Annotated in this window: 51 protein-coding genes (1 of these 51 only partly in view); 33 read left to right on the top strand and 18 right to left on the bottom strand. The window is 72.3% G+C overall.

Annotated elements, in window-relative coordinates; translation table 11 throughout:
- The 4 genes from MKK53_RS20895 to murD form a co-directional block, all read left to right on the top strand.
- A protein-coding gene (locus tag MKK53_RS20895) for a UDP-N-acetylmuramoyl-L-alanyl-D-glutamate--2,6-diaminopimelate ligase (protein WP_243930693.1) crosses the window boundary here: on the top strand, positions 1 to 1019 show its 3' portion. The gene continues 439 nt to the left of window position 1, outside the view; the window shows 1019 of its 1458 coding nt (coding positions 440–1458); its start codon lies beyond the left edge, outside the window; it ends in the stop codon at positions 1017 to 1019.
- 90 nt (positions 1020 to 1109) lie between these two features.
- Entirely contained in the window at positions 1110 to 2591 is a 1482-nt protein-coding gene (locus MKK53_RS20890; RefSeq protein WP_243930692.1) for a UDP-N-acetylmuramoylalanyl-D-glutamyl-2,6-diaminopimelate--D-alanyl-D-alanine ligase, read from the top strand.
- A 21-nt stretch (positions 2592 to 2612) separates the two neighbouring features.
- Positions 2613 to 3698: a phospho-N-acetylmuramoyl-pentapeptide-transferase gene (gene mraY / locus MKK53_RS20885; protein WP_243930691.1), complete on the top strand. Its 1086-nt coding sequence runs from the start codon at positions 2613 to 2615 to the stop codon at positions 3696 to 3698.
- 75 nt (positions 3699 to 3773) lie between these two features.
- Positions 3774 to 5135, top strand: a complete 1362-nt coding sequence (murD, locus tag MKK53_RS20880; RefSeq protein ID WP_243930690.1) for a UDP-N-acetylmuramoyl-L-alanine--D-glutamate ligase — start codon at positions 3774 to 3776, stop codon at positions 5133 to 5135.
- Between the two features lie 26 nt (positions 5136 to 5161).
- Here the strand turns inward: murD and MKK53_RS20875 are convergent, their stop codons facing one another.
- Complete coding sequence (locus MKK53_RS20875) at positions 5162 to 6268, bottom strand: methyl-accepting chemotaxis protein (protein ID WP_243930689.1); 1107 nt, start codon at positions 6266 to 6268, stop codon at positions 5162 to 5164.
- A 171-nt stretch (positions 6269 to 6439) separates the two neighbouring features.
- Between MKK53_RS20875 and MKK53_RS20870 the strand changes: the two genes are divergently transcribed.
- From MKK53_RS20870 to MKK53_RS20800, 15 genes are all read left to right on the top strand, one after another.
- On the top strand, positions 6440 to 7606 hold the full coding sequence (locus MKK53_RS20870) for an FtsW/RodA/SpoVE family cell cycle protein (protein ID WP_243930688.1): 1167 nt from the start codon (positions 6440 to 6442) through the stop codon (positions 7604 to 7606).
- Positions 7603 to 8727 (top strand): undecaprenyldiphospho-muramoylpentapeptide beta-N-acetylglucosaminyltransferase, encoded by a 1125-nt coding sequence (gene murG / locus MKK53_RS20865; RefSeq protein ID WP_243930687.1) that lies wholly within the window; start codon positions 7603 to 7605, stop codon positions 8725 to 8727. Before MKK53_RS20870 ends, murG begins: the two co-directional genes overlap by 4 nt.
- A gap of 48 nt (positions 8728 to 8775) precedes the next feature.
- Positions 8776 to 10179: a UDP-N-acetylmuramate--L-alanine ligase gene (murC, locus tag MKK53_RS20860; RefSeq protein WP_243930686.1), complete on the top strand. Its 1404-nt coding sequence runs from the start codon at positions 8776 to 8778 to the stop codon at positions 10177 to 10179.
- Complete coding sequence (locus MKK53_RS20855; protein WP_243930685.1) at positions 10137 to 10721, top strand: endonuclease domain-containing protein; 585 nt, start codon at positions 10137 to 10139, stop codon at positions 10719 to 10721. The genes murC and MKK53_RS20855 overlap by 43 nt, the downstream gene beginning before the upstream one ends.
- The gene (gene murB / locus MKK53_RS20850; protein WP_243930684.1) at positions 10718 to 11647 is read left to right on the top strand and encodes a UDP-N-acetylmuramate dehydrogenase; all 930 of its coding nucleotides are present in this window, start codon (positions 10718 to 10720) and stop codon (positions 11645 to 11647) included. The genes MKK53_RS20855 and murB overlap by 4 nt, the downstream gene beginning before the upstream one ends.
- Before the next feature lie 25 nt (positions 11648 to 11672).
- A complete protein-coding gene (locus MKK53_RS20845) occupies positions 11673 to 11906 on the top strand; it encodes an AbrB/MazE/SpoVT family DNA-binding domain-containing protein (RefSeq protein WP_243930683.1) in 234 nt (77 codons plus the stop codon).
- The gene (locus MKK53_RS20840) at positions 11893 to 12291 is read left to right on the top strand and encodes a type II toxin-antitoxin system PemK/MazF family toxin (protein WP_243930682.1); all 399 of its coding nucleotides are present in this window, start codon (positions 11893 to 11895) and stop codon (positions 12289 to 12291) included. The genes MKK53_RS20845 and MKK53_RS20840 overlap by 14 nt, the downstream gene beginning before the upstream one ends.
- Positions 12288 to 13208: a D-alanine--D-alanine ligase gene (locus tag MKK53_RS20835; protein WP_243930681.1), complete on the top strand. Its 921-nt coding sequence runs from the start codon at positions 12288 to 12290 to the stop codon at positions 13206 to 13208. Before MKK53_RS20840 ends, MKK53_RS20835 begins: the two co-directional genes overlap by 4 nt.
- Positions 13175 to 14134: a cell division protein FtsQ/DivIB gene (locus MKK53_RS20830; RefSeq protein ID WP_243930680.1), complete on the top strand. Its 960-nt coding sequence runs from the start codon at positions 13175 to 13177 to the stop codon at positions 14132 to 14134. Before MKK53_RS20835 ends, MKK53_RS20830 begins: the two co-directional genes overlap by 34 nt.
- Before the next feature lie 59 nt (positions 14135 to 14193).
- Positions 14194 to 15516 carry a cell division protein FtsA gene (gene ftsA / locus MKK53_RS20825; RefSeq protein ID WP_243930679.1) on the top strand — a complete coding sequence of 441 codons (1323 nt, stop codon included), beginning with the start codon at positions 14194 to 14196 and terminating at the stop codon, positions 15514 to 15516.
- Positions 15517 to 15642: 126 nt separating this feature from the next.
- Positions 15643 to 17415: a cell division protein FtsZ gene (ftsZ, locus tag MKK53_RS20820; RefSeq protein WP_243930678.1), complete on the top strand. Its 1773-nt coding sequence runs from the start codon at positions 15643 to 15645 to the stop codon at positions 17413 to 17415.
- Positions 17416 to 17808: 393 nt separating this feature from the next.
- Positions 17809 to 18753 (top strand): UDP-3-O-acyl-N-acetylglucosamine deacetylase, encoded by a 945-nt coding sequence (lpxC, locus tag MKK53_RS20815; RefSeq protein ID WP_243930677.1) that lies wholly within the window; start codon positions 17809 to 17811, stop codon positions 18751 to 18753.
- Between the two features lie 212 nt (positions 18754 to 18965).
- On the top strand, positions 18966 to 19847 hold the full coding sequence (locus MKK53_RS20810) for an outer membrane protein assembly factor BamD (protein WP_243930676.1): 882 nt from the start codon (positions 18966 to 18968) through the stop codon (positions 19845 to 19847).
- Positions 19848 to 20101: 254 nt separating this feature from the next.
- Entirely contained in the window at positions 20102 to 21769 is a 1668-nt protein-coding gene (gene recN / locus MKK53_RS20805; protein WP_243930675.1) for a DNA repair protein RecN, read from the top strand.
- Positions 21770 to 21952: 183 nt separating this feature from the next.
- Positions 21953 to 22150 carry a hypothetical protein gene (locus MKK53_RS20800; RefSeq protein ID WP_243930674.1) on the top strand — a complete coding sequence of 66 codons (198 nt, stop codon included), beginning with the start codon at positions 21953 to 21955 and terminating at the stop codon, positions 22148 to 22150.
- Between the two features lie 12 nt (positions 22151 to 22162).
- Here the strand turns inward: MKK53_RS20800 and MKK53_RS20795 are convergent, their stop codons facing one another.
- Positions 22163 to 22408: a hypothetical protein gene (locus MKK53_RS20795; RefSeq protein ID WP_243930673.1), complete on the bottom strand. Its 246-nt coding sequence runs from the start codon at positions 22406 to 22408 to the stop codon at positions 22163 to 22165.
- Between the two features lie 296 nt (positions 22409 to 22704).
- Here MKK53_RS20795 and pstS point away from each other — a divergent pair, with 296 nt between their 5' ends.
- The 6 genes from pstS to phoB all read left to right on the top strand — a co-directional run bounded on the left by pstS (position 22705) and on the right by phoB (position 28612).
- Positions 22705 to 23745: a phosphate ABC transporter substrate-binding protein PstS gene (gene pstS, locus MKK53_RS20790; protein WP_243930672.1), complete on the top strand. Its 1041-nt coding sequence runs from the start codon at positions 22705 to 22707 to the stop codon at positions 23743 to 23745.
- Between the two features lie 85 nt (positions 23746 to 23830).
- Positions 23831 to 24805, top strand: a complete 975-nt coding sequence (gene pstC / locus MKK53_RS20785) for a phosphate ABC transporter permease subunit PstC (RefSeq protein WP_243930671.1) — start codon at positions 23831 to 23833, stop codon at positions 24803 to 24805.
- 14 nt (positions 24806 to 24819) lie between these two features.
- The gene (gene pstA, locus MKK53_RS20780; RefSeq protein ID WP_243930670.1) at positions 24820 to 25707 is read left to right on the top strand and encodes a phosphate ABC transporter permease PstA; all 888 of its coding nucleotides are present in this window, start codon (positions 24820 to 24822) and stop codon (positions 25705 to 25707) included.
- Between the two features lie 36 nt (positions 25708 to 25743).
- Positions 25744 to 26559, top strand: a complete 816-nt coding sequence (gene pstB / locus MKK53_RS20775) for a phosphate ABC transporter ATP-binding protein PstB (RefSeq protein WP_243930669.1) — start codon at positions 25744 to 25746, stop codon at positions 26557 to 26559.
- Between the two features lie 35 nt (positions 26560 to 26594).
- Complete coding sequence (gene phoU, locus MKK53_RS20770; RefSeq protein WP_243930668.1) at positions 26595 to 27308, top strand: phosphate signaling complex protein PhoU; 714 nt, start codon at positions 26595 to 26597, stop codon at positions 27306 to 27308.
- A 608-nt stretch (positions 27309 to 27916) separates the two neighbouring features.
- Positions 27917 to 28612 carry a phosphate regulon transcriptional regulator PhoB gene (gene phoB, locus MKK53_RS20765; protein WP_243930667.1) on the top strand — a complete coding sequence of 232 codons (696 nt, stop codon included), beginning with the start codon at positions 27917 to 27919 and terminating at the stop codon, positions 28610 to 28612.
- Between the two features lie 73 nt (positions 28613 to 28685).
- Here the strand turns inward: phoB and MKK53_RS20760 are convergent, their stop codons facing one another.
- From MKK53_RS20760 to MKK53_RS20750, 3 genes are all read right to left on the bottom strand, one after another.
- Complete coding sequence (locus MKK53_RS20760) at positions 28686 to 30857, bottom strand: protein-disulfide reductase DsbD family protein (RefSeq protein ID WP_243930666.1); 2172 nt, start codon at positions 30855 to 30857, stop codon at positions 28686 to 28688.
- Positions 30858 to 31027: 170 nt separating this feature from the next.
- Positions 31028 to 32854, bottom strand: a complete 1827-nt coding sequence (locus tag MKK53_RS20755) for an aminopeptidase P family protein (RefSeq protein ID WP_243930665.1) — start codon at positions 32852 to 32854, stop codon at positions 31028 to 31030.
- 119 nt (positions 32855 to 32973) lie between these two features.
- The gene (locus MKK53_RS20750; protein WP_243930664.1) at positions 32974 to 33900 is read right to left on the bottom strand and encodes a 50S ribosomal protein L11 methyltransferase; all 927 of its coding nucleotides are present in this window, start codon (positions 33898 to 33900) and stop codon (positions 32974 to 32976) included.
- 247 nt (positions 33901 to 34147) lie between these two features.
- Between MKK53_RS20750 and MKK53_RS20745 the strand changes: the two genes are divergently transcribed.
- The 4 genes from MKK53_RS20745 to modC all read left to right on the top strand — a co-directional run bounded on the left by MKK53_RS20745 (position 34148) and on the right by modC (position 37201).
- Entirely contained in the window at positions 34148 to 34345 is a 198-nt protein-coding gene (locus MKK53_RS20745) for a hypothetical protein (RefSeq protein WP_243930663.1), read from the top strand.
- A gap of 122 nt (positions 34346 to 34467) precedes the next feature.
- A complete protein-coding gene (gene modA / locus MKK53_RS20740; RefSeq protein WP_243930662.1) occupies positions 34468 to 35280 on the top strand; it encodes a molybdate ABC transporter substrate-binding protein in 813 nt (270 codons plus the stop codon).
- Between the two features lie 116 nt (positions 35281 to 35396).
- Entirely contained in the window at positions 35397 to 36092 is a 696-nt protein-coding gene (gene modB, locus MKK53_RS20735) for a molybdate ABC transporter permease subunit (protein WP_243930661.1), read from the top strand.
- Positions 36089 to 37201, top strand: a complete 1113-nt coding sequence (modC, locus tag MKK53_RS20730; RefSeq protein WP_243930660.1) for a molybdenum ABC transporter ATP-binding protein — start codon at positions 36089 to 36091, stop codon at positions 37199 to 37201. The genes modB and modC overlap by 4 nt, the downstream gene beginning before the upstream one ends.
- 341 nt (positions 37202 to 37542) lie before the next feature.
- Here modC and MKK53_RS20725 read toward each other — a convergent pair whose 3' ends face one another.
- The 6 genes from MKK53_RS20725 to MKK53_RS20700 all read right to left on the bottom strand — a co-directional run bounded on the left by MKK53_RS20725 (position 37543) and on the right by MKK53_RS20700 (position 41965).
- Entirely contained in the window at positions 37543 to 38703 is a 1161-nt protein-coding gene (locus tag MKK53_RS20725) for a M20 aminoacylase family protein (RefSeq protein WP_243930659.1), read from the bottom strand.
- Entirely contained in the window at positions 38700 to 39923 is a 1224-nt protein-coding gene (locus MKK53_RS20720) for a GNAT family N-acetyltransferase (RefSeq protein WP_243930658.1), read from the bottom strand. Before MKK53_RS20720 ends, MKK53_RS20725 begins: the two co-directional genes overlap by 4 nt.
- A gap of 67 nt (positions 39924 to 39990) precedes the next feature.
- Positions 39991 to 40296 (bottom strand): type II toxin-antitoxin system RelE/ParE family toxin, encoded by a 306-nt coding sequence (locus MKK53_RS20715; RefSeq protein ID WP_243930657.1) that lies wholly within the window; start codon positions 40294 to 40296, stop codon positions 39991 to 39993.
- Complete coding sequence (locus tag MKK53_RS20710; RefSeq protein ID WP_243930656.1) at positions 40293 to 40583, bottom strand: type II toxin-antitoxin system ParD family antitoxin; 291 nt, start codon at positions 40581 to 40583, stop codon at positions 40293 to 40295. Before MKK53_RS20710 ends, MKK53_RS20715 begins: the two co-directional genes overlap by 4 nt.
- A 159-nt stretch (positions 40584 to 40742) precedes the next feature.
- Positions 40743 to 41492: a glycerophosphodiester phosphodiesterase family protein gene (locus MKK53_RS20705; protein WP_243930655.1), complete on the bottom strand. Its 750-nt coding sequence runs from the start codon at positions 41490 to 41492 to the stop codon at positions 40743 to 40745.
- Positions 41492 to 41965 carry a RidA family protein gene (locus MKK53_RS20700; protein ID WP_243930654.1) on the bottom strand — a complete coding sequence of 158 codons (474 nt, stop codon included), beginning with the start codon at positions 41963 to 41965 and terminating at the stop codon, positions 41492 to 41494. Before MKK53_RS20700 ends, MKK53_RS20705 begins: the two co-directional genes overlap by 1 nt.
- Before the next feature lie 303 nt (positions 41966 to 42268).
- On the opposite strand from MKK53_RS20700, the gene MKK53_RS20695 reads away from it, so the two are divergent.
- The 3 genes from MKK53_RS20695 (at position 42269) to MKK53_RS20685 (ending at position 45608) form a co-directional block, all read left to right on the top strand.
- Entirely contained in the window at positions 42269 to 43459 is a 1191-nt protein-coding gene (locus MKK53_RS20695) for an aspartate aminotransferase family protein (RefSeq protein WP_243930653.1), read from the top strand.
- A 24-nt stretch (positions 43460 to 43483) separates the two neighbouring features.
- Positions 43484 to 44464: an ornithine carbamoyltransferase gene (gene argF / locus MKK53_RS20690; RefSeq protein WP_243930652.1), complete on the top strand. Its 981-nt coding sequence runs from the start codon at positions 43484 to 43486 to the stop codon at positions 44462 to 44464.
- A 151-nt stretch (positions 44465 to 44615) separates the two neighbouring features.
- On the top strand, positions 44616 to 45608 hold the full coding sequence (locus MKK53_RS20685) for an Hsp33 family molecular chaperone (protein WP_243930651.1): 993 nt from the start codon (positions 44616 to 44618) through the stop codon (positions 45606 to 45608).
- Positions 45609 to 45941: 333 nt separating this feature from the next.
- Here MKK53_RS20685 and speG read toward each other — a convergent pair whose 3' ends face one another.
- The 3 genes from speG to apaG are packed head-to-tail and all read right to left on the bottom strand — an operon-like array spanning position 45942 to position 48121.
- Positions 45942 to 46496 (bottom strand): spermidine N1-acetyltransferase, encoded by a 555-nt coding sequence (speG, locus tag MKK53_RS20680; protein WP_243930650.1) that lies wholly within the window; start codon positions 46494 to 46496, stop codon positions 45942 to 45944.
- 8 nt (positions 46497 to 46504) lie between these two features.
- Positions 46505 to 47674, bottom strand: a complete 1170-nt coding sequence (gene argE / locus MKK53_RS20675; protein ID WP_243930649.1) for an acetylornithine deacetylase — start codon at positions 47672 to 47674, stop codon at positions 46505 to 46507.
- Positions 47675 to 47728: 54 nt separating this feature from the next.
- Positions 47729 to 48121, bottom strand: coding sequence for a Co2+/Mg2+ efflux protein ApaG (gene apaG / locus MKK53_RS20670; RefSeq protein ID WP_243930648.1), 393 nt, complete (start codon positions 48119 to 48121; stop codon positions 47729 to 47731).
- Positions 48122 to 48349: 228 nt separating this feature from the next.
- Here apaG and MKK53_RS20665 point away from each other — a divergent pair, with 228 nt between their 5' ends.
- Positions 48350 to 49447, top strand: coding sequence for a 2'-deoxycytidine 5'-triphosphate deaminase (locus tag MKK53_RS20665; RefSeq protein WP_243930647.1), 1098 nt, complete (start codon positions 48350 to 48352; stop codon positions 49445 to 49447).
- A gap of 10 nt (positions 49448 to 49457) precedes the next feature.
- Here MKK53_RS20665 and MKK53_RS20660 read toward each other — a convergent pair whose 3' ends face one another.
- The 4 genes from MKK53_RS20660 to MKK53_RS20645 form a co-directional block, all read right to left on the bottom strand.
- Positions 49458 to 50534 (bottom strand): HD-GYP domain-containing protein, encoded by a 1077-nt coding sequence (locus MKK53_RS20660; RefSeq protein ID WP_243930646.1) that lies wholly within the window; start codon positions 50532 to 50534, stop codon positions 49458 to 49460.
- 177 nt (positions 50535 to 50711) lie between these two features.
- Positions 50712 to 51434 carry a 6-phosphogluconolactonase gene (pgl, locus tag MKK53_RS20655; protein WP_243930645.1) on the bottom strand — a complete coding sequence of 241 codons (723 nt, stop codon included), beginning with the start codon at positions 51432 to 51434 and terminating at the stop codon, positions 50712 to 50714.
- A gap of 10 nt (positions 51435 to 51444) precedes the next feature.
- Positions 51445 to 52422 (bottom strand): phosphogluconate dehydrogenase (NAD(+)-dependent, decarboxylating), encoded by a 978-nt coding sequence (gene gnd / locus MKK53_RS20650; protein WP_243930644.1) that lies wholly within the window; start codon positions 52420 to 52422, stop codon positions 51445 to 51447.
- Positions 52423 to 52634: 212 nt separating this feature from the next.
- Positions 52635 to 55484, bottom strand: a complete 2850-nt coding sequence (locus MKK53_RS20645; protein WP_243930643.1) for a bifunctional transaldolase/phosoglucose isomerase — start codon at positions 55482 to 55484, stop codon at positions 52635 to 52637.
- Positions 55485 to 55737 lie beyond the last annotated feature (253 nt).

Here is a 55737-nt window from a genome sequence, read left to right as displayed (position 1 = left end):
CGCTCACCACGCCCGATCCGGTCACCCTGCACGAGACCCTGGCCCGCCTCGCCGACGAGGGCATCACCGAACTCGCCATGGAGGCCTCGTCCCACGGGATCGCGCAGCGGCGCCTCGACGGGGTGCGGCTGACGGCGGCGGGCTTCACCAACCTCGGCCGCGACCACCTCGATTACCACGCGAGCATCGAGGACTATCTCGCTGCGAAGCTGCGCCTTTTCACCGATCTGCTGCCGGCCGGCTGCCCGGCCGTGGTCAACGCGGACGGGGCCTTCTCGGACCGGGTGATCGCCGTGGCCGAGGCCGCCGGGCGGCCGGTGCGCACCACCGGCCGGGCCGGGCGCGAGATCCGCCTCGTGGATGCCCGCACCGAGGGCTTCGCCCAGGCGCTGACCCTGGAGGCCGGCGGGCGGACCTATCGGGTGAGCCTGCCCCTCGTCGGCGGCTTCCAGGTGGAGAACGCCCTCGTGGCGGCGGGGCTCGCCCTCGCGGCCCCGGCGGGCGCCGCCGACCCGGACGGGGTCTTCGCCGCCCTCGACCACCTCACCGGCGTCCCCGGCCGGATGGAGCGGATCGGCATCGCCCGGGGCGGTCTCTGCCTCGTGGACTACGCCCACAAGCCGGAGGCCCTGGAGCAGGTGCTCACCGCGCTCCGGCCCTTCGCGACGGGCCGGCTCGCCGTGGTGTTCGGCTGCGGCGGCGACCGCGACCGGGGCAAGCGCCCGCTGATGGGGGCCATCGCCCAGCGCCTCGCGGACACGGTGATCGTCACCGACGACAACCCCCGCACCGAGGAGCCCGCCGCCATCCGCCGGGCGATCCTCGACGCGGCGCCGGACGCCCGGGAGATCGGCGACCGGGAGGCGGCGATCCGCACCGCCGTCGGCCTGCTCGGGCCGGGCGACGTGCTCGTCGTCGCCGGCAAGGGTCACGAAACCGGCCAGATCGTGGGTGATCGGGTGCTCCCGTTCTCGGACCACGATGTCCTTCGCGCCGCGATCGCCGAGGTAGGGGCGTGATGACCGTCCGCTCTCCGCGCCAGACCGTGCCCATCCCTTCTCCCCGCCCGCGGGCAGAGGGGACCATCGTCACCTCCGACAGGACCTGAGATGACCGCATCGCAGGACATCCCCCTCTGGACTCCGGACGCCCTCGAGGCGGCCACCGGCGGGCGCTGGGTCGGCGACCGGCGGCCGGTTTCCGGTGCGTCCATCGACACCCGCACCCTCCAGCCGGGCGACCTGTTCTTCGCGATCCGCGGCGAGGCCCGCGACGGGCACGACTTCGTCGCCCAGGCCCTCGGGGCGAGGGCCGGCGCGGCGGTGGTGAGCGAAGGCCGGGCCGATGACCTGAGCGCCGCCGGCCCGGTGCTCGCCGTGCCGGGGGAGGGCGCCGACCCCGTGCTGACGGCCATGGAGCGGATCGGCCGCGCCGCCCGCGCCCGCAGCCCCGCGCAGGTGGTCGCCGTCACCGGCTCGGTGGGCAAGACCGGCACCAAGGAGGCCCTGCGCCACGTCCTCTCGGGGCAGGGGGCGACCCACGCCTCGGCCGCCTCCTACAACAACCATTGGGGCGTGCCGCTGACGCTCGCCCGGATGCCGGAGGGCGCGCGCTACGGCGTGTTCGAGATCGGCATGAACCACCCGTTCGAGATCCTGCCGCTGACGCGGATGGTCCGGCCGCAGGTGGCGCTGGTCGTCACCGTCGAGCCGGTGCACATCGAGCACTTCCCCTCGCTGTCGGCCATCGCCGACGCCAAGGGCGAGATCTTCTCCGGGCTGGAGCCCGGCGGCGTGGCGGTGATCAACCGCGACAGCCCGCATTTCGACAGGCTCGCCGCCCATGCCATGGCCTCGGGGGCGGGGCGGATCGTGGGATTCGGCGAGCATCCGCAGGCGGATGTCCGCGCCAACCGCATCGTGCTGCGCCCGGACCTGTCGGTGGTCGATGCCAGCGTGATGGGCCAGCCCGTCACCTACAAGCTCGGCACCGCGGGCCGGCACACGGCCCTCAATTCCCTCGGCGTGATGGCCGTGGTCCACTCCCTCGGGGCGGACCTCGCCGCCGCCGCCCTGTCGCTGGCCGCCCTGTCGCCGCCGGTCGGCCGGGGCGAGCGCACGGCGCTGGAGATGGAGGGCGGCCCCGCCTGGCTCGTGGACGAGAGCTACAACGCCAACCCGGCCGCCGTCCGCGCCGCCCTGGCGACGCTGGCGGGGATCGAGACCGGCCCCCGCGGCCGGCGCATCGCCGTGCTGGGCGACATGCTCGAACTCGGGCCCACCAGCCCGGACCTGCACCGCGGCCTCGCCGAGGCGGTCGAGGCGGCGGGCATCGACCTCGTCTTCGCGGCGGGCCCGCTGACGCGGAACCTCTACGAGGCCCTGCCCGTGCGCCGCCGCGGCGCCATCGCCGAGACCTCCGCGGACCTGATCGAACCCCTGACCCGGAGCCTGAGGCCCGGCGACGCGGTGATGGTCAAGGGCTCCAACGGCAGCCGGATGGGCCGGATCGTCGAAGCCCTCAAAGCCCGCTACGCGCCGCCCCAGACGCGCCGCGATTCCCTGGGCGGCGCCGCCGCCCCCCGCGCCTGAACAGAGGGGCCGAGCGCCCGGATGCTTTACCTTCTCTCGGAACTGAGCAGCACCTTCACGCCGCTCAACGTGTTCCGCTACATCACCTTCCGCACCGGCGGCGCCCTGTTCACCGCGGGGCTGTTCGTGTTCTGGTTCGGGCCATGGATCATCTCCCTGCTGCGCCTGCGCCAGGGGAAGGGCCAGCCGATCCGCGAGGACGGGCCGCAGACCCACCTCGTCACCAAGCGCGGCACGCCGACCATGGGCGGGCTGATGATCCTGGCCGGGTTCATGGTCGCGGTGCTGCTCTGGGCGAACCCGCGCAACCACTACGTCTGGATCACCCTGACCGTGACCCTCGGCTTCGGGGCGATCGGCTTCTACGACGACTACCTCAAGGTGACGAAGCAGTCGCACAAGGGCTTCTCCGGCAAGTTCCGCCTCGGGCTCGAGGGGCTGATCGCCATCGCCGCCTGCGTGACCATCTCGGCCTACTCGCCCCTCACCCTGCAGAACCAGCTCGCCTTCCCCGTCCTGAAGGATGCGCTCCTGAACCTCGGCTGGTTCTACGCCCTGTTCGGCGCCTTCGTGATCGTCGGCTCGGGCAACGCGGTGAACATGACCGACGGGCTCGACGGGCTGGCCATCGTCCCGGTGATGATCGCGTGCGCCACCTTCGGGATGATCGCCTACCTCGTCGGCAACTCCTTCACGGCGAGCTACCTGCAGGTGAACTACGTCCGCGACACGGGCGAGCTCGCCGTGGTCTGCGGCGCGGTGATCGGGGCGGGCCTCGGCTTCCTGTGGTTCAACGCCCCCCCGGCCCAGATCTTCATGGGCGACACCGGCTCCCTGGCGCTCGGCGGCCTGCTCGGCACCATCGCCGTGGCGACCAAGCACGAGATCGTGCTGGCGGTGGTGGGCGGCCTGTTCGTGCTGGAGATGATGTCGGTGATCATCCAGGTCGCCTCGTTCAAGCTCACGGGCAAGCGCGTCTTCCGGATGGCGCCGATCCACCACCACTTCGAACAGAAGGGGTGGAAGGAGCCGCAGGTGGTGATCCGCTTCTGGATCATCGCGGTGATCCTGGCGCTCGCGGGCCTCGCGACGCTCAAGCTGCGGTAATCGCAGCACTCTCGTCTTCGCCGCCATGTTCCCTCCCCCTTGTGGGGAGGGCGGACTTGCGTGAAAGTACCCTCGATGACCCCCGTCACCACCTTCGCGGACAGACGAGTCGCCCTGTTCGGCCTCGGCGGATCGGGGCTCGCCACCGCTAGGGCGCTGATCGCCGGCGGGGCCTCGGTGGTCGCCTGGGACGACGGCGAGGAGAGCGTGGCCAGGGCGCGGGGGGAGGGCATCCCCACCGCCGACCTGCGCGGGGAGGACTGGTCCGGGTTCGAGGCCCTGGTCCTGGCGCCCGGCGTGCCCCTCACCCACCCCGAGCCGCACTGGAGCGTGCGGCTGGCCCGGGAGGCGGGCGTCGAGATCGTCGGCGACATCGAGCTGTTCTGCCGGGAGCGGCGGGCACGGGCGCCGGGGGCGCCCTTCGTGGCGATCACCGGCACCAACGGCAAGTCGACCACCACGGCGCTCATCGCCCATGTCCTCGGGCGGGCCGGGCGCGACGTGCAGATGGGCGGCAACATCGGCACGGCGATCCTGTCCCTGGCGCCGCCGGCGGCCGGCCGGGTCCACGTGATCGAGATGTCCTCCTTCCAGATCGACCTGACGCCCTCCCTCGACCCGGGCGTGGGCGTGCTGATGAACGTCACGCCGGACCACCTCGACCGCCATGGCACCATGGAGCAGTACGCGGCCATCAAGGAGCGGCTGATCTGCGGGGCGGATCTGGCCGTGGTCGGGATCGACGACGCCCCCAGCCGGGCGATCGCCGACCGCAGGGCGGAGAAGACGGTGCGGGTGCATGTGGGCGCCGGCCCGGCCCCGGCGGACGGGCTGTGCGTGAGCGAGGGGATCGTCCGCGACGGGGCGGGGGCGGAGCTCGCCGACGTCACCGGCGTTGGGTCCCTGCGCGGCGCCCACAACTGGCAGAACGCGGCGGTGGCCGTGGCGGTGGCGCAGGCCCTGGGCCTGCGCCCGGAGGAGATCCGCGCCGGCCTCGCCTCCTTCCCCGGCCTGCCACACCGGATGGAGGAGGTCGGCCGCCGGGGCCGGGTGCTGTTCGTCAACGATTCCAAGGCGACGAACGCCGATTCGACGGAGAAGGCCCTCACCGCCTTCCGGGACATCCACTGGATCCTCGGCGGCAAGGCCAAGGACGGGGGCATCTTCCCCCTGGTCCCGTATTTCGAGCGGGTCGCCCACGCCTACCTGATCGGCGCGGCCTCGGACGCCTTCGCCGCGACCCTGGAGGGCGCGGTGCCTTACACGCGCTGCGGCACCCTCGACGTGGCGGTGGAGAAGGCCGCGGAGAACGCCGCCGCCTCGGGCGCCCCGGAGCCGGTGGTGCTGCTCTCGCCGGCCTGCGCCTCCTACGACCAGTTCCGCAACTTCGAGGTGCGCGGCGACCGGTTCCGGGAGCGGGTGAAGGCCCTGCCGTAGGGCGGCGCGCCTTCCCGCACCCCGGCTCAGTGCGCCAGCACCTTGGCCGCCTCGCGGGTGGTGCCCACCGCCTGGCTGACCTGCGCCACGGCGGCGCCGATGGCGCCGATGTTGCCCGAGATGCCCGCCACCGACTGGGCCGCCTCCTGCATGCTCCGGGACAGGTCGCGGGTGACCGCATCCTGCTCCTCCACGGCGCCCGCCGTGGTCACCACGTGCGAGCGCATCACGCCCACGGAGGCGCGGATCGCGTCGAGGGCGGCGACCACATCCTGCGAGACCCCCTGGATGTGGCCGATCTCGGCGTTGATCTGCTCCGTCGCCCCCGCCGCCTGGGCCGCCAGCGCCTTCACCTCGCTCGCCACCACCGCGAAGCCCCGGCCCGCCTCGCCGGCCCGGGCGGCCTCGATGGTCGCGTTGAGGGCCAGAAGGTTGATCTGCCCGGCGATGGTCTGGATCATCGCGACGATGCCGCCCATGGCGGAGGCCGCCTCCTTCAGGCGCCGGGTGCGGCCCTCCACCGCCTCGACCTGCTGGAAGGCCGCGTCCGTCGCCTCGCGCGAGCGGATCATGCTCTGCGAGACCTCGCCCACCGAGGCCGCCAGCTCCTCCGCCGCCGCGGCCATGGTCTGCACGCTCATCGTCGCCGTCCCGGCCGCATCGCCGGCCGCGTGCGAGGCCCCGTCCGCGTGGGCCACCGCCGCGTCGATCTCGGAGAAGTTCCGGTCGATCAGGGTGCGCAGGTCGTTGAGCAGGCGCACCTGGTCGGTGATGTCGGTGGCGAACTTGATCACCTTCACCGGCCGGCCGCGCCGGTCGAGGATCGGGTTGTAGGAGGCCTGGATCCAGACCTCCCGGCCGCCCTTGGCGATCCGGCGGTACTGCGCCGCCTGGAACTCCCCCGCCCGCAGCCTGTCCCAGAACAGGCGGTATTCCGGCGAGGCGGCGTAGTCGGGGGCGACGAACATCGCGTGCGGCTTCCCGAGAATCTCGTCGTGGGTGTATCCGACCACGGCGAGGAAATTCGCGTTGGCGCCGAGGATCCGGCCCATCAGGTCGAATTCGATCACCGCCTGCACCCGGTCCAGGGCCGCGAGCTTGGCCGCATCATTGGTCCGGTGCGCGAACATCATCGTCGGAAGATCCCAGCAAATTCAACCGCAGATTGCATCGCTCGCATTAACGACCTGTTACCGCGTCGGCGTGCGACCCCCGCGCCGATCCGCGTAGCGAAGCGTTTACCATTCGCGGACAAGCTTCCGGCTCGCGCCGCAGGCCCGGCGCCGGGAGGCACCCGCACGCCCATGATGTCCCGCGCCGAACGCACCCCGCTCACCGACTGGTGGTGGACGGTCGATCGCGGCCTCCTCGCGGCGCTCGTCGCGCTGATGGTGGCCGGGCTGGTCTTCCTGATGGGCGGAGGCCCGCCGGTGGCCGAGCGCATCGGCCTGCCGACCTTCTACTTCCTCAACCGGCAGGCGCTGTACCTCGCGCCGACGGTGCTGATCATCTGCGCCGTGTCGTTCCTGAGCCTGCGGGGCATCCGGCGGCTGGCGCTGCTCACCTGGATCGGCGGCGTCGCGATGTGCCTGCTCGCCGGCAAGTTCGGGCCGGAGATCAAGGGCGCGCACCGCTGGATCCAGTTCGGCTCCTTCGGCCTGCAGCCGTCCGAGTTCGTGAAGCCCGCCTTCGTGGTGGTGGCCGCCTGGGCCTTCTCGGAGGGCGCGCAGCGGCGCGACATGCCGGGGGGGCTGCTCGGCCTGCTGATCCTGCCCGTCACGATCGTCCCGCTGCTGCTCCAGCCGGATTTCGGCCAGACCATGCTCATCACCATGACCTGGTCGGCGCTGCTGTTCGTGGCCGGGCTGCACCTGATCTGGGTGGGCGTGCTCGGCGTCGTCGGGCTGGCCGGGGTGTTCGCCGCCTACACGTTCTTCCACCACGTCCGCGAGCGCTTCAACCGCTTCTTCGACCAGGATTCGGGCGACAGCTTCCAGGAATTCTGGTCGCGCGAGTCCTTCCGCTCGGGCAGCTGGTTCGGCACCGGCCCCGGCGAGGGCGTCGCCAAGCGCCACCTGCCGGACGCGCATACCGACTTCATCTTCTCCGTCACGGGGGAAGAGTTCGGGGTGATCGTCTGCCTGTGCCTCGTGGCCCTGTTCGCCTACATCGTGCTGCGCGGCCTCAAGCTCGCCCGGCGCACCGACGACACGTTCTCGCGGCTGGCGATCACGGGGCTGACGACCCTGTTCGGCCTTCAGGCGTGCATCAACATGGCGGTGAACACCCAGCTCATGCCGGCCAAGGGCATGACGCTGCCCTTCGTCTCCTACGGCGGCTCGTCGCTGATCTCCCTGGCGCTCGGCACCGGCTTCCTCGTGGCCCTGACCCGCAAGCGCCCGCGCACCGTGATCCTCAACACCAAGCCGCCCGGCACCGCGCCGTCCGCCATCGCCGGAGTGAAGCAGTGACCGTCTTCACGCCCACGATCCTGCTCTGCGCGGGCGGCACCGGCGGCCATCTCTTCCCGGCCGAGAGCCTCGCCCACGCCCTCCGCGCCCGAGGCGTGCGGGTGGCGCTGGCCACGGATGCGCGGGTGGATTCCATCGCCGCGGGCTTCCCGGCCTCGGAGGTGGTGAGCATCCGCTCGGCGACGCCCTCCGGCCGCAACCTCCTCCGCCGCGCCACGGCGGTCGTGACCCTAGGGCGGGGCTTCGGCGACGCGGCCCGGGCGATCCGCCGGATCAACCCGGCCGCCGTCGTCGGCTTCGGCGGCTACCCGACCGTGCCGCCGGTGCTCGCCGGGCAGATCCTGCGGGTGCCGACGGTCCTGCACGAGCAGAACGCGGTGATGGGCCGGGCGAACGCCTTCCTGGCCCGGGGGGCGCGCACCATCGCCACCGGGTTCCGCGAGGTCCGGGGCATTCCGGACAAGGCCGGGGCGAGGCGGATCCATACGGGCAACCCCCTCCGGCCCGCGGTGATCGCGGCGGCCCGCACCCCCTACCCGGCGCTCGGCGAGGGCGACGCCCTCCGGCTCCTCGTGTTCGGCGGCAGCCAGGGCGCCCGGATCATGGGCGAGATCGTCCCGCCCGCGGTGGAGCGCCTGCCCGCCGACCTGCGCGCGCGCCTCCACATCACCCAGCAGGTCCGCCCCGAGGACCTGACCGCCGTCCAGAACCGCTACCTCGCCATGGGCCTCGCGGGCCTGGAGGCCGCGCCGTTCTTCAAGGACCTGCCCGCGCGGATGGCGGCGAGCCACCTCGTCGTGTCCCGCTCGGGGGCCTCGACGGTGTCGGAGCTCGCGGCCATCGGCCGGCCGGCGATCCTCGTGCCGCTGCCCGGCGCCCTCGACCAGGACCAGGCGGCCAACGCCGCGACCCTGGAGGCGATCGACGCCGCCATCGCGGTGAAGCAATCCGCCTTCACCCCGGACCGGCTGGCGGCGGACCTCGTCGCGCTGTTCGGGAACCCGGCGAAATTGACCCGCGCGGCCGATGCGGCGAGAAGCGCGGGGATCCACGATGCCGCCGAGCGGCTGGCCCAGGTCGTCATCGACACATGCGTCCTGGCGACGACGGCCCATCCCTGATCGCCGATCTCAGGCGCCGGATGCCCAAGCGACCGAAGGTTTGACCCCATGAAGCTGCCCGAAAAGCTCGGCCCCATCCACTTCATCGGCATCGGCGGCATCGGCATGTCCGGCATCGCCGAGGTGATGCACAACCTCGGCTACACGGTGCAGGGCTCGGACGCCTCGGACAACGCCAACGTCCGCCGGCTCGCCGACAAGGGCATGCGGACCTTCGTCGGCCACGACGCCGCCAACGTCGAGGAGGCGGGGCTGGTCGTGGTCTCGACGGCGATCCGCCGGGACAACCCCGAGCTTCAGGCCGCCCGCGAGCGCCGCCTGCCGGTCGTGCGCCGGGCGGAGATGCTGGCCGAGCTGATGCGGTTCAAGTCCTGCGTCGCCATCGCGGGGACGCACGGCAAGACCACCACCACCTCGCTGGTGGCGACGCTCCTCGATGCCGGCAACCTCGACCCCACGGTCATCAACGGCGGCATCATCAACGCCTACGGCACCAACGCCCGGATGGGCGAGGGCGACTGGATGGTGGTGGAGGCCGACGAATCGGACGGCACCTTCCTCAAGCTGCCCGCCGACGTCGCCATCGTCACCAACATCGACCCCGAGCACCTCGACCATTTCGGCTCGTTCGAGGCGGTGAAGGACGCGTTCCGGCGCTTCATCGACAACATCCCGTTCTACGGCTTCGCGGTGATGTGCACCGACCACCCGGTGGTGCAGGACCTCGTCGGCCATATCGAGGACCGGCGGATCATCACCTACGGCGAGAACCCGCAGGCGGACGTGCGCCTGATCGACGTCGACCTGCGCGGCGGCCAGAGCCGGTTCCGGGTGATGATCCGCGACCGGCGTCCGGGCTACCGGATGGAGATGGAGGACCTCGTCCTGCCGATGCCCGGCAAGCACAACGCCCTCAACGCGACGGCGGCGCTGGCGGTGGCCCACGAGCTCGGCGTGAAGCCGGACGCGATCCGCAACGCGCTGGCGGGCTTCGGCGGCGTGAAGCGGCGTTTCACCCGCACGGGCGAGTGGAACGGCGCTACGATCTTCGACGATTACGGGCACCATCCGGTGGAGATCAAGGCGGTGCTCAAGGCCGCCCGCGCCTCGACGGAGCACGGGGTGATCGCGGTGGTGCAGCCGCACCGCTACAGCCGCCTCCAGTCGCTGTTCGACGATTTCTGCACCTGCTTCAACGACGCCGACACGGTGATCGTGGCCCCGGTCTACGCCGCGGGCGAGCCGCCGATCGAGGGATTCGACCGGGACAGCCTCGTCTCCGGCCTGCGCTCCCGCGGCCACCGGGACGCCCGGGCCCTGGAGAAGCCGGAGGACCTCGCCGGCATCGTCGGCGACCTCGCCAAGCCGGGGGACTACGTCGTGTGCCTCGGCGCGGGGACGATCACCCAATGGGCCTACGCCCTGCCGGGCGAGCTGGCGGCGCGGGGGTGAGGGTGGGCGACGTCGAGGCGGAACGCCGGGATTTCCGGAGGAACCTGCGCGCGAGCCTCACGGACGCGGAGCGTCGCCTCTGGTATCGCCTGCGCGACCGCCGCCTCGCCGGCTTCAAGTTCGTCCGCCAGGAAACGATCGGCCGTTACGTCGCGGACTTCTGCTGCCGGGACGAGCGGCTGATCGTCGAGGTGGACGGCGGCCAGCATGCCGGGAGCGAGCATGATCGCGTGCGCGATGCGTGGCGGCGGGCCCAGGGCTATCGCGTTCTCCGCTTCTGGAACGCCGAGATCATGACCAACACCGTCGGTGTGACCGACACGATCCTCGCCGCGCTCCCCCCCTCTCCCCCCCTGCGGGGAGAGGGCCGAGCCCCCCTTGCCGGGGGCGAGGCGAGCCCGAAGGGCGAAGGTGAGGGGGGCCCGCCGGATCGGGCTCCGTCCGGCACGCCCCCTCACCCCCGGCTGCCGCCTCGTTTCGCCGACGACAAGGTCGGCAAAACCCTCTCCCCGCAGGCGGGGAGAGGGGGAGAACACGCATGACATCGCTTCACGACACCCTCCGCGCCGCGGTGCCCGGCCTCCGGGGCCGCTTGGTCGCGGGCCAATCCCTGGCCGACCTGACGTGGTTCCGCGTCGGCGGGCCGGCGGAGGTGCTGTTCACCCCCGCCGACGAGGAGGACCTCGCCGCCCTGCTCGCCGCCCTCGACCCCGGCGTGCCGGTGACGGTGATCGGCCTCGGCTCGAACCTGATCGTGCGCGACGGCGGGATCCCCGGCGTCACGGTGCGGCTCGGCGGCAGGGCGTTCGGCTCGGTCGCCATCGACGGCGAGACGATCCGCGCCGGCACGGCGGTGCCGGACATGCGCCTCGCCAAGGCGGCGGCGGAAGCCTCCCTCGACGGGCTCGCCTTCTTCCGCGGCATCCCCGGCTCGGTGGGCGGGGCGCTGCGGATGAATGCCGGCGCCCACGGGGGCGAGACCACCGACGTGCTCGTGGAGGCGACCGGCATCGACCGGCGGGGGAGCCTGCGCCGGTTCACCCACGGCGAGATGGGCTTCTCTTATCGCCACAGCGGCGCGCCGGAGGACGTCATCTTCACGGGCGCCCTGTTCCGGGGCCGCCCCGGCGAGCGCGCGGCCATCGAGGCCGAGATGGAGCGGGTCACCGCCGCCCGGGAGGCCGCCCAGCCGATCCGCGAGCGCACCGGCGGCTCCACCTTCGCCAACCCCGAGGGCGGCAAGGCGTGGCAGCTCATCGACGCCGCCGGCTGCCGGGGCCTCACCCGGGGCGGGGCGCAGGTCAGCGAGATGCACTGCAACTTCCTGATCAACCGCGGCGGCGCCACCGCCGCCGACATCGAGGGCCTCGGCGAGGAGGTCCGCCGCCGGGTCCGCGAGACCAGCGGCGTCGCGCTGCGCTGGGAGATCAAGCGGATCGGTGTTGAGGCAGACGCCGTAAGTCGGTAAGATGTAAGTCGATCGGTCACCCGCAATGCCCGCACAGACGTCCCGGACGGCGTATTCGAAGGTCTCGGTGAAGAGCCAGACCGTGCTGCCGGCCGAGGTGCGCGAGTGGCTGTCGATCGGCCCCGGCGACCGGCTCCGTTACGTGATCACGCCGGAGGGGGTGACGATCGACAAGGCTCCGGCCGAGGGGGAGGACCCCTTCGTCGCCTTCACCGAATGGGGCGGCCCGATCGATGACGAAGACTATGCCGACCTCTGACCCCGGCGACCTTCCGGCCGGCACGGTGGTCGTCGTGCCGTTCCCGTATTCCGACCGGCTGGCCGAGAAGCGGCGCCCGGCTCTGGTCGTCTCCGGTCCGGCGGTGGCGGCGTCGGGCTTCGTCTGGATCGCGATGATCACCAGCGCGCGGAACACCGCGCGCGCCACGGATATCCGAATCGACGATCTCGCGGCGGCCGGTCTCGCCGTCCCGTCGGTCGTCCGGCCCTTGAAGATCGCCTGCATCGAGCCCGCCCGCGTCCTGCGGGCCATCGGCGCCCTGCGGCACGACACGGCGGCAGAGGTCTATGCCCGCCTCCATGGAATGATCGGGACGGCAGCCGGCGTTCCGAACCCGTCCCTCTCTCCGGAGCCCACCCCATGACCCGTCACGTCGCCGTCCTGATGGGGGGCACCTCCTCCGAGCGCGAGGTCTCGCTGAATTCCGGCAAGGCCTGCGCCGACGCCCTGGAAGGGGAGGGGTTCACCGTCACGCGGATCGATGTCGGCCCCGACATCGCCGCCGTGCTCGCCGGGCTCCGGCCGGACGTCGCCTTCAACGCCCTGCACGGGCCGGACGGGGAGGACGGCACGATCCAGGGGCTGCTGGAAATCCTGAGGATTCCCTACACCCATTCCGGCGTGCTCGCCTCGGCGCTTGCCATGGACAAGGAGCGCGCCAAGGTCGTCATGCGCGCGGCCGGGGTCGACGTGCCGGGCGGCATGATCGTTAACCGCATGGAGGCCGCGCGCCGCCACGTCCTGCCGCCGCCTTATGTGATCAAGCCCAACGCCGAAGGTTCGTCGATGGGCGTGATCATCGTGCGCGACGGGCGCTCGCACCCGCCCCAGATCCTCGCCTCGGACGAATGGCGCTTCGGCGACCAAGTCCTTGCGGAACCTTACATTGCCGGCCGCGAGCTGACCTGTGGGGTGATGGGCGACAAGCCCCTCGGCGTCATCGAGGTGAAGGCCGCCACCGAGTGGTACGATTACGACGCCAAGTACGCGCCGGGGGGGTCGATCCATGTCCTCCCGGCAGAACTTAAACCAAATGTTTACCAGCGCGTCCAAGAGTTGGCGTTAACGGCGCATCAAGCGCTGGGCTGCCGGGGCGTCAGCCGTGCCGACCTTCGCTACGACGACACGCCGGGGGGAACCGGCGCGTTGGTCGTGCTGGAGGTCAACACGCAACCCGGCATGACCCAGACGAGCCTTGTGCCGGATATGGCGGCCCATGAGGGCCTGAGTTTCGGTGAGCTCGTCCGATGGATGGTGGAGGACGCTTCCCTGAATCGCTGAGCCCGGGTTCCTCCCGGGCTGCGGGCGTCTCCGCGCGGATCGCGGGAAGCCCGCTCATGCGGTTCGCCTCGCGCCTGCCCTCCCGCGCCCTCTCGGTGCGGCGGGTCCGCGCCGGCCAGTCCCTCGGGGACCGCATGCCGCGCGGGACGGGCCTCGTCGTGGTCTCGGCCTCCCTCGCCGCCCTGTCGCTCGCCGGCTTCGTGGCCAGCGGCCGCTACGACGCCTTCACGGCGGAGCAGGGCCGCCCCATCGACGTCATCGCCCGCCTGTTCGGCTTCGGCGTGAAGCGGGTGACGATCACCGGCATCTCCCGGATGTACGAGCGCGAGGTGCTCGCCGCCGCCGGGATCGACTGGCGCTCCTCGGTCCCCTTCCTCGACGTGAACGAGGCGCGGGAGCGGCTCCTGCGGGTGCCGCTCATCGCCCAGGCCTCCGTGCGCAAGATCTACCCCAACGACATCGCCATCACCCAGGTCGAGCGGGAGCCCGCCGCCCTGTGGCAGAAGGACGGCGTCATCAACGTCATCGCCGCCGACGGCACGGTGATCGACGCCATGCGGGACGACCGCTACGCGAGCCTGCCGCTGGTGGTGGGCGAGAACGCCAACGCCAAGCTGCCCGAATACCTCGCCCTCGTCACCGCGGCGGGCCCCCTGGCCGACCGGATCAAGGCCGGCACCTACGTCTCCGGCCGCCGCTGGACCCTCAAGCTCGACGGCGTCGACGTGCGCCTGCCCGAGGAGGATCCGGCCGGGGCGCTGGCCCGCCTCGTGCGGCTGGAGCGCGACGAGCGCCTCCTGGAGAAGGACGTCATCGCCGTCGACCTGCGCATGGCCGACCGGGTGGTGGTGCGCCTGACCGAGGAAGCCGCCGCCGCCCGCGCCGAGGCGCAGCAGCAACAGAAGAAGAAGGGGGCCCCGACATGAGGCCCCGCCCCGCGACGTCCGCCCCCCTCCGTCCCGTCCTCCGCGTCCGGTAGCGTTTCATGCACAGCCAACACGGCCTCACGCCGCGTCTGAAGCCGCTCTCGGGCCGCCGCTCGACGATCCTCTCGGTCCTCGACATCGGCACGAGCAAGGTGGTCTGCCTGATCGCGGAGCTTCAGCCCGCCGAGGCGCTCTCGACCCTCAAGGGCCGGACCCACCTCGCGCGGATCATCGGGATCGGCCACCAGCGGTCCCTCGGGCTGAAGGGCGGCGCGATCGTCGACCTGGAGGCGGCCGAGGGCGCCATCCGCCAGGCGGTCCACGCCGCCGAGCGCATGGCCAAGGTCGAGGTCCAGTCGGTCATCGTGAACATGTCCGGCGGGCGGCTCGCCTCGCAGCATTTCCAGGCGCGGGTCAACGTCCGCTCCGGCAGCGTCACCGGCTCGGACGTGGAGCGGGTCCTGGAGACGGCGAGCGCCCACGGCGTCAGCCACGGCCGGGCCGTGCTGCACGCGCTCCCGACCGGCTACGCCCTCGACGGGCAGGGGGCGGTGATCGACCCCTCGGGCATGATCGGCGAGGCGCTGGGCGTCGACCTGCACGTCGTCACCACCGAGCTCGCCGCCGCGGGCAACGTCATGCTGGCGATCGAGCATTGCCACCTCGGCGTCGAGGCGGTGATCGCCACCCCCTACGCCGCCGGCCTGTCGGCCCTCGTGGACGACGAGGCGGAGATGGGCGTCTGCGTCGTGGACATGGGCGGCGGCACGACGAGCTTCGGCGTGTTCTCCGGCGGCCACCTCGTCCATTGCGACGCGGTGGCGGTGGGCGGCCACCACGTCACCATGGACATCGCCCGGGGCCTCTCCACCCGGGTGGCGGCAGCGGAGCGGCTGAAGACCCTCTACGGCTCGGCCCTCTCCACCCCCTCCGACGAGCGCGACATGATCGCGGTCCACGGGGTGGGCGAGGAGGAGGGCGACGCCCCCGCCCACATCCCCCGCTCGCAGCTGGTGCGGATCATCAAGCCGCGGGTCGAGGAGGTGGTGGAGCTGGTGCGCGACCGGCTCCGCAACGCGGGATTCGCCGCCCAGGCCGGGCGGCGGGTGGTGCTCACGGGTGGGGCGAGCCAGCTCGTCGGCCTGCCCGAGGTCGCCCGGCGGGTGATGCAGGGGCAGGTCCGGATCGGCCGGCCCCTCGGGATCCGCGGCCTGCCCGAGGCGGCCAAGGGACCCGCCTTCTCGGCGGCGGTCGGCCTGCTCGTCTACCCGCAGGTCGCCCACGCCGAATACTTCGAACCGCGCGGACACGGCGCCTTCGCCGCGACCGGGACGGACAGGTACCTCCCGAAGGTCGTCCGCTGGCTCAGGGACAGTTTTTAAGGTTCCACGCCCCGAACAGGGTAAATAATTAAGGTTTTGCGCCCCGAACGGGGCGGGAGACCCGGATCGGAAAACCGGCGCCGCGAGGCGCCAAGCGACAGCGACGTTCAGCAGAGGCTCGACACCATGGCCATCTCCCTCCAGGCGCCGGACATCCGGGAACTCAAGCCCCGCATCACCGTCTTCGGCGTCGGCGGTGCCGGCGGCAACGCGGTCAACAACATGATCGAATCGGGCCTGCTCGGCTGCGAGTTCGTGGTGGCCAACACCGACGCCCAGGCGCTGACCTCCTCGAAGGCCGAGCGCGTCATCCAGATGGGCCTGAACGTCACCCAGGGCCTGGGCGCCGGCTCGCATCCGGAGGTCGGCTCGGCCGCCGCCGACGAGGTGATCGACGAGATCCGCGACCAGCTCTCGGGCGCCCACATGTGCTTCATCACCGCCGGCATGGGCGGCGGCACCGGCACCGGCGCGGCCCCGGTCATCGCCCGGGCGGCCCGGGACATGGGCATCCTCACGGTCGGCGTCGTCACCAAGCCGTTCCAGTTCGAGGGCGTCCGCCGGATGCGCACGGCCGAATCCGGCATCCAGGAGCTGCAGGCGGCGGTCGACACCCTGATCGTCATCCCGAACCAGAACCTGTTCCGGGTCGCCAACGAGAAGACCACCTTCGCCGACGCCTTCGCCATGGCCGACCAGGTGCTCTACTCGGGCGTGGCCTGCATCACCGACCTGATGGTCAAGGAAGGCCTCATCAACCTCGACTTCGCCGACGTCCGGGCGATCATGCGCGGCATGGGCAAGGCGATGATGGGCACCGGCGAGGCGTCGGGCGAGAAGCGCGCCAACCGCGCCGCGGAAGCCGCCATCGCCAACCCGCTCCTCGACGACGTGTCGATGAAGGGCGCCCGCGGCCTGCTGATCTCGATCACCGGCGGCTCGGACCTCACCCTCTACGAGCTCGACGAGGCCGCCACCCGCATCCGCGAGGAGGTCGATCAGGACGCCAACATCATCCTGGGCGCCACCTTCGACGAGAGCCTCGACGGCATCATCCGCGTGTCGGTGGTCGCCACCGGCATCGAGCCGGCGCTGATCTCGGCGAACTCGCCCAACAACCCGGCCGTCGCCGAGACCGAGCAGCGCATCGCCGAGGTGGCCGAGCGCCTGCGCGCCGAGGCCCGCGCCCGCGCCTCCTCGCCGGTGCCGAGCATCCGCACGGACTCCGTCGCCCACAGCCACGCGCACGCCCACTCCCCGGTCCAGGCCCCGGCCGCGCCGGTCGCCGCCGCGCCGTCCGCCCCCGCCATCGAGCCGCGCATGGACGTGCGGCCCGAGCCGGTGCCGGTCGCCACCCGCGACGACGTCATGCTGGCCCAGGTGCAGCCGCGGGCGGCCTCCCCGTTCGTGCCGGCCCCGGTCGCCCCGCGTCCGGAGCCCGCGGCGCAGATGCATGCCGGCCCGTTCGTGCCGCCCCGCCCCGAGGCGCCCATCGGCACCCCGGCCGTGGCCCGCGCCCCGCGGATGCCGCAGATCCACGAGCTGCCCCCCATCGCCCAGACCCAGCTGATGGCGAACCGGGCCGCCGAGGATTCCGCGCCGGAATCGAAGCGCACCTCGCTGCTGCGCCGCCTCGCCACCGTCGGCTTCGGCGGACGCCGTGAGGACGAGGGCGTGGCCCCCGCCCGCCCGGCCGCGCCCCCGGCTCCCCCGGCCCCGGCCCCGGCCGCCTACCAGCCGCCGCTGCCCCCGGCCCCCCGCGCCCCGGCGCCCCAGGCCCCGCAATACCGCCCGGCCCAGGGCTCCCTCGACGGCCAGGGCCGGGCGATGCCCCAGCCCCGGATGATGGACGACGATCAGCTCGAGATCCCGGCCTTCCTCCGCCGCCAGGCCAACTGAACCACTCGTCCGGCCTCGACATTCAACCTCACGTTGTGCAACTCCTTGGGTTGCACGGCGTGGGGTCGTCGCGTTCCGGTGCCGTGGCCATGCGGATGATGCATCCGTGCCACAGATCGGCCCCGGTTCCGCCCCGCGGTAACCAAATTTTAAACCATTGTGACCGCTCGATTTTATCCGTTTCCCACAGCCGCCGGGCTTGTAACACGCGGTAAGAATCCGTGATTTGGCTGGCTTGCACAGCGCGGCTATAGCTAATCCCGTAAGAACGAATGTGCCGCGGGGATACAACCTGTCAGCGGTATCAGGGGCATCAAGCAGCGGACGGATCGAAGCGCGCGCCATCTCCCCCGAAGGAGGTGGCGAAGCCGGATTGCGGCCGAGGGCTCAGGAATGCGATCGAACAATCAGACCACCCTCAAGGCGGCGGCCACGCTCTCGGGCGTCGGAGTCCACTCCGGAAACCCGGCGGCGATCACCCTCCGGCCCGCCCCCGCCAACCACGGCATCGCCTTCCACCGCACCGGCACCCCCCTCGGCAACGACCGCATCATCAAGGCCCACCACGCCCTCGTCTCCGCCACCGAGCTGTGCACCGTGATCGGTGACGTCGAGACCGGGGCCGTGGCCACGATCGAGCATCTGATGTCCGCCCTGTTCGGGCTCGGCATCGACAACGCCCTGGTCGAGATCGACGGGCCCGAGCTCCCCATCCTCGACGGGTCGGCCAAGCTCTTCGTGGAGGCCATCGACCGGGTCGGGCTGACCACCTGCGGCGCCCCCCGGCGCTGGCTCAAGGTCCTGCGCCCGGTGCGCATCGAGGTGGGCCGGGCCTTCGCCGAGCTGCGCCCCATCGACCGGGGCTTCCGCCTCGACGTCGAGATCGATTTCGACAACCCGGTGATCGGACGCTCGCGCAAGGCCATGGACCTGTCGCCGGCGTCCTATCGCCGTGAGGTCGCGGATGCCCGCACCTTCGGCATGATGAAGGACGTGGAGCGCTACTGGAAGGCGGGCTTCGCCCTGGGCGCCTCGCTGGAGAACACCGTCGCCGTCGGCGAGAACGGTGTCGTCAACCCCGAGGGGCTGCGCTTCCCGGACGAGTTCGTCCGCCACAAGATCCTCGACGCGGTGGGCGACCTCGCCCTCGCCGGCCTGCCGATCCAGGGGGCCTACCGCTCCTATTGCGGCGGCCACCGCATGAATGTCGGCGTGCTCTCGGCCCTGTTCTCGGACCGCGCCAACTACGCGATCGTGGAGGCCGCCGGCTCCCGCCAGGGCACCCTGGTCGAGCTCGGCACGAGCCTCGGCCTCGCCGCCTTCGCCGCCGACGTCTGAGGCGACCCTCCGGGGCCGCCCCGGGGCTGTGTCCGGCGCATCACACCGCGCATCCGAAGCGAAACGCCTCACCATCGCCGCTTTCGCGCCCGAATCGAACGTCACGGATGAAACGCCCGTCAACGGCGGGTCCGGCTCCCCGGGGCCGGAGACCACCACGGGTTGGCATCCCGGCGGCGAGAACCGCTCCGGGTGGGGGAAAGAGCGCGAGAATGCCTGTCACCATTCGTCATCGCGGCCTCACGGCTCTGGCGGCTCCGCTCGTGGCCGTGCTGGGCCTGGGCCTCGGCGGCTGCGACTTCGATCCGACCGGCCTCTTCGCCGAGAAGTACAAGCCCGAGGTCGTGCCGGACGTTCCCGCCGACAAGCTCTACAGCGAGGGCTTGGCGAAGATGGAGGACAGTGACTACGAGGGCGCCGTCAAGAAGTTCGACAGCCTCGACAAGACGTACCAGTATTCCGACTGGTCGCGGAAGGCGCTGTTGATGACGGCTTACGCGAATTACGAAGGCCAGAAGTACGACGACGCGATCAACGCCTCGAAACTGTACCTGCAGCGGCACCCGTCCAGCAAGGATGCGGCCTACGCGCAGTACCTGATCGCCATGTCGAACTACAAGCAGATCCCGGACGTGACGCGCGACCAGGACCGCTCGGAGAAGGCCCTCGTGGCCCTGCAGGAGCTGGTCCAGCGCTACCCGACCTCCGAATACGCCGCGGACGCCAAGGCCAAGATCCAGATCACCCGCGACCAGCTCGCCGGCAAGGAGATGGAGATCGGCCGCTACTACCTGGAGAAGCGCAACTTCCCGGCGGCGATCAACCGGTTCCGCGACGTGGTCTCGAAGTACCAGACCACCCGCCATGCCGAGGAGGCCCTGGAGCGCCTGACCGAGGCCTACTGGGCGCTCGGCATCCCGCAGGAGGCGCAGAACGCCGCCGCGGTGCTCGGCCACAACTTCCCCGACTCGCCCTGGTACAAGGACGCCCACGCGCTCCTGGCCAGCAACGGCCTGGAGCCGCGGGAGGAGAAGACCTCGTTCCTCTCGAAGGCGTTCCGCTCCATCACCGGGCGCACCGCGTCGGCGGATTAGGCCCGGCCGCTCTTCCACCCTCGTCGTCGTTGCGAAGCAATCCAGGGCAGCGGGCCGTCTCAGGGCGGGGCGCATCCCCGGATTGCTTCACTGCGTTCGCGAGGACGGGAGTGGCCAGGGGTGACGTGCCGGCGCCTTCCGGGGCGCCGGCCAATTTTTAAGGTGAATCGCGCCCTCGCCCGGCTTATGTGTGCTCTCCGTTGCCGGGGGTGCGCCCCCGGTCCCCCCCGTCCCCTGGGATGCCCCGCCGCAGCATGCTCGCGCAGCTCGCGATCCGCGACATCGTTCTGATCGACAAGCTCGAGCTGAACTTCCGCGAGGGCCTGAGCGTCCTGACGGGGGAGACCGGCGCGGGCAAGTCGATCCTGCTCGACGCCTTCGCCCTGGCCCTGGGCGGACGGGGCGACGGACGGCTCGTGCGCTCGGGCGAGGCCCAGGGCGGCGTGACGGCGGTGTTCGACGTGCCCCTGGACCATCCCGCCCGCCGGATCGCCGCCGAGGCCGAACTCGACACCGAGGGCGACCTGATCCTGCGCCGGACGCAGATGGCGGACGGGCGCACCCGCGCCTTCGTCAACGATCAGGCGGTGGGCGTGCAGGTGCTGCGCGGCATCGGCGCGGCCCTGGTGGAGATCCACGGCCAGCACGACGACCGCGCCCTCGCCGACCCCGCCTCGCACCGGGCGATCCTCGACGCCTTCGGCGGCCCCCAGGCCCAGGCGGGCCGGGTCGCCGCCGCCGCCCGCACCCTGCGCGCCGCCCGCACCGCCTTCACCGAGCACCGGGAGCGGGTCGAGGCCGCGCGGCGGGAGGCGGACTTCCTGCGCCACGCCGTCGAGGAACTCGCCGAGCTGGCCCCCCAGCCGGGGGAGGAGGCGAGCCTCGCCGAGCGGCGCACGGTGATGCAGCAATCGGAAAAGGTCGCCCGGGAGCTGAACGAGGCCCTCGATGCGGCCGGGGGCCCGCATTCGGCCGCGCCGCACCTCTCCGCGGCCCTCCGCAAGCTGGAACGGCGGGCGGCGCTGCTGCCGGCCCTGATCGAGCCCTGCATCGGCGCCCTCGATGCGGCCCTCGTCGCCCTGGACGAGGCCCGGGCTGCCATCGAGGCGGCGGTGGCCGAGGCCGAGTTCGACCCGAGGGAGCTGGAGCGCGTCGAGGAGCGCCTGTTCGCCCTGCGCGCGGCGGCACGGAAGTACAGCGTCGCCGCCGACGACCTCGCCGACCTCGCCGGGCGTTTCGCGGCGGACGTGGCGGCCATCGACGCGGGCGAGGCGGAGCTCGCCACCCTCCAGGCTGCGCAGGACGCGGCGGAGGCCGCCTACGCCGCCGCCGCCGAGGCCCTGAGCGCCGGCCGGCGGAAGGCGGCGCGCAAGCTCGATGCGGCGGTGCAGGCGGAGCTGCCGCCCCTGAAGCTGGAGCGCGCCCGCTTCATCACCGAGATCGCCACGGACCCCGCCTCGCGGGATGCCGCGGGCATCGACCGGGTCGAGTTCTGGGCGCAGACCAACCCCGGCACCAAGGCCGGCCCGATGATGCGGGTCGCCTCCGGCGGCGAGCTGTCCCGGTTCATGCTGGCCCTCAAGGTGGTGCTGGCCGACAAGGGCTCGGCCCCGACCCTGATCTTCGACGAGATCGACACCGGCGTCGGCGGCGCGGTGGCGGATGCCATCGGCCTGCGCCTCGCCCGGCTGGCGGACACCGTGCAGGTGATCGCCGTCACCCACGCGCCGCAGGTGGCGGCCCGGGCCGCCACCCACCTGCTGATCGCCAAGGCCCCCGTGAAGGGGGCAGGGCGGGTCGCCACCCGGGTCTCCACCCTGCCGGTGGAGGACCGCCGCGAGGAGATCGCCCGGATGCTGGCGGGCGCCACGGTGACGGACGAGGCCCGCGCCGCCGCGGCCCGGCTCCTCCAGGGCGCCTGATCCCCCTGGCGGGCATGATGAATCCGGTATTCCAGGCGCGGCAAGACTGGGCCGAATCGACGCATGCGCGGTGTTAAGCTTAACGATATGTTGACGGTAACGGTCGCTTAACCAAGTCATGGGAAAGACACCATCGCTCCGCCCATCGACGGGCCGAGACGGTTTTCGGTGTGGGAGACGACCATGAGCCGGACGGTCGCCGAGACGGGAACGACCGCAGTGTCCGCGAAATCGGGGCGGGGCATCGATACGGGCCACCTCGGCCAGACCCTGCGCCGGGTCTACGAGGGCAGCATCGACACCCAGCCGATCCCCGATTCGCAGATCGACCTGCTGCTTCGCCTGCGCCACAAGGAACGGGACCGGCGCCAGGCCATCTAGGGCGCCCCGCCGCTACCAGCGGCGCGCGCCGGGCCTCCGCCCGTATTCCGCGGCCCTGATCCGGGTGAGCACCCGGTCGAGGCTGACGAGGAGTTCGGCCTCCTCCCGCTGGGCGTCGGCGGCGTCGGCCGCGCTGCTCGCGAACCGCCGCCGGACCTGGGCGAGGGCCAAGCCCCGTTCCAGCGTCTCGCGCTCCCCGTGAAGGTCGAGCCACGCCGCGTCCTGGCCCTCGCCCTCTTCCGCCGGCCCTGTCTCCACGGTTCCCGTCCCCTTCCAGACCGGTCCCTCCGTCGCGGGCACCCGAAGTCCGACAGGGGACAAACGCGGTGGGCGGCGTTCCCGCTCCATGCCGGCGACCGGCGATGGGCCGAAGCCGGAACGAATCGAAAAATCAGATCCTTAACCGGCCCCGCCGGGGCGTGCGCCCCCGGCCGTGTCATCCCTCTGTCATACGCGCGTCGTACCGCCCCCACGCCGGCCGGACCTTTCGAGCCCCGTGGATGTGCGCCAAATCGCCCCAGGCGGTGGCGCACCCGACCGAGACGGAGACACCCTTGAGACCCTTCGCTTACGCGCTCGCCCTTGGCCTCGCGACGGCCCAGCTCGCCTCCGCAGCCCTCGCCGCCGACATCACCGGCGCAGGGGCCACCTTCCCCTTCCCGGTCTACTCCAAGTGGGCCGAAGCCTACCGCAAGGAGACCGGCACCGGCCTGAACTACCAGTCGATCGGTTCCGGCGGCGGCATCAAGCAGATCCAGGCCAAGACCGTCGATTTCGGCGCCACCGACGCCCCGCTCAAGGGCGAGCAGCTGGCCAAGGACGGCCTCGTCCAGTTCCCGACCGTGATGGGCGGCGTCGTCACCGTGGTGAACATCCCCGGCATCGAGGCGGGCAAGCTCAAGCTCACCGGCGACATCATCGCCGACATCTACGCCGGCAAGATCTCCAAGTGGAGCGATGCGCGCATCGCCAAGCTGAACGAGGGCGTGAAGCTTCCCGACGCCAACGTGACGCCGGTCTACCGCTCGGACGCCTCGGGCACGACCAACATCTTCACGACCTACCTCACCCAGGCCTCCGAGGCCTGGAAGAAGGAGTTCGGCGCCGCCACGACGATCTCCTGGCCCGTGGGCCAGGGCGGCAAGGGCAACGAGGGCGTGACCGCCACCGTGAAGCAGGTCCCGAACTCGATCGGCTACGTCGAGTCGGCCTACGCCAAGCAGAACAAGCTGGCCTACACCCTGATCCAGAACAAGGACGGCAAGTTCCCCGAGCCGACCGACAAGGCGTTCCAGGCGGCCGCCGCCGCCGCCGACTGGAAGGCCGCCCCCGGCTTCGGCATCTCGCTCACCAACGCGGCGGGCGCGGAATCCTGGCCGATTACCGCCGCCACCTTCATCCTCGTCCACAAGCAGCCGGTGGATGCGGCCAAGGCCGGCGACGTCCTGAAGTTCTTCGACTGGGCGTACAAGAACGGCGACAAGCTCGCCTCCGACCTCGACTACGTCCCGCTGCCGGACAACGTCGTCGGGCTGATCCACGAGGAGTGGAAGTCCGTGACGGACAAGGACGGTAAGCCGGTGTTCGGCATGTGATCGCGCGGGGAGGGGGTTCGGCAACCCCCTCCCTCGCCTCGTGGGACCACCCACGATAACACTCCCGGACCTCAGAGAAGTGCGGATGCCCGCTGTGACGCAATCCATCGCCCTCGCCGAGCCGCGCCGCGCCGCGCGCAAGGGACCGAGCCGGGGCCTCGACACGGTGTTTCGCCTCTGCTCCTACGGGGCGGCGCTCATCGTCCTCCTCGTGCTCGCGGGGATCCTCGGATCGATCGTCTACGGCGGGTGGCCGGCCTTCCGCGAGTTCGGGTTCGGCTTCCTCACCTCCAGCGCCTGGAACATCGGCACCGAGCAGTACGGCGCCCTGGTCGCCGTCCTCGGCACCGTCGCCTCCGCCTTCCTGGCCCTGCTCATCGGCGTGCCGGTGTCGCTGGGCATCGCGATCTTCCTCACGCAGCTCTGCCCCGGCTGGGCGCGCAAGCCGGTGGCCATGACGATCGAGCTGCTCGCCGCCGTGCCGAGCATCATCTACGGCATGTGGGGCCTGTTCATCTTCGCGCCGCTCTTCGCGCGGTTCGTGCAGATCCCGCTCTCGAACGTCGTCGAGGGCATGCCGATCCTCGGCACCGTGCTCTACGCCCGGGTGCCCTCCGGCGTCGGCGTGTTCACCGCGGGCGTCATCCTCGCGATCATGATCGTGCCGTTCATCGCCTCGATCGCCCGCGACATGCTGGACCAGATCCCGACCGTGCTGCGCGAGAGCGCCTACGGCATCGGCTGCACCACCTGGGAGGTGGTGCGCCACGTGCTGGTGCCGCAGGCGGCCGTCTCGATCATCGGCGCCATCATGCTGGGCCTCGGCCGGGCGCTGGGCGAGACCATGGCGGTGACCTTCGTGGTCGGCAACGCCAACCGGCTCTCGGCCTCGATCTTCGACCCGTCCTCGACCATCGCGTCGCGGATCGCCAACGAGTTCAACGAGGCGGACGGCCTGCAGCTCAACGCCCTGATGGCGCTCGGCTGCATCCTGTTCGTCATCACCTTCATCGTGCTCATCATCGCGCGGCTGCTGACCCGCCGCGTCCGGGCCGCCTGAGGAGCGCCGTCACCATGGACGCCGTCAACACCCTCGCGATGAGCCCCTCCCGCGGAAGCCGGGTCCGGCCCGGACGCCGCATCGCGGACCGGATGCTCCGCGTCTCCTGCCTCGTCGCCACCGTGGTCGGCGCCGTGGTGCTCGGGTCGATCCTGCTGATGCTCATCGTCGAGGGCATCCGCGGCTTCTCGCCGGCCCTGTTCACGCAGCCGACCCCCGGGCCCGGCTCGGAGGGCGGCGGCATCGCCAACGCGATCCTCGGCAGCCTCGTGCTGACGACCATCGGCATTGTGGTCGCCGCCCCGATCGGCGTGATGGCGGGGACCTTCCTCGCGGAATACGGCCGGACCTCGAAGCTCGCCGACGTGATCCGCTTCCTGAACGACATCCTGCTCTCGGCGCCCTCCATCCTGATCGGCCTGTTCGTCTACACCCTGATGGTGCGGCCGATGGGGAGCTATTCCGGCTGGGCCGGCGGCGTGGCCCTGGCGATCATCGCCGTGCCGGTGATCGTGCGGACCACGGAGGACATGCTGCGGCTGGTGCCGGGCACCCTGCGCGAGGCCGGCGCGGCGCTGGGCGCCCCGCCCTCGAAGGTGATCACCAGCGTCACGTGGAAGGCGGCCTCGGCCGGCATCGTGACGGGGATCATCCTGGCGCTGGCCCGCATCGCGGGCGAGACCGCCCCGCTGCTCTTCACGGCGCTCAACAACAATTCCTGGTTCTCCGCCAACCTGATGGGCGGCGTCGCGAACCTGCCGGTCATGATCTACCAGTTCGCCCTCTCGCCCTACCCGAACTGGCAGGGCCTGGCCTGGGCCGGGGCGCTGCTGATCACCGGGACCATCCTGGCCCTGTCGATCGTCGCCCGGCTGGTCATCAAGCCCCAGCGCTCCCGCTGATCGCCCGACGCCCGAACGCACCACGAGGACATGACGATGAACGCCGCCTCCGCGATGTCGACCGGTGACCTGACCCGCGGGGCTCCCGCGCCCGGCCGGGCCGTCCGCATCGCCGTGAAGGACCTGAACTTCTACTACGGGTCGTTCCACGGCCTGAAGAACGTCAACCTCAACTTCCACGACCGGCAGGTCACGGCCCTGATCGGCCCGTCGGGCTGCGGGAAGTCGACCCTGCTGCGGTGCTTCAACCGCATCTACAGCCTGTACCCGGAGCAGCGCGCCGAGGGCCAGATCCTGCTGGACGGCCAGAACGTCCTCGACTCCCACGTCGACCTGAACGAGCTGCGCTCGCGCATCGGCATGGTGTTCCAGAAGCCGACGCCGTTCCCGATGTCGATCTACGACAACGTCGCCTTCGGCCTGCGCCTCTACGAGAAGCTGCCGAAGGCCGAGCTCGACGTGCGCGTCGAGGAATCCCTGCGCAAGTCGGCCCTCTGGGACGAGGTGAAGGACAAGCTCAAGCAGGCCGGCACCGGCCTGTCCGGCGGCCAGCAGCAGCGCCTGTGCATCGCCCGCACCGTCGCCCAGAAGCCGGAGGTGATCCTGTTCGACGAGCCGACCTCGGCCCTCGACCCGATCTCGACCGGCCGCATCGAGGAGCTGATGGAGCAGCTGCGCGACGAGTTCACCATCGTCATCGTCACGCACAACATGCAGCAGGCGGCGCGCATCTCGCAGTACACGGCCTTCATGTATCTCGGCGAGCTGGTCGAATTCGGCCAGACGGACAAGATCTTCATGAACCCGACCGAGCGGCGCACGCAGGACTACATCACCGGCCGCTTCGGCTGATTCCCCCAAGAAGCTGATCGCGCGGAGGCCTCGCCATGCCCGGACACATCGTCTCGTCCTACGATACGGACCTGGAAGACCTGCGCCGCTCGATCTCCGAGATGGGCGGGGTCGCGGAGAAGATGACCAGCGAGGCGTCCCTCGCCCTCGTGCGCAAGGACGAGATCCTCGCGCAGACGGTGATCGCCGCCGACAAGCGCCTCGACACCCTCCAGCGGGAGATCGAGGAGAAGGCGGTGCTGCTCATCGCCCGGCGCCAGCCCCTGGCGGTCGACCTGCGTGAGACCATCTCCGCCATCCGCGTCTCGGGCGACCTCGAGCGGATCGGCGACCTCGCCAAGAACGTCGCCAAGCGCGTCATGGCGATCGCCGACAACGCCCCGGCCCAGAAGATCGTCCTCGGCGTGCGCCACATGAGCGACCTCGCCGAGGGGCAGCTCAAGGACGTCCTGGACGCCTATGCGAGCCGGGACACCAAGGCGGCGCACGACGTGTGGGCGCGGGACGGCGAGATCGACGCCCTGTACAATTCCCTGTTCCGGGAACTCCTGACGTACATGATGGAAGACCCGCGCAACATCTCGTTCTGCACGCATCTCCTGTTCTGCGCCAAGAACGTCGAGCGCATCGGCGATCACACCACCAACATCGCCGAGACGATCCATTATCTCTCCACCGGTGAGATCTTCATGGGCGACCGGCCCAAGAACGACGCCTCGAACTACGCCACCGTCGAGCCGGCGCCCTAGTGCATCGATCCAGACGAAGGCGTCAGCCGTGTCTGGAAAAATTGATGCGAAAACAAAAACCTAGGGCAGAGACGCATGAACGGAGTGAGTGCGTCACTGCCCTAGGGCGTCGTCCGCGGACCTTGGATCCGGTGTCCCCGCGGCTCAGTGGGGGTCCCCTTCCCCTCGTGGGGATGAAGCCCCTGTCGGGCGGGGCCGAGAGGGGCGGGGAGGAGCGTGCGTCGGCCCTCTCGGTCCAGGGTTTCCGGAAAACGCCCGGGGCCCGATCCGGGACCCCGCCGAGGCCGGCGGCCATCGCCGTGTAGGGAGCCTGCCCGGCCGCATCCCGGTCCCGGGTGTCTGGCCGGAAAGGTTTGGGGGAACGGATCGCCCGTCGTGATCCGCCCCGCCTTCGCGGGCGCGCGGACGTCTCGGCCGGACCTCCCGGTGCCGTCGCGCCGGGGCGGCCCCGGAGGAGGGCGAGGGGGGAACGGGAGCACTGCGGACCCGTGCTCTCCTGTCGATCGCGCGAAACCCGGGCTTGGATCCGGCCGCGCAGCGTATCAGCGTTGCCCGAACCCTCGGTCGCCTCCGGCCGGGGGGAACCGGCGTGGAATGGACCATCGGCCATGCGTGTCCTGATCGTCGAGGACGAAGAGGCGCTCACCACCCTCCTGCGCTACAACCTCGAGGCGGAGGGGTTCTCCGTCGATGCCGCTTCCCGCGGCGACGACGCGGAGCTTCTCCTCGCCGAGCGCACCCCGGACCTCGTCCTGCTCGACTGGATGCTGCCGGGCCTGTCCGGCATCGAGCTCTGCCGCCGCATCCGGGCCCGGCGGGAGACCGAGCGGCTGCCGGTGATCATGCTCACGGCCCGCGGCGAGGAGGGCGACCGGGTGCGCGGCCTCGGGACCGGGGCGGACGACTACATCGTCAAGCCGTTCTCGGTGCCGGAGCTGCTGGCGCGGGTCCGCGCCCTCCTGCGCCGGGCCAAGCCCGCCCACGTGGCCGACCGCCTGGCGGCGGGCGACATCGAGCTGGACCGCACCGGCCACCGGGTCCGGCGCGGCGGGACCGAGCTGCATCTCGGCCCGACGGAGTTCCGGCTGCTGGAATTCCTGATGCTCAGCCCCGGCCGGGTCTTCTCCCGGGAACAGCTCCTCGACGGGGTCTGGGGGCACGACGTCTACATCGACGAGCGCACCGTCGACGTCCATGTCGGGCGCCTGCGCAAGGCCCTCAACGGCCCGCGCCAGACCGACCCGATCCGCACCGTGCGCGGCTCGGGCTACGCCTTCGACGAGACGTTCTCCCTGGAGCCGTGACGCCCGCGTCCTCGCCCGCGGAGGGGGCCGGGGCGCCGCCCGGTTCCGGGGGGACCCGCGCTCCGGCGGCGTCTCACTCCGTTCGCGCGGGAGGCGGGGCGTCCCGGTCGAGCGCCGCGCTGTGGGGGCGGTCGGGGATCGCCGCCAGCGCCGCGAGCACCGTCCCCTCGGTGAGGATCTGCGGCAGGACCTGCGGCGGGCCGGCATCGGCGTAGAGCAGGTAGAGGGGGACGCCGCTGCGGCCGTGCTCCTCCAGCAGGCGGGTGATCTCGGGGTTCTGGTTGGTCCAGTCGCCCTTCAGGGAGGCGATGCCCTTGGCCTTCATCGCCGCCCGCACCGCCGGCCGCGACAGGGACGTGGTCTCGTTGACGGCGCAGGTGATGCACCACGCCGCCGTCATGTTCACGAAGACCGGCCGCTTGGCCTCGCGCAGGGCGTCGAGCCGGGCCCGGCTGAACGGCTCCGTCCCCTCCGCGGAGGCCTGCGCCGGGGCGGCGGCCCCGGGCTGGTGGGCGAGGCCGAGGCCGAGGGTCGCCACGGCGATGATCGCGAGGCCCGCGAGCCCCTGGAAGATCCGCTCGCCCAGGGGCGTCGCCCCGCGGCTGCGCTCCCAGGCCCAGGCGGCGAAGCCGACGAGGACCACGCCGAGCAGGGCGGCGAGCAGCCCCCGGGCATCGACCTGCTGCGCCAGCACCCAGATCAGCCACGCCGCCGTGGCGTAGACCGGGAAGGCCAGCGCCTGCTTCAGCGTCTCCATCCAGGCCCCCGGCCGCGGCAGCACCCGCAGGGCGGAGGGCCACAGGGTCAGCGCCAGGAAGGGCAGGGCGAGGCCGAGGCCCAGCGCGGCGAAGACCGCCAGCGCCACGGCGGCCCCCTGCGTCAGGGCGAAGCCCACCGCCGCGCCCATGAACGGCGCGGTGCAGGGCGTCGCCACCACCGTGGCGAGCACCCCCGTGAAGAACGAGCCCGGCAGGCCGGAGCGGCGGGCGAGCCCGTCGCCGATCCCGGCGAAGCGACCCCCGAGGGAGTAGACGCCGGACAGGCTCAGCCCCACCGCCACGAGCAGGTAGGCGAGCCCCGCCACGACCGGCGGCGACTGGAGCTGGAAGCCCCAGCCGAGGCTCGCCCCGCCGCCCTTCAGGGCGATCAGCAGGCCGGCGAGGCCGAGGAAGCTCGCCAGCACGCCGGCGGTGTAGGCGAGGCCGTGCAGCCGCACCCGCCCGAGGCTCTCGCCGGACTGGCGCACCAGCCCCAGCACCTTGATCGACAGGACCGGGAACACGCAGGGCATCAGGTTGAGGATCAGCCCCCCGAGCAGGGCGAGGCCGATCGCCGCCAGCAGGGTCGGCCGGTCCGCCGCCGGGACGGGCGGGGCGCCGGCCACCGCCGGGGGGGCGAGGGCGGCGGAGGGCACCTGAGCCGGCTCGTCGCCATAGGCGAAAGCGAGGCGGCTAGGGCCGTTGCCCGTGTCCTCCTCCACCGTCAGCACGCCGGGCAGGGAGAGGGGGAAGGTCTTGTCGTCGCCCCGTGTCAGGCTCAGGTGCAGGCCCTGGTCATCGACGGTGAGACCCTGCTCGGCGGCGTTGTCGAGGGCGGTCTCGCCGTAGGGGAAATAGGCGGCGGACTTGATCGAGTCCGCCCGCAGGCCGCCCGTGGCGAAGTCCAGGCGGATGCGGTCGCCCTCTCGGGACAGGCGCATCGGCCAGACGGGGGCGACGGGCAGGGCCGCCCGCGCCCGGTTGAACAGGGCGTCGTTGGCGGGGTCCGGCGTCGGCTTGCCGACCGGAAGGGTCAGGGCGAGGTCGGCCGAGCCCGGCACGCATTCGGTCTCGCAGACGAGGTAGGTGAGCTTGCCCGACAGGCGCACCGGCTCGGCGGGGTCGAGGCTCGGCGGCGGGGTGACGGGGACGAGGAGCGTCACCTCGCCCTCGTAGCCGTAGTTCATCAGCGTCGCGATCGGGATCCGGTGCGGCGCGGGCCAGCGGATCCCGCCCGTGCCGAAGCCGGCGGGCATGGTCCACGTCACCTCGGGCGGCAGGCCGGAATCGCCCGGGTTGCGCCAGTAGACGTGCCAGCCGGGCTTGAGCTGCATCCGGATGGCCAGGGTGAAGGGCGTCCCCCCCGCCAGGGCCGCCGGTTCGGCCACGAGGCTCGCCCGGACGAGGTCCGCCGGGGGGCGGAAGCCCTGCGCCAGGGACGGGCCGAGGCCGAGGCAGGCGAGGATCAGGAGAAGGCGGGCGATCATACGGGGCTCTTCGCGCCGGAGGGCCGGAGGTTTCTCGCGTGCCCCACCGGCTTTTATGGGGCGGGCCGTCCCCGGAGAAGGCGCGTCCCCGGATCGCCTCGCTTCGCGCGCGGGGACGGGGGCGGATCGCGACGGCCGATCCCCCCTATCAGACCTGTCCGGCCGGGCGCTCAGGGGCCGATGGCCTCCGTCGCCCGCTCCAGCCATGCCCGCGCCGGCCCGTCCACCAGGGGCGCCAGCGCCTCGCGGACCCGGGCGTGGTAGGCGTCGATCCAGGCGCGCTCGCCCGCGTCGAGCAGGGCCGGCTCGATCAGCCGCCGGTCGTAGGGGGCCAGCGTCAGGGTCTCGAAGCCCAGCATGGGCCGCTCCCCGGCCTCGATCGCCCGGGGCTCCACGAGGACGAGGTTCTCGATGCGGATGCCGTAGCGGCCGGCGGCGTAGTAGCCGGGCTCGTTCGAGAGGATCATGCCCGGCTCCAGGGCGACGGTGCCGGTCTTGGCGATGCGCTGCGGCCCCTCGTGCACCGAGAGGAAGGCGCCGACGCCGTGGCCCGTCCCGTGGTCGAAATCCAGCCCGGCCCGCCACAGGGGCGCCCGGGCGAAGGCGTCGATCTGCGCCCCCGTCGTGCCCTGCGGGAAGACGGCGCGGGAGATGGCCACGTGGCCCTGCAGCACCCGCGTGTAGCGGTCGCGCATCTCCGGCGTCGGGGTGCCGATGGCCAGGGTGCGGGTGATGTCGGTGGTGCCGTCCGGGTACTGCGCCCCCGAATCGACCAGGAACAGGTCGCCCGGCCGCACCGTCCGGTCGGTCTCCCGCGTCACCCGGTAGTGGACGATGGCCCCGTTCGGCCCCGAGCCGGAGATGGTCGGGAAGGAGACGTCGCGCAGGTCGCCGCCCGCCGCGCGGAAATCCTCCAGCGCCTCGACGGCGGCGATCTCGGTGAGGCCGCCCTGCGCGGCGGCGGCGTCGAGCCAGGCGAGGAAGCGGACCACGCTCGCCCCGTCGCGGCGGTGGGCGGCCCGGGTGCCGGCGATCTCGGCCGCGTTCTTCACGGCCTTCATGGCGGTGATCGGATCCTTGCCGACATCGACCGTGCCGCCGGCCGCCTCGACCCGCTCCTTGAGGGCGACGGCCCCCGTCGCCCCGTCGAGGCGCACCCGGGCGCCCGCGAGGGTGGACAGGCCCTCGTCGAGGTCGAGGCGCGGGGCGATCCCGGCGACGGGGTCCAGGGCCGCGGTCAGGGCGGGGTCGATGTCGTCCGAGGCGAGGAACAGGCGCGCCCGGCCCTCCCGCGGCAGGATCGCGTAGCCGAGCGCCAGGGGCGTGTGGCCGACATCGGCGCCGCGCAGGTTGAACGCCCAGGCGAGGTTGTGCGGATCCGAGATCACCAGGGCGTCGCAGGAATCGGCCGCCAGCGCCGCCCGCACCCGGGCGAGCTTGTCCGCCGCCGTCTGCCCGGCCAGCGCCTCGGGGTGGGCCGAGACCCGGCCGGCCGGGGGCTTCGGCCGCCCGGCCCAGCAGGAATCGACCGGGTTCTCGGCGAGCGCCCGCAGGGTGCCCCCGGCCCTGGCCGCCGCCCGCTCCAGCCGTGCGACGCCGTCCGGCGTGTGCAGCCACGGGTCGTAGCCCAGCACCCGGTCGCGGCCGAGATGCTCGGCGATCCACGCCTCCGCAGTCTGCTCCGCGAGGGGCACCACGCTCACCGCGCCGGTGTCGACCTGGGCGGGGGCCTGGAGGGTGTAGCGCCCGTCGACCACGAGGGCGGCGGCCTCCGCCAGGATCACGGCCGAGCCGGCCGAGCCGGTGAAGCCCGTGAGCCACGCGAGCCGTTCGGCGTTGGCCGGCACGTATTCCGACTGGTGCTCGTCCGCCCGCGGCACGACGAACCCGTCGATCCCGGCCTCGCGCAGGGCCGCCCGCAGGGCGGCGATCCGCTCGGGCCCCTTGCGATGGCTCGGATCGTCGAAGGTCTGGAGGCGGCGGCGGGGCTCGGTCATGCCCCGAGCCTATCGCCCGCGGCGGGCGGCGGGCAAATGGATTTCCCCATAGGCGCCTCCTCCACGGACGACTCGGGGCCCCCCTCTCCCCGCGTCTTGCGGGGAGAGGGGGCCGGCCCTCAGCGCCGCGCCCGCCCCCGCGCCGCGGCCCCGCCCCGGCGCAGGACGAGGTGGACCCAGCCCTCGATCGTGCCGCGCTGCGACAGGGCGAAGCCCTGGTGGCGGTAGGCGGAGAGGACGCCCGGCACGTCCCGCTCGATCAGGCCGGACAGGACGAGGGTCCCGCCCCGGGCCACCACGGCGGACAGGCTCGGGGCCAGGAGCCGCAGGGGCTTGGCGAGGATGTTGGCGAAGACGAGGTCGAAGTGCCGGGGCCGGGCGGCCATGCGGTGGCGGGTGCCGGCCGCGTGGTAGAGCTTCAGCCACGGCCCCAGGCCGTTGAGGCGGGCGTTCTCCCGGGCGGTGAGCACCGCCTCCCCGTCGAGGTCCCCCGCCACCACCGGCCGGCGCAGGTCCATGGCGGCGGCGAAGGCGAGGATGCCCGTGCCCGTGCCCACGTCGAGGACGTGGCGCGGCCGGCGGCGCTTCCGCTCGGCGACGAAGGCCTGCAGGCATCCCAGCGTCGTGCCGTGGTGGCCGGTGCCGAAGGCGAGCGCCGCCTCGATCTCGATGGCGAGGTCGTTCGTCCGCCGCGACTCCCGGTCGTGCGCGCCGTGGATCAGGAAGCGGCCGGCCCGGACCGGCTTCAGCCCCTCCAGAGAGGCGCGCACCCAATCCTGCTCGGCGATGGTGCGGAACTCGGCCTCGTCGGCCGCCGGGCCGATGACCGGGCGGATCAGGTCGCGGACGAACGCCTCGTCCGGCGCGTCGGCGAAATAGGCTTCGAGCCGCCACGTCTTGCCGTCCGCATCCTCGAAGGCGGCCACCGCCGTGTCCGTGGGATCGAACATCTCGCCGAGCAGGTCCGTCATCGCCCGCGCCGACCTCTCGTCGGTGTCGAGGCGCAGGATGTGAGTCGGTCGGTGGGGCGGCAGACCTTCGAGCATGGCGGCGATGTAAGCGCCCCGGCGCCCCCTGTCACAGGGGAATCCGCACGATCCCGGGTTCTTGCCGCGGGTTCTTGCTGAGTGTTCCCGCCGCGACGTCGCGCAACGCCCGCCGCGAATCGCGGGCGGAGTGCCTGGGATTGCGGCATCGTGACCGTCCGTTCACCACATGGGCCCGGAACCGGCGCCCGGGGCCGACGTTTTTGCCGGCTTCGTGACGAAGTCGTTCGAGGGATGCGTAAGAGTGATGCGTTCGAATCGTCCCCTCCCTGGCCAGCCCGGCCCGCATGGGCCGATCGTTCTGGCGCCGCCGTCGCCCCGGCGGCGTGACGCGCATTTCGGGGCGCCGCTGCCCGATTCGCCCCTGCCGGGCCGCCTCCTGGTGGCGTTGAGCCGCCTGCACCGGGCGGAGGACGCCCCCGCCAAAGCCACTGAGAACGGCTGATTCGCCCTCCCGCCGCCCCGTCCGGCGCCGGGGCGGCCTTGCCGCCGGGCGCACCGGCCATAAGATCGTCGCCATAGCCGCCCGGATACGACGGTCGGGTTTCCGGACGCGGGGACAGGACGATGGCGATCACACGGCGGATCTGGCTCGCGGCGGCCCTGGCCGCACTCCCGCTTGCCCCTGCGGCGCCCGCGCGGGCGGCCGAGCCGGTGGTGGTCTTCGCCGCCGCGAGCCTCAAGAACGCCCTGGACGACGTCTCCGCCGCCTGGACCCAGCAGGCCGGCAAGACCACCCGCATCGCCTATGCGGGCTCCAACGCCCTGGCCAAGCAGATCGAGGCGGGGGCGCCGGCCGACCTGTTCATCTCCGCCGACGAGGCGTGGATGGATTACGCCGAGAAGGCCGGGGGCCTCCGGCCGGGCAGCCGATTCGACCTCCTCCGCAACGCCCTCGTGCTGATCGCCCCAGCCTCCGGCACGGCGGGGGCGGACCCGCAGATCGCCCTCGCCCCGGATCTCGGCTCGGTCCTGTCCAAGGCGTTGGCGGGGGGCAAGCTCGCCATGGCGAACACGCAGGCGGTGCCGGCGGGCAAGTACGGCCGGGCGGCGCTGGAGAAGCTCGGCGGCTGGGACGCGGTGAAGGGGCAGGTGGCCGAGGCCGAGAACGTGCGCGCCGCGCTGCTCCTCGTCGCCCGGGGCGAGGCGCCGCTGGGCATCGTCTACGCCACCGACGCCGCCGCCGACCCGAAGGTGAGGGTGGTGGCGACCTTCCCCTCCGACAGCCATCCGCCCATCGTCTACCCGGCCGCCCTGACGAAGGACTCGGCCAACCCCGATGCCGACGCGTTCCTCGCCTTCCTGAAGGGCGCGCCCGCCCGGGCCGCGTTCGAGCGGCAGGGCTTCACGGTGATCGGCGCCCCCGGCCATGGCCATTGAGGGAAGAGTGCGGCGGGACTCCCCCTCCACAGCCTCCTTCGGGGCCGCGTCGCGGCACCTCGGGATGAGGTCGGTGAGGGGACAGGCGGAACGGTGATGGCGGTGACATTCCTCCGATGATCTTGGGCCTCGGCACGGAGGAATGGCAGGCCGTCCGGCTCAGCCTGCTGGTGGCGGCGACGGCGACCCTCGCCTCCCTGCCCCTCGGGCTCGGGGTGGCGTGGCTGCTGGCCCGGCGCCGCTTCCCCGGCCGGGCGCTCCTCGACGGGCTCGTCCACCTGCCGCTGATCCTGCCGCCGGTGGTGACCGGCTACCTGCTGCTCCTCGCCTTCGGCCGCCGGGGGGTCCTCGGGGCGCCGCTGGCCGAGGTCGGCATCGTCTTCGCCTTCCGCTGGACCGGGGCGGCGCTGGCCTGCGCGGTGATGGGATTTCCCCTGATGGTGAGGGCGATGCGCCTGTCCTTCGAGGCGGTGGACCGGCGCCTGGAGGAGGCCGCCGGGACCCTCGGCGCCCCGCCCGTCCTCGTCTTCCTCACCGTGACCCTGCCGCTGAGCCTGCCGGGCTGCCTCGCGGGGGCGGTGCTGGCCTTCGCCAAGGCGATGGGCGAGTTCGGCGCGACGATCACCTTCGTCTCGAACATCCCCGGCCAGACCCAGACCCTGCCCTCGGCGATCTACACCCTCACGCAGGTGCCGGGCGGGGAGGGGGCGGCCCTGCGGCTCACCCTCGTCTCGGTGGCCCTGTCGATCACGGCGCTCCTCGTCTCCGAGGCGCTCGCCGCCAGGGCCGGCCGGCGGCTGGGGGCGGGATGACGCGCCCGCCCGCCATCACGGTGGACGTGTCCCTCCGGCGGGGGGATTTCGCCCTGGAGGCGGCCTTCGCCGCCGGGCCGGGGCTCACCGCCCTGTTCGGGCGCTCGGGCTCGGGCAAGACCACGCTGATCGACCTGATCGCCGGCCTCGCCACCCCCGACCGGGGGCGGATCGCCGTGTCGGGCCACGTCCTCGTGGACCGGGGGGCGGGGATCGCCCTGCCGCCGCACCGCCGCCGGGTCGGGGTGGTGTTCCAGGATGCCCGGCTGTTCCCGCATCTCAGCGTCGCCCGGAACCTCGCCTACGGCCGGGTCTTCGCCCGCCTGCCCCACGACGCGGCGGAGTTCGCCGCGGTGACGGGGATGCTCGGGATCGCGCCGCTCCTCGCCCGCCGGCCGGCGGGGCTGTCGGGGGGCGAGCGCCAGCGCGTCGCCATCGGCCGGGCGCTCCTGGCGCGGCCCCACCTGCTGCTGATGGACGAGCCGCTGGCCGCCCTCGACGAGGCGCGCAAGGCCGAGATCCTCCCCTATATCGAGCGCCTGCGCGACGAGGCGGGGGTGCCCATCGTCTATGTCAGCCATTCCGTGGCGGAGGTGGCCCGCCTCGCCGCCACGATCGTCGTGCTCGATGCCGGCCGCGTCGCGGCGACCGGCCCCGCGGAGGAGATCCTGCGCCGGGCCGACCTGATCCCCCTCCACGGGGAGCCGGGGGCCCTCCTCGCCATGGTGGTGGAGGGGCGCGACCCGCGAACCGGCCTCACCCGCCTCACCGGGCAGGCCGGCACCCTGCTGGTGCCGGACCTCGCCCGGCCGCCCGGCGCGAGCGTGCGCGTGCGCATCCCCGCCCGGGACGTGCTGGTGGCCACGGCGATGCCCCAGGGCCTCTCCGCCCGCAACGCCCTGCCGGGGCGGGTGGCGGCCTTGGCGCCTGCCGGGACCGGCGTGCTGGTCGAGATCGATTGCGGGGGCGCGCTGCTGACCGCCCGCCTGACCGAGGCCGCGGTGCGCGACCTCGGCCTCGTGCCGGGCCGGGAGGTGGTGGCGATCATCAAGAGCGCCGCCTTCGACCCGGCCGGCTTCGGGACGGGGCGCCCGACCATCGCGATCTGAGCGGCGACAGGGCAGCGCTTCCGACAGGACCAGGGGCCATGGCGATGCGGCCACCGATGGCCCACCCCGTCATTGCGAGGCGGAGCCGAAGCAATCCAGGGCGCGACGGGTCCGGACAAGGGAGTGCCGGCTGGGTTGCTTCGCTGTCGCTCGCAATGACGGGGTCGGGTCTGGCCCCGCCCGGATGATGTCAGCCGATCTGCGTCAGCAGGGTGAGGGCGCCGAAGATCAGCACCGCCGCAACGGACACACCGAGCAAGATCAGGCTCGCCCGCGATTCCTGGATGTCGGACGGCATCGCGTCTCCCCCCTTTGGTCTTGCCCACCGGCCCCTGTCCCGCTTACGCGGCGGTGCGGCGCTCCACTATCCGCGCCAGGAAGGCGCTGCCGATGGGGATGATCGAATCCTCGAAATTGTAGGCGGCGTTGTGCAGCCCCGGCCCCGGCCCGGCCCCGAGCCAGACATAGGCGCCGGGCACCCGCATCGTCATGTCGGCGAAATCCTCGCTGCCCATGCGCGGGGTGGCGTGCGGATCGACGTTCTCGGCGCCCAGCAGTTCGGTGGCGACCTCGGTCGCGGCGGCGGCTTGGTCCGGGGCGTTCTCCAGCACCGAGAACACGTCCCGCAGGTCCACCTCGATCTCGGCGCCGTAGGCGGCGGCGAAGCCCGCCGCCAGCTCGCGGATCCGGGTGCCGGCGAGGGTGCGGACCCCCGCATCGAAGGTCCGCACCGTGCCGGCCATGTGCGCCGTCTCGGGGATGACGTTGTAGGCCGAGCCCGCCGCGATCCGGGTGATCGAGAGCACGATCGACTTCAGCGGGTCGGCGTTGCGCGAGACGATGGATTGCAGCGCCTGGGCGAGGCCGGTGGCGACGATGATCGGATCGTTGCCCCGGTGGGGCTGCGCCGCGTGGATGCCCCGGCCGCGGATGCGGATGTCGAAGAAGTCCGCTGCCGCCATGATCGGGCCGGGGCAGAGCTTGATCTGCCCGTGCCGGCCCCCCGGCTGGTTGTGCAGGCCGTAGATCTCGTCGCACGGAAACCGCTCGAACAGCCCGTCCTTCAGCATGGCGCGGGCGCCGCCGAGGCCCTCCTCCGCGGGCTGGAAGATGAACACCGCCGTGCCGTCGAAATTCCGGGTCTCGGCGAGGTAGCGCGCCGCGCCGACGAGCATCGTCGTGTGCCCGTCATGCCCGCAGGCGTGCATCTTGCCGGGGATCGTCGAGCGGTAGGGGAGGTTGGTCTCCTCCTCGATGGGCAGGGCGTCCATGTCGGCGCGCAGGCCGATCCGGCGGCCGCTGTCGGTGCGGCCCTTGAGCAGCCCGACGACCCCCGTGCCGCCGATTCCGCGATGGACCTCGCAGCCGAACCCTTCGAGCAGCTCGGCCACGATGCCGGAGGTGCGCACCTCCTCGAAGCCGATCTCGGGATGGGCGTGCAGGTCCCGCCGGAGGGCGGTGAGGTCGTCGGAGAAGCCCTGGATGCGCGCGATCGGGTTCATGAATCCTGCTCGTCGGGGGTGCCGCGCCGGAACGGGGTGAGGGTGTCGAGGACGTCCACCGCTTCGGCGACGTGGGCACGCTCACGCTGCAAGTAATCGGCCACCGCCCGCCGCAGCGACGGGTCGGCGATGTCGTGGGCGGAGTGCATCAGCACCGGGCGGTAGCCCCGGGCGAGCTTGTGCTCCCCCTGCGCCCCCGCCTCGACCCGCTTGAGGCCGTGCGTGATCGCGAACTCGATCGCTTGGTAGTAGCAGACCTCGAAATGCAGGAACGGGTGGTCCTCGACGCAGCCCCAGTTGCGCCCGTAGAGCGCCGTGTCGCCGATCATGTTGATGGCGCCCGCGACGTAGCGCCCCTCGCGCTTGGCCATGATCAGCAGGACCCGGTCCGCCATCCGCTCGGTGAGCAGGGAGAAGAACCTTCGGTTCAGGTAGGGGCGGCCCCACTTGCGCGAGCCGGTGTCCGTATAGAACGCGTAGAAGGCGTCCCAGACCGCCTCGGTCAGGTCCGCGCCGGTGAGGTGCTCGATGGTGATGCCCGGCGCGAGGGCATCCCGGCGCTCCCGGCGGATGGTCTTGCGCTTGCGCGAGGCGAGGGCGTTCAGGAAGTCGTCGAAGGTGGCGTAGCCGTCGTTCTCCCAGTGGAACTGCTGGTCGGTGCGCTGGAGGAAGCCCGCCGCCCCGGCCCGCGCCCACTCGGCCTCGCGCATGAAGGTGACGTGGATCGAGGACGCCTCCGTCTCCCCCCGCAGGGCCCGCAGCCCCGCCACGAGGGCGGCCGTCGCCTCGTTCGGGTCGGCGCCGGGGGCGATGAGGAAACGCGGCCCGGTCACGGGGGTGAAGGGCACGCTGACCTGCAGCTTCGGGTAGTAGTTGCCCCCGGCGCGCTCGAAGGCGTCGGCCCAGCCGTGGTCGAACACGTACTCGCCCTGGCTGTGGGATTTCAGGTAGCAGGGGGCCGCGCCGAGCAGCGTGCCGGCCCGCTCGACCAGCACGTGCACCGGCAGCCAGCCGGTGCGGCGCGAGACGCAGCCCGAATCCTCCAGGGAGGAGAGGAAGGCGTGGGTGACGAACGGGTTGTAGGTCTCGTCCCCGTCCGCCAGCGTCTCCGGCGAGAGGGCGCAGGCATCCCAGGCCTGCGCGCCGATCTCCTTGAGCCCGGGGAGCGCCCTCACCGTGAGGGCGGTGGCGTCCGGCGGCGGCGCGGAGGCTTGCTTCATCCCCCCAGTCTAGCGGCCGGCGGGGGCGGGGCAAGCGGCGGATCGCTGCAGGAGCGGTCAGGGGTGCTCAATCGACCGGGAACAGGATCGCGTCGATGTTCCGCGCCCCGGACAGCACACGCAGGACCTCGATGTGCGAAGCGGCCTCATCGATCCGGTAGAAGATCAGGTGATGGCCGTAAGGGCGTCGGCGGATGCCGAGGGCTTCCCTCCCGGGCAGGAGCGGGAAGCCCCGGGGCGTGTCGGCCAGGGCGGTGCAGCGGGCTTCCAGCGCGGCGACGAAGGTCGCGGCGCGCTTCGGGTCGTCCTGCCCGATGAACGTGCCGATGGCGATGAGGTCGTCGATGGCCGCCTCGGTGAGGACGACCCTCACGCAGACGGGTCCTCATCGGTGAGGCCGAGGGCGGCCCGGACCCGGGCGAACGCCTCGCCGGCCGGGACGAGGCGCCCGGCCTCGGCGTCGGCGACGCCCGCGGCGAGGGCGGCGTCCACGCGCCGCATCCTGGCGTCCCGGTCGTGTTCGGCGAGGTAGCGCGTCCGGACCAGCTCGCGGATGTACTCGCTCGGCGTGGCGAAGACGCCCTCGCTGACTTTGTCACGGACGAACCGCTCCAGTTCGCCGGTGAGGGTAACGGTCATCTGCCCGCGCGGTGTCGGCATGGCGGCCTCCTCGGTCCATCATGCCACACAGTGAAAATCACTGTCCAACACTGCGGCGCCGGAAAGGGCCTGCCCGCGGCGTCAGGGCATGGCGCGTCCCCGGATCGTGTCGCCTCCCCCGCGAGGACGGGAGGGGTGCCGACGTCCCGGCCGGCCCCCTCAGGGCACGAACCCCTCGAACACCATCTGGTCCGCGTGCGCCCCGGCGGCGGCCCGCTGCTCGGGGGTGCGCACCGTCCAGGCCATGACCGGCAGCCCCGCCAGCACCCGGCACAGGTGGGTCGGCGCGCAGGGCAGGTCGTCCACCCGCCAGGACAGGAAGTCGGGCCGCGTCTCCTCGACGTGCAGCAGGTCGCGCAGGCTGCGGCGGCGGCTGTCGGTCATGCCCGCGTAGACCGGGTCGTCCTGGCGGGTCTCGGCGACGATGCCCCGGGGGACCGTCGCGGGCACGCGCTCGCGCAGGGCGGCGACGATCTGCGGGTCGAAGGATTTCAGCGCCACCGGCCCGGCCCAGGCGGCGGCGATTTCGGCGGTGCGGAGGGCGAGGCGCAGGTCGCCGTCGTAGGCGGACTTGATCTCGACGATCACCGGCACGGTGCCGGCCACGGCGGCCAGGAAGTCCGGCAGGGTCGGGATCCGTTCCGTCGAGCCGGCCACCGTGAGCCCGCCGAGTTCGGCCGCGCTCCGGGACGAGACCGGATCCGCGACCCCCGTCAGCCGGCCCAAGCCCGGATCGTGGAACACCATCGCCTCGCCGTCGGCGCTGAGCTGCACGTCGCACTCGATGGCGAAGCCCCCCGCCACCGCCGCGCGGGCGGCGGCCAGGGTGTTCTCCGGGCGGCCAGCCGCGCGGTCGTGCAGGCCGCGATGGGCGATCGGCCGCGCGGTGAGCCAGCCGGGCGCCGCCATCACCGGACCTCGAACATCGCCTCGACCTCGACGGCGGCGTCGAGGGGCAGTTCCGCCACGCCCACGGTGGAGCGGGCATGGCGCCCGAGGTCGCCCAGCACCTCGACCATCAGGTCCGAGGCGCCGTTCATCACCCCGGCCACCGCCGAGAAGCCCGGGGCGCTGTTGATGAAGCCGCCGAGGCGCACGCACTGCTCCACCGCCCGGTCGAGGTCGCCCACGGCGGCTTCGAGCTGGGCCAGGACGTTGAGGGCGCAGAGCCGGGCGGCCGCCTTGCCGGCCTCGGGGGAGACGGCGCCGCCGACCTTGCCGGTATGCGCGGGGGCGATCTTGCCGTCGGCGCCGAAGCAGACCTGCCCCGAGATCACCACCAGGTTCCCCACCCGCACGAAGGGCACATAGTTCGCCACCGGCGCCGCCGCCTTCGGCAGGGTGAGCCCCAGGGCTGCCAGACGTTCCTTGACCGAGCTCATTGGCGATGCCTCCACCTTGCGAGTCGCGGGGGTTCTGGAGCATGCCGGACCAAGCCCGCGCAAGGGGAGGGCGCGCGTTGCCGACAGGCTTCCCGCCTCCCGTCTCCCCGCGCGACCGCACCGGACGCCGCGCGTGACCGCACGGGACTCCGCGTGCGAACGCACCCTGCCGCGCGCGCGGCACAAGGCTTGCGCGATTGACAGCGCCGACCCGATTCATAGTAATCGCGCGCGTGCCGCCCGGTGATCGAGGCGGCACTTTCATTTGGTACCACCGAGCCCTCGCGCGACGGAGACCGGATCGTGACATCCGCCCTTCTGCCGAACTACGCCCGTGCCCCGCTCGCCTTCGCCCGCGGCGAAGGCGCATGGCTCGTCGCGGAGGACGGGCAGCGATACCTCGATTTCGGCGCGGGTGTCGCGGTGAACGCCCTGGGCCACGCCCATCCCCACCTCGTGGCCGCCCTCACGGAGCAGGCGGGCAAGGTCTGGCACGTCTCGAACCTCTACCAGATCCCCGAAGGCGAGCGCCTGGGCCGGCGCTTCGTGGAGGCGACCTTCGCGGAGGTGGCGTTCTTCTGCAACTCGGGGGCGGAGGCCAACGAGGCGGCGATCAAGATCGCGCGGAAGTACCATGCGGCCGGCGGCCATCCCGAGCGCTACCGGATCGTGACCTTCGAGGGCGCCTTCCACGGGCGGACGCTCGCCACCCTCGCGGCCGGCGGCCAGCAGAAGTACATCGACGGCTTCGGCCCCAAGGTCGATGGGTTCGACCAGGTGCCCACCGGCGATGTCGCCGCCCTGGAGGCGGCCATCGGCCCCGAGACCGCGGCCCTGATGATCGAGCCCGTGCAGGGCGAGGGGGGCGTGCGCGTCATCCCCCCCGCCGAGCTGCGCCGCCTGCGGGAGATCTGCGACCGGCACGGCCTGCTCCTCATCATGGACGAGGTGCAGACCGGCATGGGCCGCACCGGCAAGCTGTTCGCCTACGAGTGGTCGGGCATCGCGCCCGACATCCTCAGCGCGGCCAAGGGCATCGGCGGCGGCTTCCCGCTGGGCGCCTGCCTCACCACGAAGGAGGCGGCCCGGGGCATGGTCGCGGGCAGCCACGGCTCCACCTTCGGCGGCAACCCGCTGGCCATGGCGGTCGGCAACGCCGTGCTCGACGTGATCCTGTCGGAGGGCTTCCTCGACCGCGTCGCCCATACCGGCCTCGTGCTGAAGCAGAAGCTCGCCGCCCTGCGCGACCGTCACCCGCAGGTGATCGAGGACGTCCGCGGCGAGGGGCTGCTGGTCGGCCTGAAGCTCAGCGTGCCCAACACCGAATTCGCCGCGGCGGCACGGGAGGCCCACCTCCTCGTGATCCCGGCCGGCGACAACGTCGTGCGGCTGATTCCGCCGCTGATCGTCACCGAGTCGGACGTCGATGAGGCGGTCCGGCGGCTCGATGCCGCCGCGTCCGGGTTCGAGGCGCTGCGCGGGGCGGCCGAATAGGGCGTCGCCGGAAAGTCCATCACGATGACCACGCACCTGAACGGCCGGGCGACCGCCCCGGCCAGGCCCGGCGGAGCCGCCGCGCCCCGCCACTTCCTCGATCTCTCGGATTTCTCCGGGGGCGAGATCCGCCGCATGCTCGAGTCCAGCGCCGCCATGAAGGCCGTGCGCCGGAAGGGCGAGCGTGCGGCCGAGCGGCCCCTCGTCGGCAAGACCCTGGCGATGGTGTTCGACCGGCCCTCCACCCGCACCCGGGTCTCGTTCGACGTGGCGATGCGCGAGCTCGGCGGCGAGACGCTGATGCTCACCGGCTCGGAGATGCAGCTCGGCCGGGGCGAGACCATCGGCGACACGGCCCAGGTCCTGTCCCGCTTCGTGGACGCGATCATGATCCGCATCCTCGACCACGGGCAGATGCTGGAACTGGCCGAATACGCCACCGTGCCGGTGATCAACGCCCTCACCAAGCACTCGCATCCCTGCCAGATCATGGCGGACGTGCTGACCTTCGAGGAGCACCGCGGGCCGATCACGGGCCGCACCGTCGCGTGGTCGGGGGACGCCAACAACGTGCTGGCGAGCTGGGTCCACGCCGCCGCCCGGCTCGACTTCACCCTCAACGTCGCGAGCCCGCCGGAGCTGGCGCCGCCCTCGTCCCTCATCGCCTGGGCCAAGCGCGAGGGGGCGCGGCTGAACGTCACCACCGACGCCCGGGCGGCGGTGGACGGGGCGGATGCCGTGGTCACCGATTGCTGGGTCTCCATGGGCGACGACGACGAGAGCCACCGGCACAACCTGCTCTCGCCCTACCGGGTGGATGCGGCGCTGATGGCGGCGGCCAAGCCCGATGCGATCTTCATGCATTGCCTGCCCGCCCACCGGGGCGAGGAGGTGACCGCCGAGGTGATGGACGGGCCGCAATCGGTGGTGTTCGACGAGGCCGAGAACCGCCTGCATGCCCAGAAGGGCATCCTCGCCTGGTGCCTCCAGGCGGCCGGGGCCTGAGACGCGGTTGTCGAAAGGACCGGGCCCTTTCGCTTAGGTGGGGCAGGGGCCGCTCTCCGGGGGCGACGCCCCCGGGCCCGACCGAAGGGCCGCGCCCTTTGGAAACCCCGTTCCCGGAATACCATATGACGGGTCGGAGAACGGAGAGGCCATGACCGCGGGAACCGACACCATCGACATCGACGACGCCGTGCTGCCCTTCGCCGTCGAGGCCCTCGACGTGCGCGGGCGGGTGGTGCGCCTCGGCCCCTCCATCGACACGATCCTGCGCCGCCACGGCTATCCCGATTCCGTGGCCCGGCTGCTGGGCGAGGCGGCGGCGCTCACGGTGCTCCTCGGCGCGTCCCTGAAGTTCGAGGGCCGGTTCCAGCTCCAGACCAAGACCGACGGCCCGGTCGAGATGATCGTGGTGGATTTCGAGGCCCCCGACCGCCTGCGCGCCACCGCGCGGTTCGACGCCGAGCGGGTCGCGGCCCTGGGCACCGCCCCGGTCCGCGATGCGGACCTGATCGGCAACGGCCACCTCGCCATGACCATCGACCAGGGCAGCGCGGCGAGCCGCTATCAGGGCGTGGTGCCGATGGAGGGCCAGGGCCTGGAGGAGGCGGCCCACCAGTATTTCCGCCAATCCGAGCAGATCCCGACCGTGGTCCGCCTCGCCGTCGCCGAGGCGGTGGAGGGCGAGGCCGGGCGCTGGCGGGCGGGCGGGCTGATCGTGCAGTTCCTGCCCCAGTCCATCGATCGGGCGCGGCTGGCCGACCTGCCCCCCGGCGACATCCCCGAGGGCCACGCCCATCTCGGCGCCGACGCGCCGGAGGACGATTCCTGGGTGGAGGCGCGCTCCCTCGCCGCGACCATCGAGGACCACGAGCTCATCGATCCCAACGTGTCGAGCGAGCGGCTGCTCTACCGGCTGTTCCACGAGCGCGGGGTGCGGGTGTTCGACCGGCAGCCGGTGCGCGAGACCTGCCGCTGTTCCCGGGAGCGGGTGATGGGCATGATCCGCTCCTTCGGGCCGGACGAGCGCCGGGACATGGTCGCCGACGACGGGCGCATCGTCATCACCTGCGAGTTCTGCTCCCGCCGCTACGACCTCGACCCCCAAGAGGTCGAGATGGAGATCGGCGAGGGGCGGGTTCAGTAGACCAGCCGCGCCGGGTCGCCGACCGGTCATCCCACCCTCTTCCTCATCCTGAGGTGCGGCGGCGGCCGCCTCGCAGGAGGGCTCCAGCCAGCCCCGCGATCCCTGGACCCCTCCTTCGAGGCCCGCTCCCGCGGGCACCTCAGGATGAGGGGGATGGGGGGAGGGGCGTGAGCGAAACCGCCTCGACGTCCTCTTATGCGAGCGCTTCCGTCATCGCGGGCGATGAGCGAAGCCATCCGGTCGGCGCCGTCCCATCCGGACGGGTCGCGCCCTGGATTGCTTCGGCTCCGCCTCGCAATGACGGCAGAGGCGTCGGAGCGGCGAAAAAACCCCTTACGTCTTCAGCACCGGCTCGGCGATGTCGCCGCTGCCCCGCGAGGCGAGGTAGTCGGGCTGGAACAGGCACATCCGCACCGCGTCCCGGTAGCGGCCGTTCATGAAGAACTCGTCCTTCAGCACGCCCTCCGGCATGAAGCCGCAGCTCTCGTAGATCCGCACCGCCCGCTGGTTCTCCCGGTCCACGTGCAGGTACAGCTTGTGGATGTTGAGCACGCTGAACGCGTAATCCATGACGATCTTCGTGGAGCGCCACGCGTAGCCCCGCCCCTGGTAGGACGGGTGGATGGCGATCTGGAACTCGCAGCGGCGGTGGAGATGGTTGATCTCCACCAGCTCGATCAGGCCCGCCGGCTCGCCGTCCGGCGCGGCGACGATGAAGCGCCGCTCGGTCTGGTTGTGGATGTTGCGCTCGTAGAGCTGCTGCAGTTCGGCGAAGGACTCGTAGGCCTCCTCGAACCAGTAGCGCATGATGCTGTCGTTGTTGTTGAGCTGGTGGACGAAGCGCAGGTCCTCCCGCTCCAGCGGCCGCAGCTTTACATGCTCGGACATCCGCACATTCATGCCGCGCACTCCGCGATCAGGCGGCGGATGAACCGTTCTCCGTCCGCGAGGGCTTCCAGGGTGATGAATTCATCGGGCTGGTGGGCCTGGGCGATGTCGCCGGGGCCGCAGACGACGGTGGGGATGCCCGCCGCCTGGAAGCGCCCCGCCTCCGTGGCGAAGGGCATCGCCACCGTGCGGTTGCGCCCGGCGAGCCGGAGGGCGAGGCGCTCGGCCTCCGAGCCGGGATCGGGCGCGAGGCCTGGGATATCGACCTCCTCCAGGGTGTCGATCCGCCCGAACGCGCCGTAGCGGTTCAGCCGGAGGGCGGTCACCTCCGCGACGGCCCCGGCGAACAGGCGCGGGATCTCGCCGGGGTCGAGGTCGGGCAGGCCGCGGTACTCCCAGTGGAACCGGCATTCCCGGGCGAGGATGTTGCGGGCCGTCCCGCCCCGGATCGTCCCGACATGGATCGTGGTGGCCGGCGGGTCGAACCGGCCGGACGCGTCGCCGCGCTCGATCATCCGGTCGGCGATGCGGTTGAGGGAGGCGACGAGGTCGCAGGCCGCCGAGACCGCGTTGGCGCCAAGCTCGGGCCTGGAGGAATGCGCCTCGCGGCCGTGCACGGTGGTCAGGCAGGTGACGATGCTCTTGTGCGCGTCCGCCACGTCGAGGCCGGTCGGCTCGCCGACGATGCAGGCGCCGGGCCGGGGCAGGTCCTCCCCGAACCGGGCGATGGCGTCCATGGAGCCGAGGCAGGTGGTCTCCTCGTCGTAGGACAGGAGGAGATGGATCGGCCGGGTCAGCCCGGCGGCCAGCATGTCCGGCACCAGGGCGAGGGCGAGGGCACAGAAGCCCTTCATGTCCACCGCGCCGCGGCCGTAGGCGCGGCCCCCCTCCACCCGCAGGCGGAACGGGTCCGAGGTCCAGGGCGGGCCGGTCACGGGCACCACGTCGGTGTGGCCCGAGAGGACGACGCCCCCGTCGCCCGCCGGCCCGAGGGTCGCGAACAGGGCCACCTTGTCGCCGGCCGCGTTCGGAAACCGCCGGGTGGGGACGCCCCATCCGTCGAGATAGGCGCCGACCATGTCGATCAGCGCGGTGTTGGACGTGTCGCTCTCGGTGTCGAAGGCGACGAGGCGCGCCAGCATCTCGAGCGGGGACAGCCGCTCGCCGTTCACAGGCATGATCCCTCCGGGGCACGCCCGGCTCACGCGCTCCTCACCGGGTGGTGGCCGCCCTCAATGGAGGCTGCGGCGGACGTGCGGGCTGTCGAGGGAGAAGGCGGGGATCTCCGCCTCGAAGCTCTCGCCGGCCACGGTCGCCATCGTGTAGCTGCCGGCCATCAGCCCGTCGGGAGTCGTGAGCGGGCAGCCGCTGGTGTAGCAGAAGGACTCGCCGGGCTCCAGAACCGGCTGCTTGCCGACGACGCCGACGCCGCGCACCTCCTGGCACGCGCCGCGCCCGTCGATGATGCGCCAGTGGCGCGACCGCAGCTGTACCTGCTCCTCGCCGTTGTTCACGATCTCGACCGTGTAGGCGAAGAAGTAGCGGCTCTCGTTGGGGGAGGATTCCTCCTCCACGAAACGCGGTTGGACGGTCACGCTAATCCCGCGCGTCTCGGACCTGTACATTGCCTGACATGGCCCCCGGAGACTGTACGACTCACCGGTGCCGGCCTTCGCCGCACCGCATCGACGGTCGTAGTTGGCGCATGAATCGCCGTCAATTGCGGCGGATTACGTCGCGCTGCGGGGCGGCCCCGGCGTGGCCCCGCCCGACCCGGGGCATTAAACCGGTCTTAGGTGCCTGTGGCGGACAAGGGATGGCGCGGGCGGCCTTCGCGCGACGGGAGCGGGGCGATGCGGGCGGGCGAGACGACGAAGGCGGAGGGCATCCTGCCGGCTCAGGCGATCGCCGCCCTGGCCGGCGCGGGCGGCATCCGCCCCGCCACCCCCTTCGCCCCGGACCAGATCCAGCCGGCGAGCCTCGACCTGCGGCTGGGTGCCCGGGCCTACCGGGTCCGCACCAGCTTCCTGCCCGGCGCCTCGCGCACGGTGGAGGGCTGCGTGGAGCGCCTGTCCCTGCACGCCATCGACCTGCGGCCGGGCGCCGTGCTGGAGACGGGCTGCGTCTACATCGCCGAGCTGCAGGAGACCCTGGCCCTGCCGGCCGACCTCGCGGCCAGCGCGAACCCGAAGAGCTCCACCGGCCGCATCGACGTGTTCACCCGCGTCATCACCGACCGGGCCGAGGCGTTCGACCAGGTCGGGGCCGGCTATGCCGGGCCGCTCTACGCGGAGATCTCCCCGCGCACCTTCCCGGTCCTGGTGCGCACCGGCTCGCGCCTGTCGCAGATCCGCTTCCGCCGGGGCCAGCCGCGCCTGAACGAGGCGGAGATGGCCGCGCTCCACGCCAGGACGCCCCTCGTGAACGTCGCCGCGCCCTCGCTGCAGGGCGGGGTGGCCGTCTCCGTGGACCTCTCCGGCTTCGACGGGCTGATCGGCTACCGGGCCAAGCGGCATACCGGCCTCGTCGATGTCGATGCGCCGGGCCGCCACCGCACGGACGCCTTCTGGGAGCGCCTGCCCTCGGACGGCAGCGCCAGCCTGATCCTCGACCCCGGCCAGTTCTACATCCTGGCCTCGAAGGAGGCGGTGCAGGTGCCGCCGGACCACGCCGCGGAGATGGTGCCGTTCGACCCCCTGGTGGGCGAGTTCCGGGTCCATTACGCGGGCTTCTTCGACCCCGGCTTCGGCCACGCCAAGGCCGGCGGCACGGGGGCGCGGGCGGTGCTCGAAGTGCGCTCCCGGGACGTGCCGTTCCTGCTGGAGGACGGCCAGATCGTCGGCCGCCTCGTCTACGAGCGCATGAGCGAGGAGCCGGCGACCCTCTACGGCGCCGGGGCGGGCTCGAACTATCAGGCGCAGGGGCTGAAGCTGTCGAAGCACTTCGTCTGAGGGGCGGCCCCTACGCCTTCGCCACGGCCCGCTCGAAGGACCGGGCGAGGGCCATGTCGAGCTTGCCCTCCATGCCGCGCAGGATGCGGAACGCCTCGAGGGGCGGCATCGGCGCCCGGTAGGGGCGGCGCTCGGCCAGGGCCGCGTAGATGTCGCAGACGGTGATCATGCGGACGATGTCGGGGATCGCGTCGCCGGAGAGGCGGTCCGGGTAGCCGGTCCCGTCGAGCAGCTCGTGGTGGTGCCGGACCACGGCCAGGATCGACGCGTCGAACCCGCCGGCCTCCACCAGGATCGCGTGCCCCAGGGCCGCATGGGTCCGCATCACGGTGCGTTCGGCCGGTTCGAGGGGCCCGGCCTTGTTCAGGATCTCCAGGGGGATGAGCGCCTTGCCGACGTCGTGGACCAGGGCGGCGCGCACCACCTGCTCCCGGTCGCGCAGGCTGAAGCCGAGGTCGATGGCGAAGGTCGCCGCCAAGCCCGCCACCAGCAGGCAGTGCTGGTAGGTGGCGTCGTCGTAGGCGCGCACCGTGTCGAGCCACGCCCCGAGCCCCGCCTCGCCGACGGCGCCGAGGATCGGGTCGAGGCCGTGCTCCACCAGCATCGGATCGACGGTGCCCGTGAGCCGCGCCGCGTCGAGGAGCCCGGCGAGCACCGCCCCGGCCCGGTCGGCGGCCTGGGCGATCCCCGTCCCCCATCCGGACCCGGCCGGGCGGAGGGGCACCGCTTCGGGGACCGGGCGCGTCAGGTGCGTGCGCATGGCCTCCGCGACCGCCCCGGCGGCCGTGTCGGGGGGCAGGCACAGGCTCGCGCCGAGGCTGCGGGCGGTGGCGAGGCTGCGCGCGCCCGTGTCGCGCATCAGGAACAGCCGCGGCAGGCGCGGCGCCTCGGCGATCAGGGCGCGCAGCCCGCGCAGGAGGGACGGCTGGAGCAGGTCGACATCGGCGACGAAGCCGATGCAGTCCCCGGCCGGCACCACCGCCGCCGCGTCGCGCGGGTGGCAGGGGGCGACGGCGTCGAGCGCCCGCAGGAGGCCCTCTCGCTGCGCCGGGCGGTCGGTGAACAGGACGAGCGTGCCCGGTCGCATCGGTCTCTTCGGGGTCGGCCGGCCACGACGGTCGCGCGCAGCCGACGGCCTGGCCTGCCTCGCGACGGGGCGACGCTAGCACGCCGACCTTGACGGAGTGTAGCGGGGAATCCCCCCCGTCCCGCCCCAACTCCCCGGCGGGGGGCTGCGCAGCAGGAGGAGGGGAGGGGTCGAGCCCTACCCCGCCGCCGCCTCGTCCAGCAGCCATGCCACCCGTTGCCCCTTCACCCGCCCGGCCGGCAGGTCCTCCCCGGCGGCGAGGCGGGCCAGGGGCGCGCGCTTGCCCTCGCCGGTGACGAGGAACAGGACGTGCCGCGCGGAGGCGAGCGCCGGCACGGTCAGGCTGATGCGCGGCACGAAGGGGGCGAGCCCCGCCTCCGGCACCGGGGCGACGAGGGCGGCGGCCTCGTCGGAGGCGGGCTTGCCGGGGAAGAGCGAGGCCGTGTGCCCATCCTCCCCGAGGCCGAGCAGCACGAGGTCGAAGAGCGGCCGGGCCGGGTCGAGGGTTTCGGCGCCGTAGAAGTCGAGGAGCGTGCGGGCGTAGGCCCGTGCTCCGGCCTCGATGCCCTCGTCGGAGGGGATGAAGTGGAGGTGGGTCGGCGGGATCGCGCTGCCGTGGCCGAAGGCCTCGCGGACCATGCGGACGTTGCTCTGCGCGTCGTCCCACGGCACCGCCCGGTCGTCGCCGAAGAACCAGTGGATGCGCCCCCACGGCACCCGCGCCGCGCAGTCCGCCCCGGCGAGGAGGGCGTAGAGGCGCCGGGGCGTCGAACCGCCGGAGAGGCAGATCGCGATCCGCTCGCGATCCGTCTCGCCGCAGGCGGCGATCAGGCGCTCGGCGGCCTCCCGGGCCACCGCCCCGGCATCGGGCAGGACTTGCGCTCCGGCGGGCCGCGTCACGGTGCGGGCCTCACGCCTTCGGTTCCTGGTGGCCGCCGAAGCCCTTGCGCATGGCCGAGAGCAGCTTGTCGGCGTAGGAGGCGTCCTCCCGCGAGCGGAACCGGCGGTAGAGGGCGGCCGAGAGCACGGTGGCCGGCACGGCCTGCTCGACGGCGGCGTTGATGGTCCAGCGCCCCTCGCCGGAATCCTCCACCCAGCCGGAGAAGTCCGTCAGCTCCTCGTCGCCGGCGAGTGCCTGGGCGGTGAGGTCGAGGAGCCAGGACGAGACCACGCTGCCCCGCCGCCACACCTCGGCGATGTCGCCGAGGTTCAGGTCGAAGCGCCGCTCCGGCGGCAGGTTCTCGGAATCGGCGTGGCGGAGGATGTCGAACCCCTCCGCGTAGGCCTGCATCAGCCCGTACTCGATGCCGTTATGGACCATCTTGACGTAGTGGCCCGCCCCGGTCGGCCCGGCATGGATGTAGCCCTGCTCGGCGCGGGGGTCGCGCCCCTCGCGGCCGGGGGTGCGGGCCACGTCGCCGACGCCCGGCGCCAGGGTGGCGAAGATCGGATCGAGGCGATCGACGGCGTCCTTGTCGCCGCCGATCATCATGCAGTAGCCGCGCTCCAGGCCCCAGACGCCGCCCGAGGTGCCGACATCGACGTAGTGGATGCCCTTCTCCTTCAGGGCGAGGCCCCGGCGGACGTCGTCGCCGTAGAAGGAGTTGCCGCCGTCGATGATGCAGTCGTCCGCCTGCATCAGCTGGCCCAGGGCCTGCACCGTCTCCTCGGTGATCGGCCCGGCCGGGAGCATCACCCAGGCGGCGCGGGGACTCTCCAGCTTGGACACGAGGTCCTCGACGCTCGAGGCGCCGACGGCCCCCTCCTTCACCAGGGCCTCGACGGCCTCCGTGTTCCTGTCGAACACCACCGCCGTGTGCCCGTCCCGCAGCAGCCGGCGGACGATGTTGCCGCCCATCCGGCCGAGGCCGATCATGCCGAGTTGCATCGTCTTGGGCTCCGAACTGTTCCCCCTCAAGGGAGATCGTTGCGAGATTGATCCAACTCTCGTCCTCATCCTGAGGTGCCTGCGTCAGCAGGCCTCGAAGGAGGGCTCCCGAAGCCTCCGCGATCCCTGGAGCCCTCCTTCGAGGCGGCATTCGCCGCACCGCAGGATGAGGATGCAGGCGGGATCGGCCGCCTGCATCCTCCCGCCGCCCCTCAGGCGACCGCCGCCTTCAAGGCCGCGGCGATCCGCTTCAGCCCGGCTTCCGTCTGCCCGGCCTTGAGGTGGACCCGCAGCGCCCGGCGCCCGCGCTCGGCGAGCACCGCGAAGTCGCCCCGCGCCTGCGCGGCCACCACCGTGCCGAAGCCCAGCGACCGGCCGGGGATCGGCAGGTCGTCCACCGCGTCGCCGGTGATCTGCACGAAGACGCCGCTGTTCGGCCCGCCCTTGTAGGCTTGCCCCGTCGAGTGGAGGAACCGCGGCCCGAATTCGAGGCAGGTCGCCACCCGCCGGGCGTCCCGCACCGCGAGGCGCCCCTCCTGCAGGATCGCGTGGTGGGCGTCGGTGCGGGGCAGGTAGGCGAGCAGGGCGACGTAATCCCCCGTCCGCACCCTGGCGAGATGCGCCTTCACCGCCGTCTCCAGCCCGTCCCGGGCCTGGGGCAGGGCCTCGGCATTCGCCGCGTCGGCGTAGAGGGCCAGCGTGTCGTCCTCGAACAGGGGCGTCTCGGGGGGGAGGGCGCCGCTCCTCTCGGCCTCGTCGAAGAGCTTCTTCGTCTCGATCTTGCTCGCCTCGACATCGGGCTGGTCGAACGGGTTGATGCCGAGCACGGCGCCGGCCACCGCCGTGGCGATCTCCAGGCGGTAGAATTCCTGCGGGAGCTGCTCCACCCCGTCGAGGCCGATCCGCACGATCGGGTGGCCGTCCTTCTCGAGGGCCGAGAGGGCGGCGTCCTGGGCGGCGTCGGCCTGGGAATCGAGGCGCAGGTACAGGAAGAACCGGTCGTGCCCGTAGACCGCCGGGACGCCGGCCGGCTCGCCGTCCACGGGGATCAGGCCCTTGCCGACCTTGCCGGTGGATTCCGCGATCAGCTGCTCGGCCCAGGCGCCGACGCTCCCGATGCCGGGGGAGGCGACCACCGTCACCTTGTCCCGGCCCTTGAGCCCGGCGACACCCATGGCGGTGCCGAGGACGACCCCGGGGTTCTGCGCCGGGGGCACCGCCGGCCCGCAGGAGCGGACCATGATCCGGGCGCGCTCGAGCACGTCCTTCACGTCGAGGCCCATCGCCGCCGCCGGCACCAAGCCGAAGGCCGAGAGCACCGAGTAGCGCCCGCCGATCTGCTTCACGCCGTAGAAGATCTTCTTGAAGTTCTGGGCCTGCGCCGCCTTCTCCATGGCGGAGCCGGGGTCGGTCACCGCCACGAAGCGGTCGCCCACCTTGTCGCCGACGGCCTGCTTCACCCGGTCGTAGAAGTAGTCGCGGAAGACGTTGGGCTCCAGCGTCGAGCCGGACTTCGACGAGACGATGAACAGGGTCCGGGCGAGGTCGATCTCCGCCTCGACGGCGCGGACCTCGTCGGGATGGGTCGAATCGAGGATGCGCAGCGCCGGGAAGCCCGGCCTCTGGCCGTAGGTGAGGCTCAACACCTCCGGGCCGAGGCTGGAGCCGCCCATGCCGAGCACGACGGCATGGGTGAAGCCCTCGGCCTTCACCCACTCGGAGAAGGCGGCGTAGTCGGCGGCCTTCGCGAGCTCCTCCTCGACGATGTGCAGCCAGCCGAGCCAGCTCGCCTCGTCGGCGCCGGTCCAGACGCTGGCGTCGCGGGCCCAGAGGCGGCGGATCGCGCCGCTGGCCCGCCAGGATTCCAGCGCCTTCTTCGCGTCGGCGGCGAGGGCGTCGTCCAGGGCGAGGGCCTGCGGGTCGAGGCGGGCGCCGAGCAGGGCGAGGCGCTTGCTCGCCACGGCCCCGAGCAGGTTGTCGGCGGCGTCGATGAAGAGCTGCACGCCCTCCTCGACCAGTTGGCGGGCCACGGCCTCGATCTCGATGCCGGCCCGGGCGAGGCGGGCCATCACCGCCTCGGCGCCGGGCACGTCCTCTTCGATGGTCGGGCGCACCTCGCCGTGGTCGCGGAAGGCGGCCATCGTGGCGGGGGGCATGGTGTTGACGGTGTTCGGGCCGATCAGCTCCTCGACGTAGAGCACGTCGGAATAGGCCTTGTTCTTGGTGCCGGTGGAGGCCCAGAGCAGGCGCTGCGCCTTGGCGCCTTTCGCGTCGAGCGCCTGCCACTTCGCCTCGGCGAAGATCCGCTTGTAGCGCTGGTAGGCGAGCTTGGCGTTGGCGATGGCCACCTTGCCCTTGAGGCTCCCCAGGGCGATCTTCTCGTCCGGGTCGTTGGCCTGGGCGATCTTCTCGTCCAGCAGCTTGTCGACCAGGCTGTCGATGCGGCTGATGAAGAAGCTCGCCACGCTGGCGATGCGGGAGACGTCGTGCCCCGCCCGGGCGCGGTCGTCGAGCCCGTCGATGAAGGCGCGGGCGACGGCCTCGTAGGCCTCCTGCGAGAACAGCAGGGTGACGTTGATCGAGATGCCCTCGGCGGTGAGCTGCCGGATCGCCGGGATGCCCTCCGGGGTGGCGGGCACCTTCACCATCAGGTTGTCGCGGGAGACCGCCCGGTGCAGGCGCCGCGCCTCGGTGAGGGTCGCCTCGGTGTCGAGGGCGAGGTAGGGGGAGACCTCCAGGCTGACGTAGCCGTCCGCCCCGTCGCTGGCCTCGTAGACCGGGCGCAGCACGTCGGCCGCCGCCTGGATGTCGGCGATGGCGAGCCCTTCGTAGAGGTCGATGACCCGGCTGTCGCCGGTCTCCTGCACCGCCTTCAGGCTGGCATCGTACTCGTCCGAGTGGCCGATCGCCTTCTCGAAGATCGCCGGGTTGGAGGTGACGCCGCGCAGGCCGTCCTCCTCCACGAGCGCCTTCAGCTCACCCTTCTCGATGAAGCCGCGGGCGACGAAGTCGAGCCAGACGGCCTGATCCTGTTGCTCGTGCAGGGCCTTGAGCGCGTTCATGTTCGAGCCTCGCCTGTCAATCGCACCGTCCCGCGAAGGGGCGGTGCGAACTTCCGGTGTTCGTGCCGATCCCGCCCTTCCCCTCATCCCGGGGTGCGGCGGCCGCCGCCTCGGAGGAGGGTTCCAGAGATCGCAGGGCCTTCTGGAGCCCTCCTTCGAGGCCCGCCGAAGCGGGCACCTCAGGATGAGGAGGCAGGGTGGGACGGGTGTCGCGACGATTCCCCCGCAGCGGGCGGGGGGATGTCTTCAATGC

The organism is Methylobacterium sp. J-076 (assembly GCF_022829405.1).
In the GTDB taxonomy this organism is placed as follows: domain Bacteria; phylum Pseudomonadota; class Alphaproteobacteria; order Rhizobiales; family Beijerinckiaceae; genus Methylobacterium.
The sequence above is the reverse complement of the archived record's forward strand: the minus strand, read 5'-3'. Positions and strand labels throughout refer to the sequence as shown.

Excerpts from the sequence above, each read along its gene's own strand:
- MKK53_RS20890 (WP_243930692.1), top strand. The coding sequence starts at position 1,110 with ATGACCGCATCGCAGGACATCCCCCTCTGGACTCCGGACGCCCTCGAG.
- mraY (WP_243930691.1), top strand. The coding sequence starts at position 2,613 with ATGCTTTACCTTCTCTCGGAACTGAGCAGCACCTTCACGCCGCTCAAC.
- murD (WP_243930690.1), top strand. The coding sequence starts at position 3,774 with ATGACCCCCGTCACCACCTTCGCGGACAGACGAGTCGCCCTGTTCGGC.
- MKK53_RS20875 (WP_243930689.1), bottom strand. The coding sequence starts at position 6,268 with ATGATGTTCGCGCACCGGACCAATGATGCGGCCAAGCTCGCGGCCCTG.
- MKK53_RS20870 (WP_243930688.1), top strand. The coding sequence starts at position 6,440 with ATGATGTCCCGCGCCGAACGCACCCCGCTCACCGACTGGTGGTGGACG.
- murC (WP_243930686.1), top strand. The coding sequence starts at position 8,776 with ATGAAGCTGCCCGAAAAGCTCGGCCCCATCCACTTCATCGGCATCGGC.
- MKK53_RS20855 (WP_243930685.1), top strand. The coding sequence starts at position 10,137 with ATGGGCCTACGCCCTGCCGGGCGAGCTGGCGGCGCGGGGGTGAGGGTG.
- murB (WP_243930684.1), top strand. The coding sequence starts at position 10,718 with ATGACATCGCTTCACGACACCCTCCGCGCCGCGGTGCCCGGCCTCCGG.
- MKK53_RS20845 (WP_243930683.1), top strand. The coding sequence starts at position 11,673 with ATGCCCGCACAGACGTCCCGGACGGCGTATTCGAAGGTCTCGGTGAAG.
- MKK53_RS20840 (WP_243930682.1), top strand. The coding sequence starts at position 11,893 with ATGCCGACCTCTGACCCCGGCGACCTTCCGGCCGGCACGGTGGTCGTC.
- MKK53_RS20835 (WP_243930681.1), top strand. The coding sequence starts at position 12,288 with ATGACCCGTCACGTCGCCGTCCTGATGGGGGGCACCTCCTCCGAGCGC.
- MKK53_RS20830 (WP_243930680.1), top strand. The coding sequence starts at position 13,175 with ATGGATGGTGGAGGACGCTTCCCTGAATCGCTGAGCCCGGGTTCCTCC.
- ftsA (WP_243930679.1), top strand. The coding sequence starts at position 14,194 with ATGCACAGCCAACACGGCCTCACGCCGCGTCTGAAGCCGCTCTCGGGC.
- ftsZ (WP_243930678.1), top strand. The coding sequence starts at position 15,643 with ATGGCCATCTCCCTCCAGGCGCCGGACATCCGGGAACTCAAGCCCCGC.
- lpxC (WP_243930677.1), top strand. The coding sequence starts at position 17,809 with ATGCGATCGAACAATCAGACCACCCTCAAGGCGGCGGCCACGCTCTCG.
- MKK53_RS20810 (WP_243930676.1), top strand. The coding sequence starts at position 18,966 with ATGCCTGTCACCATTCGTCATCGCGGCCTCACGGCTCTGGCGGCTCCG.
- recN (WP_243930675.1), top strand. The coding sequence starts at position 20,102 with ATGCTCGCGCAGCTCGCGATCCGCGACATCGTTCTGATCGACAAGCTC.
- MKK53_RS20800 (WP_243930674.1), top strand. The coding sequence starts at position 21,953 with ATGAGCCGGACGGTCGCCGAGACGGGAACGACCGCAGTGTCCGCGAAA.
- pstC (WP_243930671.1), top strand. The coding sequence starts at position 23,831 with ATGCCCGCTGTGACGCAATCCATCGCCCTCGCCGAGCCGCGCCGCGCC.
- pstA (WP_243930670.1), top strand. The coding sequence starts at position 24,820 with ATGGACGCCGTCAACACCCTCGCGATGAGCCCCTCCCGCGGAAGCCGG.
- pstB (WP_243930669.1), top strand. The coding sequence starts at position 25,744 with ATGAACGCCGCCTCCGCGATGTCGACCGGTGACCTGACCCGCGGGGCT.
- phoU (WP_243930668.1), top strand. The coding sequence starts at position 26,595 with ATGCCCGGACACATCGTCTCGTCCTACGATACGGACCTGGAAGACCTG.
- phoB (WP_243930667.1), top strand. The coding sequence starts at position 27,917 with ATGCGTGTCCTGATCGTCGAGGACGAAGAGGCGCTCACCACCCTCCTG.
- MKK53_RS20760 (WP_243930666.1), bottom strand. The coding sequence starts at position 30,857 with ATGATCGCCCGCCTTCTCCTGATCCTCGCCTGCCTCGGCCTCGGCCCG.
- MKK53_RS20755 (WP_243930665.1), bottom strand. The coding sequence starts at position 32,854 with ATGACCGAGCCCCGCCGCCGCCTCCAGACCTTCGACGATCCGAGCCAT.
- MKK53_RS20750 (WP_243930664.1), bottom strand. The coding sequence starts at position 33,900 with ATGCTCGAAGGTCTGCCGCCCCACCGACCGACTCACATCCTGCGCCTC.
- MKK53_RS20745 (WP_243930663.1), top strand. The coding sequence starts at position 34,148 with ATGCGTTCGAATCGTCCCCTCCCTGGCCAGCCCGGCCCGCATGGGCCG.
- modA (WP_243930662.1), top strand. The coding sequence starts at position 34,468 with ATGGCGATCACACGGCGGATCTGGCTCGCGGCGGCCCTGGCCGCACTC.
- modB (WP_243930661.1), top strand. The coding sequence starts at position 35,397 with ATGATCTTGGGCCTCGGCACGGAGGAATGGCAGGCCGTCCGGCTCAGC.
- modC (WP_243930660.1), top strand. The coding sequence starts at position 36,089 with ATGACGCGCCCGCCCGCCATCACGGTGGACGTGTCCCTCCGGCGGGGG.
- MKK53_RS20725 (WP_243930659.1), bottom strand. The coding sequence starts at position 38,703 with ATGAACCCGATCGCGCGCATCCAGGGCTTCTCCGACGACCTCACCGCC.
- MKK53_RS20720 (WP_243930658.1), bottom strand. The coding sequence starts at position 39,923 with ATGAAGCAAGCCTCCGCGCCGCCGCCGGACGCCACCGCCCTCACGGTG.
- MKK53_RS20710 (WP_243930656.1), bottom strand. The coding sequence starts at position 40,583 with ATGCCGACACCGCGCGGGCAGATGACCGTTACCCTCACCGGCGAACTG.
- MKK53_RS20705 (WP_243930655.1), bottom strand. The coding sequence starts at position 41,492 with ATGGCGGCGCCCGGCTGGCTCACCGCGCGGCCGATCGCCCATCGCGGC.
- MKK53_RS20700 (WP_243930654.1), bottom strand. The coding sequence starts at position 41,965 with ATGAGCTCGGTCAAGGAACGTCTGGCAGCCCTGGGGCTCACCCTGCCG.
- argF (WP_243930652.1), top strand. The coding sequence starts at position 43,484 with ATGACCACGCACCTGAACGGCCGGGCGACCGCCCCGGCCAGGCCCGGC.
- MKK53_RS20685 (WP_243930651.1), top strand. The coding sequence starts at position 44,616 with ATGACCGCGGGAACCGACACCATCGACATCGACGACGCCGTGCTGCCC.
- speG (WP_243930650.1), bottom strand. The coding sequence starts at position 46,496 with ATGTCCGAGCATGTAAAGCTGCGGCCGCTGGAGCGGGAGGACCTGCGC.
- argE (WP_243930649.1), bottom strand. The coding sequence starts at position 47,674 with ATGCCTGTGAACGGCGAGCGGCTGTCCCCGCTCGAGATGCTGGCGCGC.
- apaG (WP_243930648.1), bottom strand. The coding sequence starts at position 48,121 with ATGTACAGGTCCGAGACGCGCGGGATTAGCGTGACCGTCCAACCGCGT.
- MKK53_RS20665 (WP_243930647.1), top strand. The coding sequence starts at position 48,350 with ATGCGGGCGGGCGAGACGACGAAGGCGGAGGGCATCCTGCCGGCTCAG.
- MKK53_RS20660 (WP_243930646.1), bottom strand. The coding sequence starts at position 50,534 with ATGCGACCGGGCACGCTCGTCCTGTTCACCGACCGCCCGGCGCAGCGA.
- gnd (WP_243930644.1), bottom strand. The coding sequence starts at position 52,422 with ATGCAACTCGGCATGATCGGCCTCGGCCGGATGGGCGGCAACATCGTC.
- MKK53_RS20645 (WP_243930643.1), bottom strand. The coding sequence starts at position 55,484 with ATGAACGCGCTCAAGGCCCTGCACGAGCAACAGGATCAGGCCGTCTGG.